This is a genomic window from Mesorhizobium sp. WSM3868 (genome assembly GCF_002294785.1).
In the GTDB taxonomy this organism is placed as follows: Bacteria; Pseudomonadota; Alphaproteobacteria; order Rhizobiales; family Rhizobiaceae; genus Mesorhizobium.
Genome location: NZ_NSGB01000014.1, coordinates 110875 through 168359, shown reverse-complemented (window position 1 = coordinate 168359; position 57485 = coordinate 110875). Strand labels below are relative to the sequence as shown.

General features: G+C 64.1%; 51 protein-coding genes (1 of these 51 running past the window's edge). 16 read left to right on the top strand and 35 right to left on the bottom strand.

Annotated elements, in window-relative coordinates:
• Positions 1-331, bottom strand: partial view of an AMP-binding protein gene (locus tag CK221_RS21670; RefSeq protein ID WP_095779191.1) — the beginning only. Its footprint begins 1892 nt before the window's first position; the window shows 331 of its 2223 coding nt (coding positions 1-331); it begins with the start codon at positions 329-331; its stop codon lies beyond the left edge, outside the window.
• Between the two features lie 305 nt (positions 332-636).
• A complete protein-coding gene (locus tag CK221_RS21665) occupies positions 637-1044 on the bottom strand; it encodes a 4-oxalocrotonate tautomerase family protein (RefSeq protein WP_066997323.1) in 408 nt (135 codons plus the stop codon).
• A 113-nt stretch (positions 1045-1157) separates the two neighbouring features.
• Here CK221_RS21665 and CK221_RS21660 point away from each other — a divergent pair, with 113 nt between their 5' ends.
• The gene (locus CK221_RS21660) at positions 1158-2012 is read left to right on the top strand and encodes a LysR substrate-binding domain-containing protein (protein WP_095779190.1); all 855 of its coding nucleotides are present in this window, start codon (positions 1158-1160) and stop codon (positions 2010-2012) included.
• Positions 2013-2159: 147 nt separating this feature from the next.
• Here the strand turns inward: CK221_RS21660 and CK221_RS21655 are convergent, their stop codons facing one another.
• The 18 genes from CK221_RS21655 to CK221_RS21570 form a co-directional block, all read right to left on the bottom strand.
• On the bottom strand, positions 2160-3059 hold the full coding sequence (locus tag CK221_RS21655) for a DMT family transporter (protein ID WP_082980662.1): 900 nt from the start codon (positions 3057-3059) through the stop codon (positions 2160-2162).
• A gap of 55 nt (positions 3060-3114) precedes the next feature.
• Entirely contained in the window at positions 3115-4011 is an 897-nt protein-coding gene (locus CK221_RS21650) for a DMT family transporter (protein WP_095779189.1), read from the bottom strand.
• A 141-nt stretch (positions 4012-4152) separates the two neighbouring features.
• Complete coding sequence (locus CK221_RS21645; protein WP_095779188.1) at positions 4153-5655, bottom strand: peptidase S10; 1503 nt, start codon at positions 5653-5655, stop codon at positions 4153-4155.
• A gap of 140 nt (positions 5656-5795) precedes the next feature.
• Positions 5796-6020 (bottom strand): hypothetical protein, encoded by a 225-nt coding sequence (locus tag CK221_RS21640; RefSeq protein ID WP_067001363.1) that lies wholly within the window; start codon positions 6018-6020, stop codon positions 5796-5798.
• 130 nt (positions 6021-6150) lie between these two features.
• Positions 6151-6792 carry a hypothetical protein gene (locus tag CK221_RS21635; protein ID WP_095779187.1) on the bottom strand — a complete coding sequence of 214 codons (642 nt, stop codon included), beginning with the start codon at positions 6790-6792 and terminating at the stop codon, positions 6151-6153.
• A gap of 76 nt (positions 6793-6868) precedes the next feature.
• On the bottom strand, positions 6869-7612 hold the full coding sequence (locus tag CK221_RS21630; RefSeq protein WP_067001369.1) for an SDR family NAD(P)-dependent oxidoreductase: 744 nt from the start codon (positions 7610-7612) through the stop codon (positions 6869-6871).
• 27 nt (positions 7613-7639) lie between these two features.
• The gene (gene purF, locus CK221_RS21625; protein WP_095779186.1) at positions 7640-9121 is read right to left on the bottom strand and encodes an amidophosphoribosyltransferase; all 1482 of its coding nucleotides are present in this window, start codon (positions 9119-9121) and stop codon (positions 7640-7642) included.
• A 127-nt stretch (positions 9122-9248) separates the two neighbouring features.
• On the bottom strand, positions 9249-9923 hold the full coding sequence (locus CK221_RS21620; protein ID WP_095779185.1) for a CvpA family protein: 675 nt from the start codon (positions 9921-9923) through the stop codon (positions 9249-9251).
• Positions 9924-9950: 27 nt separating this feature from the next.
• A complete protein-coding gene (radA, locus tag CK221_RS21615) occupies positions 9951-11369 on the bottom strand; it encodes a DNA repair protein RadA (protein WP_095779184.1) in 1419 nt (472 codons plus the stop codon).
• A complete protein-coding gene (locus CK221_RS21610; protein ID WP_095779183.1) occupies positions 11369-11974 on the bottom strand; it encodes a hypothetical protein in 606 nt (201 codons plus the stop codon). The genes radA and CK221_RS21610 overlap by 1 nt, the downstream gene beginning before the upstream one ends.
• 23 nt (positions 11975-11997) lie before the next feature.
• Positions 11998-13488: a replicative DNA helicase gene (locus tag CK221_RS21605; RefSeq protein WP_067330253.1), complete on the bottom strand. Its 1491-nt coding sequence runs from the start codon at positions 13486-13488 to the stop codon at positions 11998-12000.
• 269 nt (positions 13489-13757) lie between these two features.
• Positions 13758-14723: a small ribosomal subunit Rsm22 family protein gene (locus tag CK221_RS21600; RefSeq protein WP_095779182.1), complete on the bottom strand. Its 966-nt coding sequence runs from the start codon at positions 14721-14723 to the stop codon at positions 13758-13760.
• A 1-nt stretch (position 14724) separates the two neighbouring features.
• The gene (locus CK221_RS21595) at positions 14725-15048 is read right to left on the bottom strand and encodes a YnfA family protein (RefSeq protein ID WP_067330256.1); all 324 of its coding nucleotides are present in this window, start codon (positions 15046-15048) and stop codon (positions 14725-14727) included.
• Between the two features lie 71 nt (positions 15049-15119).
• A complete protein-coding gene (locus CK221_RS21590; RefSeq protein WP_066995637.1) occupies positions 15120-16403 on the bottom strand; it encodes a cyclopropane-fatty-acyl-phospholipid synthase family protein in 1284 nt (427 codons plus the stop codon).
• Positions 16404-16629: 226 nt separating this feature from the next.
• Positions 16630-17214, bottom strand: coding sequence for a 50S ribosomal protein L9 (rplI, locus tag CK221_RS21585; protein ID WP_095779181.1), 585 nt, complete (start codon positions 17212-17214; stop codon positions 16630-16632).
• Positions 17215-17421: 207 nt separating this feature from the next.
• Entirely contained in the window at positions 17422-17670 is a 249-nt protein-coding gene (gene rpsR / locus CK221_RS21580; RefSeq protein WP_006203718.1) for a 30S ribosomal protein S18, read from the bottom strand.
• Positions 17670-18164 (bottom strand): 30S ribosomal protein S6, encoded by a 495-nt coding sequence (rpsF, locus tag CK221_RS21575; RefSeq protein ID WP_066995640.1) that lies wholly within the window; start codon positions 18162-18164, stop codon positions 17670-17672. Before rpsF ends, rpsR begins: the two co-directional genes overlap by 1 nt.
• A 360-nt stretch (positions 18165-18524) precedes the next feature.
• Entirely contained in the window at positions 18525-20471 is a 1947-nt protein-coding gene (locus tag CK221_RS21570; RefSeq protein ID WP_095779180.1) for an LTA synthase family protein, read from the bottom strand.
• A 257-nt stretch (positions 20472-20728) separates the two neighbouring features.
• Here CK221_RS21570 and fabD point away from each other — a divergent pair, with 257 nt between their 5' ends.
• The 8 genes from fabD to gmk all read left to right on the top strand — a co-directional run bounded on the left by fabD (position 20729) and on the right by gmk (position 27621).
• Positions 20729-21670 carry an ACP S-malonyltransferase gene (fabD, locus tag CK221_RS21565; protein ID WP_095779179.1) on the top strand — a complete coding sequence of 314 codons (942 nt, stop codon included), beginning with the start codon at positions 20729-20731 and terminating at the stop codon, positions 21668-21670.
• Positions 21671-21752: 82 nt separating this feature from the next.
• A complete protein-coding gene (locus CK221_RS31270) occupies positions 21753-21872 on the top strand; it encodes a hypothetical protein (RefSeq protein WP_278056440.1) in 120 nt (39 codons plus the stop codon).
• Positions 21873-21976: 104 nt separating this feature from the next.
• Positions 21977-22714 carry a 3-oxoacyl-[acyl-carrier-protein] reductase gene (fabG, locus tag CK221_RS21555; RefSeq protein ID WP_095779178.1) on the top strand — a complete coding sequence of 246 codons (738 nt, stop codon included), beginning with the start codon at positions 21977-21979 and terminating at the stop codon, positions 22712-22714.
• 314 nt (positions 22715-23028) lie between these two features.
• Complete coding sequence (locus tag CK221_RS21550; RefSeq protein WP_006203723.1) at positions 23029-23265, top strand: acyl carrier protein; 237 nt, start codon at positions 23029-23031, stop codon at positions 23263-23265.
• Between the two features lie 34 nt (positions 23266-23299).
• Positions 23300-24562 (top strand): beta-ketoacyl-ACP synthase II, encoded by a 1263-nt coding sequence (fabF, locus tag CK221_RS21545; RefSeq protein WP_095779177.1) that lies wholly within the window; start codon positions 23300-23302, stop codon positions 24560-24562.
• A 103-nt stretch (positions 24563-24665) separates the two neighbouring features.
• The gene (gene mltG / locus CK221_RS21540; protein ID WP_095779176.1) at positions 24666-25895 is read left to right on the top strand and encodes an endolytic transglycosylase MltG; all 1230 of its coding nucleotides are present in this window, start codon (positions 24666-24668) and stop codon (positions 25893-25895) included.
• A 155-nt stretch (positions 25896-26050) separates the two neighbouring features.
• The gene (locus tag CK221_RS21535; protein ID WP_095779175.1) at positions 26051-26941 is read left to right on the top strand and encodes a YicC/YloC family endoribonuclease; all 891 of its coding nucleotides are present in this window, start codon (positions 26051-26053) and stop codon (positions 26939-26941) included.
• A gap of 5 nt (positions 26942-26946) precedes the next feature.
• The gene (gene gmk, locus CK221_RS21530) at positions 26947-27621 is read left to right on the top strand and encodes a guanylate kinase (RefSeq protein ID WP_095779174.1); all 675 of its coding nucleotides are present in this window, start codon (positions 26947-26949) and stop codon (positions 27619-27621) included.
• Positions 27622-27669: 48 nt separating this feature from the next.
• Here the strand turns inward: gmk and rsmA are convergent, their stop codons facing one another.
• The 6 genes from rsmA to lptF all read right to left on the bottom strand — a co-directional run bounded on the left by rsmA (position 27670) and on the right by lptF (position 35471).
• Positions 27670-28530, bottom strand: a complete 861-nt coding sequence (gene rsmA / locus CK221_RS21525; RefSeq protein ID WP_066995704.1) for a 16S rRNA (adenine(1518)-N(6)/adenine(1519)-N(6))-dimethyltransferase RsmA — start codon at positions 28528-28530, stop codon at positions 27670-27672.
• Positions 28527-29561, bottom strand: a complete 1035-nt coding sequence (gene pdxA, locus CK221_RS21520) for a 4-hydroxythreonine-4-phosphate dehydrogenase PdxA (protein WP_066995707.1) — start codon at positions 29559-29561, stop codon at positions 28527-28529. The genes rsmA and pdxA overlap by 4 nt, the downstream gene beginning before the upstream one ends.
• 78 nt (positions 29562-29639) lie before the next feature.
• The gene (locus CK221_RS21515) at positions 29640-30566 is read right to left on the bottom strand and encodes a peptidylprolyl isomerase (RefSeq protein WP_066995711.1); all 927 of its coding nucleotides are present in this window, start codon (positions 30564-30566) and stop codon (positions 29640-29642) included.
• 206 nt (positions 30567-30772) lie between these two features.
• On the bottom strand, positions 30773-33187 hold the full coding sequence (locus CK221_RS21510) for an LPS-assembly protein LptD (RefSeq protein WP_164750553.1): 2415 nt from the start codon (positions 33185-33187) through the stop codon (positions 30773-30775).
• Entirely contained in the window at positions 33187-34269 is a 1083-nt protein-coding gene (gene lptG, locus CK221_RS21505; protein WP_095779172.1) for an LPS export ABC transporter permease LptG, read from the bottom strand. The genes CK221_RS21510 and lptG overlap by 1 nt, the downstream gene beginning before the upstream one ends.
• A 2-nt stretch (positions 34270-34271) precedes the next feature.
• Complete coding sequence (gene lptF / locus CK221_RS21500; RefSeq protein ID WP_095779171.1) at positions 34272-35471, bottom strand: LPS export ABC transporter permease LptF; 1200 nt, start codon at positions 35469-35471, stop codon at positions 34272-34274.
• Between the two features lie 349 nt (positions 35472-35820).
• Here lptF and CK221_RS21495 point away from each other — a divergent pair, with 349 nt between their 5' ends.
• Together CK221_RS21495 and CK221_RS21490 are read left to right on the top strand one after the other, a co-directional pair.
• The gene (locus CK221_RS21495) at positions 35821-37347 is read left to right on the top strand and encodes a leucyl aminopeptidase (protein WP_095779170.1); all 1527 of its coding nucleotides are present in this window, start codon (positions 35821-35823) and stop codon (positions 37345-37347) included.
• A 7-nt stretch (positions 37348-37354) separates the two neighbouring features.
• The gene (locus tag CK221_RS21490; protein ID WP_066995722.1) at positions 37355-37804 is read left to right on the top strand and encodes a DNA polymerase III subunit chi; all 450 of its coding nucleotides are present in this window, start codon (positions 37355-37357) and stop codon (positions 37802-37804) included.
• A 193-nt stretch (positions 37805-37997) separates the two neighbouring features.
• Here CK221_RS21490 and CK221_RS21485 read toward each other — a convergent pair whose 3' ends face one another.
• Both CK221_RS21485 and CK221_RS21480 read right to left on the bottom strand, forming a co-directional pair.
• The gene (locus tag CK221_RS21485) at positions 37998-38795 is read right to left on the bottom strand and encodes an OmpA family protein (protein ID WP_143749083.1); all 798 of its coding nucleotides are present in this window, start codon (positions 38793-38795) and stop codon (positions 37998-38000) included.
• An 86-nt stretch (positions 38796-38881) separates the two neighbouring features.
• Entirely contained in the window at positions 38882-42121 is a 3240-nt protein-coding gene (locus tag CK221_RS21480) for a DUF6212 domain-containing protein (protein WP_095779168.1), read from the bottom strand.
• Positions 42122-42378: 257 nt separating this feature from the next.
• Between CK221_RS21480 and CK221_RS21475 the strand changes: the two genes are divergently transcribed.
• Entirely contained in the window at positions 42379-43332 is a 954-nt protein-coding gene (locus CK221_RS21475) for a glycosyltransferase family 2 protein (protein WP_179295183.1), read from the top strand.
• A 34-nt stretch (positions 43333-43366) separates the two neighbouring features.
• On the opposite strand, the gene CK221_RS21470 is transcribed toward CK221_RS21475, so the two are convergent.
• Together CK221_RS21470 and CK221_RS21465 are read right to left on the bottom strand one after the other, a co-directional pair.
• A complete protein-coding gene (locus tag CK221_RS21470) occupies positions 43367-43657 on the bottom strand; it encodes a hypothetical protein (RefSeq protein ID WP_127215833.1) in 291 nt (96 codons plus the stop codon).
• 238 nt (positions 43658-43895) lie between these two features.
• The gene (locus tag CK221_RS21465; RefSeq protein ID WP_095779165.1) at positions 43896-46577 is read right to left on the bottom strand and encodes a DUF6212 domain-containing protein; all 2682 of its coding nucleotides are present in this window, start codon (positions 46575-46577) and stop codon (positions 43896-43898) included.
• Positions 46578-46809: 232 nt separating this feature from the next.
• Between CK221_RS21465 and CK221_RS21460 the strand changes: the two genes are divergently transcribed.
• From CK221_RS21460 to CK221_RS21450, 3 genes are all read left to right on the top strand, one after another.
• Entirely contained in the window at positions 46810-47325 is a 516-nt protein-coding gene (locus CK221_RS21460) for a hypothetical protein (RefSeq protein WP_245430699.1), read from the top strand.
• A gap of 138 nt (positions 47326-47463) precedes the next feature.
• The gene (locus CK221_RS21455) at positions 47464-48204 is read left to right on the top strand and encodes a sulfotransferase domain-containing protein (protein ID WP_095779164.1); all 741 of its coding nucleotides are present in this window, start codon (positions 47464-47466) and stop codon (positions 48202-48204) included.
• A 332-nt stretch (positions 48205-48536) separates the two neighbouring features.
• Positions 48537-50951 (top strand): sulfatase-like hydrolase/transferase, encoded by a 2415-nt coding sequence (locus tag CK221_RS21450; protein ID WP_179295182.1) that lies wholly within the window; start codon positions 48537-48539, stop codon positions 50949-50951.
• Between the two features lie 28 nt (positions 50952-50979).
• Here the strand turns inward: CK221_RS21450 and CK221_RS21445 are convergent, their stop codons facing one another.
• From CK221_RS21445 to CK221_RS21435, 3 genes are read right to left on the bottom strand one after another with little or no spacing between them, the layout of a single operon-like run.
• On the bottom strand, positions 50980-51963 hold the full coding sequence (locus CK221_RS21445) for an NAD-dependent epimerase/dehydratase family protein (RefSeq protein ID WP_095779162.1): 984 nt from the start codon (positions 51961-51963) through the stop codon (positions 50980-50982).
• A 31-nt stretch (positions 51964-51994) separates the two neighbouring features.
• The gene (locus CK221_RS21440) at positions 51995-53071 is read right to left on the bottom strand and encodes a glycosyltransferase family 2 protein (protein WP_066995901.1); all 1077 of its coding nucleotides are present in this window, start codon (positions 53069-53071) and stop codon (positions 51995-51997) included.
• A gap of 5 nt (positions 53072-53076) precedes the next feature.
• A complete protein-coding gene (locus tag CK221_RS21435; RefSeq protein WP_095779161.1) occupies positions 53077-53994 on the bottom strand; it encodes a lysylphosphatidylglycerol synthase domain-containing protein in 918 nt (305 codons plus the stop codon).
• A 489-nt stretch (positions 53995-54483) separates the two neighbouring features.
• Here CK221_RS21435 and CK221_RS21430 point away from each other — a divergent pair, with 489 nt between their 5' ends.
• Positions 54484-54975 carry a DUF995 domain-containing protein gene (locus CK221_RS21430; protein WP_245430698.1) on the top strand — a complete coding sequence of 164 codons (492 nt, stop codon included), beginning with the start codon at positions 54484-54486 and terminating at the stop codon, positions 54973-54975.
• A 190-nt stretch (positions 54976-55165) separates the two neighbouring features.
• Here the strand turns inward: CK221_RS21430 and galE are convergent, their stop codons facing one another.
• Positions 55166-56299, bottom strand: a complete 1134-nt coding sequence (gene galE, locus CK221_RS21425) for a UDP-glucose 4-epimerase GalE (RefSeq protein WP_095779199.1) — start codon at positions 56297-56299, stop codon at positions 55166-55168.
• Positions 56299-57360: a UDP-glucuronic acid decarboxylase family protein gene (locus CK221_RS21420; RefSeq protein ID WP_095779160.1), complete on the bottom strand. Its 1062-nt coding sequence runs from the start codon at positions 57358-57360 to the stop codon at positions 56299-56301. The genes galE and CK221_RS21420 overlap by 1 nt, the downstream gene beginning before the upstream one ends.
• Between the last annotated feature and the right edge of the window lie 125 nt (positions 57361-57485).

The window sequence follows — 57485 nt, the reverse complement described above, 5'->3', positions numbered from 1 at the left end:
CATTGAAGGCGATGGTCCGGGCAAGCTCGCGCCACGGCTCCAGCCAGGGCGAGCGGGCCGAGGCCTCGTCCAGAATGTGCAGCGTGTCGTCCGGCAAGAGCGACAGCATCAGCGCCGGCTCGATGCGCGATTGGTGCGAAACGACATAGATCACCGGCGTGCGGGCATTGCGAGCAATGCGGATGCGATCGTCGACAATGCGGTAGGCGAGCTTGAACGGCACGTAGAGCAACGCCTGGGTAAAGCGCAGGTCGAGCCGGAACCTTTCGATCACGCCAATCAGCAGCCAGGCAAAGACAAGACCGGCAAGCAGCGCCAATGTCAGGATCATGCCGCTCTCTCCCAACGTCCTCCACGGTGCGGCTCTTTGCGCGGCCGCTTTGGTGGCAGAAGGTAGCGGAAGTGGGGGCAAGGTCAATGTGGGGCTGGTAGGGCGCTCCCTTCTCCCCTTGCGGGAGAAGGGGGCCGAGCGAAGCCCGGACGGATGAGGGTGTTGGACGGATCACTTCGCTGGATATGTAAGTGCCTGAAAGCAATCGATTCTTCGAGGCCGTGCTTCTTCCAGAACCCCCTCATCCGTCTCGACGCTGCGCGCCGACCCACCGTCTCGCACAGGGGAGCGGGGAAGGCGTGCCGCTACGCCACCTTCAGTCTCCCGCTGATGAAGCGGAACTCCTGGCTCTTGCCGCCAAAGCCGTAGGCCGCCGCCGGAACCTCATGCACCAGCGCGTAGCTTTCCTCATGGACGCCGCCGAGCAGGCGGCCGAAGGCGTCGAAAATCGCCTTGAGATAGGCTTCGAGCTCGAGCTTGGTGTTGGTGCCGTCCACCACCTTGATGTCGAGCCAGAAGGTGCTCGTGCCATGCTCGGCCAGCGACTTGCCGCCGGCGAACCAGTGCTGCGGATCGACGTAGCTGACCGCAACCGCGGTGATGGTCGGGTCCTTGCGCAGATGCGTGGCCGTAATCTCGGTGATCTCCTTCGCGATCGCGGCGGAACGCTTTGCGTCGGGCTCGCCGGTGACGCTGACATTGATGATCGGCATTTTTCTCTCCTTCGCTTCTGACGGCTTCGCGCCGCCGATGAAGGGACCATGCCACTAGCCATGCATCAAAAAAATCGAATTGTCTTTGATAATTACTTCGATATCACCGAAGTATGGAAACTCTCGATCCCGACCTGCTCAAAACTTTCCTCGCCTTCGTCGATGGCGGCTCCCTGGCCAGGGCGGCGTCCGCTGTCGGCCGCTCCCCATCCGCCGTCACGGCGCAGATGCAGCGGCTGGAGGAGATCGTCGGCGAGCCGCTGCTCGCGCCCCAGGGCCGGGGCCGCGGCCTGACGCCTGCCGGCGAGGACCTTGTCGGCCATGCCAGGCGCATCCTTGCCGTCCACACTGAGGCCTGGTTGGCGCTGAAAGGCGCGCGCGTCGGCGGTCGCATCGCCATCGGAACCACGCAGGACTTTGCCGATCATGGCCTGCCGGAGCTGTTGCGCGCCTTCGCCGCCAGCCATCCGCGCGTTAGGATCGAGCTGCGCGTCGGCCGCTCCCTGGAACTCGGGTCAGCCTTGCAGGCTGGCCAGCTCGACCTTGCGATCACCATGCGCCATGCGCCATCCCCGGATGAAGCGTTCCTGATCAGCGAGCCGATGCTGTGGCTCTGCTCGGACAAAGGGCTGGCGACGCGGCAAGACGTGGTGCCGCTTGCATTGCTCGATCCCTATTGCGGCTTCAGGGAGGCTGCGCTCAATGCACTCGACGCCGCCGGCCGCCGCTACCGCATCGCTGCCGGCAGCTCCAGCCTTGCCGGCCTGCGCAGCGCGGTCAATGCCGGCATCGCGCTGACGCCGCGCACCCGGCGTCTTGCCCATTCCGGTATCGTGGAAGCGTCCCCCGATCTCGACTTGCCGCCGCTGCCAATGGCCGGCTTCGCAATCCGGCTCGGCCGCGAGGCGGCTCGTCCGGCGCGGGATCTCGCGGAGCTTCTGGGCAACGGCCTGGCGCTGCCGCCCTGAACGGCCAGGAACGCCCAAAGAAAAAGCCGACCTTTTTGCGGGTCGGCTTCTAGTCGGACGGGTCGAGGGGTTTGGGGGGACTTGGGGGGTGACCCGTCGATCTAACAATGCCTGAGTCGGGTGATGGTTCCGTGACCGCGAAAAAATTTATGAACGCGTCGATTTGGCTCTCGACCAGTCGCGTGCGGCGTGCGCGAAAACCGCGCAAAGCACGATCGCGCCGCCGACGATGCTGGCCAGCGGTGGGAATTCGCCGAGGAACAGCAAGGCGAACAGGATGGCGAACGGCACTTCGCCCGAGCCGAGCAGGCCGGATTCGGCGGCGGGGATAAGCCGCGAACCTTCGGTCCACAGGATCGAGGCCAGCGCGAAGGAGCAGCCGAAGGTGGCAAGCAGCACCATATCGCGGGTCGAAACGGCAACCGGGTCGGTGACGAACCAGCCGAGGACGAAGAGCAGGAAGGCCGACACCGCGCCGGCCCAGACGACGGGCGAGTCGCGAAAGGCGCGCACCATGATCATGTAGAGCGCGCTGCCGGTGGTCATCAAAAGCGCCAGCCCGTCGCCGAACAGGTGGCCGCTGCCAAAGCCGCCGCCCACCATGACGGCGACGCCGCATAGCGACACGGCCGCCGCCAGCATCGTCTGCAGCCGGAATTTTTCCCGCACCAGCAGCAAGGCAAGCAGTGCGGCTATGAAGGGTGAGGTGGCGTAGATCACCGCGACATTGGCGACATAGGTGTATTTGAACGCCGCGATGAAGGCGATGCTGGCGGCAGCCCCCTCGACCGCAAGCAGCCAGCCGCGCCAGCCGAGCCTGAGGCTCTCGCGCCCGCCCGAGCGGCGGCGGCGCCACAGCACGTAAAGAGCAATCAGGATCGAGCCGAAGAAGCCGCGCCAGCAGGTGATGGTCAGCGGATCGGCATGGATCGACTTGGTCAGCACGCCGGTGAGCGCGAAGGCGACGGCCGAGGCCGAGACCAGCACGACGCCCAGCATGCGCTCGGCTGTGGCGTCGGCGGTGCCCTTGGCAAGCTTTTCAGGCATGTCGACCGTATCCGTCATGGCACCAGACTATGCCGCTCGTGCTGACAGCCTTCTGTCATGAGTCCTCGACCCGTTTGCGGAAACGCTCGTTGCCGACGATCAGCAGGCCGGCGCCGATGATCAAAGCCGCGCCCATGAAAACTTCGGTTCTCGGCACGTCGCCCCAGATGGCGAAGCCCAGCGCGAACGCCCAGACCAGCGAGGTGTATTCGAATGGCGCCACGATCGACACCGGCGCCCGTTTCATGCCCTCGAACAGCATGTATTGCGCGACGCCGCCGAGCGCGCCGACGCTCATGAGAAGCATGAGTTGCGGCGCGTCGGGCATGCGCCACCAGATCAGCGCCGGCACCGCCGAAAAAAGCAGGAAGTAGAAATTGTTGAGCACCAGCTGGATCGTCGTGCGCTCCTGCATCGCGGTCTTGCGCAAGAGCACCACGGCGATGCCCCACAAAAGCGCTGCCGCCAGCACAAGCAGGACCGGCACGGAGAAGCCGAGACGCGCCGGGTCGCAGGCGATGAAGACGCCAACGAATCCGACGAACACCGCCGCCCAGCGCAAGAGCGGCACGGTCTCGCCCAGCATCACCACTGAAAGCACGGTGACGATGATCGGCGCGGCGTAGTAGATGGTGGTGAGCTCGGCGAGCTGCAGCGAGCGTGCGGCGTTGTAGTAGCAGAGCCAGGCCGCGAGCGTGAACGCGCTGCGCACCAGCATCGGCCGCACGATGAGCGAGTTTACGGTGTCGGCGAACAGCGTCCGTCCGCCGATCGCGCCGCAGGCGGCAAGGATGGTGACCGAGCGGAAGAACATGATCTGCCACACCGTCATGCCGGCCACCAACAGCTTGATCGAGGCATCCTGCGCCGAAAATAGGAAATAGGCGGCCGCGGTGAACAGGATGCCGGCCAGCACCCTTTCGCGGCTTTCGAGGACGACGACATCGGCCATGCGGTATCGATTTGCCAGCGTGGAGGCGGCTCCGCCCCATCGGATCCACTTCTGCCAGCTATACGGGCGAAAGCTTCTACCGCGCTGTTCCAGCGCGGCGCTTGCGTTGGGGCAGAGCCCTCGTGGCCGATCGAGAAGCGCTTACTGCGTCGCCTGATAGAGCTCGGAGGCTGCCTCCTTCAGCGCGCGCCTTCCGTCGGGCCTGAGGTACATCATGTGGCCGCCCTCCACGACATCGAGTCGGATCGGTTTGGCGTCGGCGAGCGAGGGAAGCTGGTTCACCAGATAGCGCGAAGCGAGATAGGGCGTCACCAGGTCGGTATAGCCGTTGACGATGACCACGCCGAGCGAGGGGTTGAGCGAACGCGCCCGCTGCAGGTCGTTCATCGCCCCGGCATAGCCTTGCCCCGAGGTGCCGTACTCCCAATTGCGACTGATCTCGCCGTTGAGCAGCCGGTAGCTGACATCCGTGCGATAATTCAGTTCGTTACGGGCGTAAGCGACAAAGGCCGAGGTCAGCACCGGCACACTGCGGTCAAGCACCGGGTCCGGGCCTTCTATGCGGGCGCTGCCCGGCGAGATATCGGCGGTGCTGATCGTGGCATCGTAAGGGCTGAGCACCTTGCCCTTGGCGCGCTGGAACTCGCGGGTGAACAGGCCGGTAGGGACACGGGCGAAATTGCGCTCGACGAGTTCGAGCGGCAGGCCGGTGATTTCCGCCACGCGCCCGCTGGCGAGCTTGCCGCCTTGCTCCAGCCCGCTGGCGAGCGCCGTCAGATAGTCGCCAAGCGCATAGTGCTCGACCTCGGCCAGCCTGTCGCGCAGCGCCTCGCCGCTGACGCCGTCGGCGCGAAGCCGCACTGCCGCCAGCGAAGGCAGTTCGAGCGCCCAGTGCAACTGGTCGAATTGGTCCGGCCGCACCAGCATGAACTCCAGCGCCGGCGAGATCAGCACGATGCCGGAGGGGCTCAAACCGACATCCTCCTGCAGCGTCCTGGCGAGCAGCGCGGCGCGAAAGCCGCCATAGCTTTCGCCGGCGAGGAAGAGCGGTGAAGCGGTGCGGCCGTTCTGCGCCAGATAGAGCCGTATGAAAGCCCCGACCGAGCTGGCGTCCTGGTCGACGCCCCAGAACCCTTTCGTGTCCTGGCCCGGCGCTTCGCGGCTGTAGCCGGTGCCGACCGGATCGACGAAGACGAGATCGGTCATGTCGAGCCAGCTGTCCGGATTGTCGACGAGCCTTTGTGGCGGCGGCAGGAATTGGCCGTCGGCAGCGGTCGCAACGATGCGCGGGCCGATCGCGCCGAGATGCAGGTAGGCGGAAGCCGCGCCCGGCCCGCCGTTGAAGACGAAGGTGATCGGCCGCTCTTTGGCCAGGGCGGGCGACTGCTGCGTGTAGGCGACGTAGAAGATCTCGGCCGTGACCTCGCCCTTGCCGGAAAGCAGCGACAGCGTGCCGGCCTTGGCCTGGTAGTCGAGCTTGCGCCCGCCAAGGGTGATCGAATGCTCGGTGACCTGCGGCGGCGGCAGAAGCGACAGCACGCCGCCGGCCGGCGTCGGCCGTTCAGGTGTCTCGGCGCCGGCTGGCTGCGCAAAGGCTGTGAGCGCCAGGAGGATGAAGGGCAGGAGCTTCAACTTGGACCGCATGCGACCTCCGCGGGAACGACCCCCGCAAAGGTATGGCCGGGGCGGCCGAAGTCAAAGGGCATAGGCTTGGCGCTGCGTTGGAACTGCGATCTCCCCCGTCGCGGGGGAGATTGGCTCACAAGGGGGGAGATCAGCTGGCGCTACTGTGCCGATGGCACTTCCGCATCCCCTTCGTCGGTGAAGGGCGAGGCGCTCGGCACGCACTGCACGGCCCAACCCTGCGGCGTCGGCTGCTTCTGATATTCGGCAATCGCGTTGGTGCACTGTTCGCGGGTGTCGAAGGTGCTGGGCAGCACCGCCATGCCGCCCTGCGGGCCGGCGATCACAAGATACCAGACCAACGCTACGCTGGGGGTGGCAGCCATGGGAATTCCTCTTTGCTGGATGTCGGAGTCGGGTCGATGCTAGCAACTCCCAGCAAATGGCGAAAGCGGGGCGGCGGCATACGCTGCCCCGCCCTGGTCACAGACCCGTGAACGACCGCTGGCCGGACGCTTATTCGACAGCGAAGCAGTAGAACAGGCCGTCGCCGCCCGTGCCTCTCAGCGCCTCCTGGCTGCAGCCGCCGCGCGAAGCATGTGAGGAATTCCACGACTTCGCCGCGGCCGATTCGTCGAGGCCGGCGCGGTCGTGATGGCCCGTCATGGCCGCCCCTTCCGCGCCGCTCATCGTCCAGTCGCCGCAGGTCTGGTCGGCGATCTTGGTGCCATCGGGCTTGGAGCCGGTCAGCACGTCGTGGCGGTTGGGCTTGTCGCCGCGGCCGTTGACGACTTCGCCCTTCTCGGTAAGCGCCGTCTGCTTGCTGATGGCGTTGGCTTCGCTGTGCAGCGAGGCGACGTCGTCGGCGATCTTCTCGCCCTTGGCATTGAACCAGGGACCCTTGCCGATGCGGTCGCGCGCATCCTCGGCGCTGGAGGAGAGATAGGCGTGCCAGGTCTTGCCGGTGACGCCGGCCGCTTCTGCCAGCGAGGCGCAATGCGCGTCCGCACCCTTGAGGCCGCCGAGATCGGCGCCCTTGCCGGAGCCGACGCTGGTGACGAAGAAGCTCATCTTGGCGTCTTGCGACAGGGCCGCGCCTGCCGTGGCGGCGAGTGCGGCGGTAATGGCGGTGGCGGCAACGAGAAGAAGTCTGCGCATGTCGGTCCTCCGGTTTCGAATGTTCTACATTCGAAGAACGTAGCCGGAGGGCTGTTTCATCCGCCTTGAGGCAGGTTTATTCCGGCTGCCGATAGGCGACGAAACGGTTGTGCCTGGCCTGGAAGATCAGCCCGGTTTCCTTCAAGTCCGGGCTTGCCAGCGGCACGATGCGTTTGGCGATCTCGGACGGATGCGGCAGCGTCTCGGGATCCTCGCCGGGCATGGCCTGAGCGCGCATTGCGGTGCGGGTGGCGCCCGGATCGGCGGCGTTGACCCGAAGCGGCAGGCTCTCGGTCTCATGCGCCCAGGATCGCATCATCGTCTCCACCGCGGCCTTGGAAGCCGCGTAGGGCGCCCAGAAGGCGCGCGCCGAGTGCGCCGCGTTGGAGGACATGATGATCGCCCGTCCGGCGTCGGAGAGCCGAAGCAGCGGATCGACCGAACGGATCAGGCGCCAGGTCGCGGTGACGTTGACCGTCATGACCTTATCGAAGGTCTTTGCTTCGACATGGCCGATCGGCGAGATCACCCCGAGTATACCGGCATTGGCGACCAGGATGTCGAGCTTTCCCCAGCGCTCGTGGATTGCGCCGCCGAGCCGGTCGATGCCCGCCATGTCGGCAAGGTCGAGCGGCACCAGCGTGGCCTGTCCGCGGCCGTCGGCCTTGATCGCATCGTCAAGCTCTTCCAGCCCGCCGACGGTGCGGGCGACCGCGACGACATGCGCGCCGGCGGCAGCCAGTTCCCTGGCGATGAAGTAACCAATGCCGCGCGAGGCGCCGGTGACGACCGCGACGCGGCCGGAAAGGTCGAGGGTCATGTGAGGGATTCCGTGGGGTGGACCGGCTTACGACCCGCCGCTCGCCAGCAGCGACAGCGTGCGCACGTTGTCGTGGCCTTCGAAGTCGAGCAGGCGGGTAGGGTACTGGCCGGTGAAGCAGGCGTCGCAGAATTGCGGCTGGTCGTTGTCGCGGCGCGCCTCGCCGACGGCGCGGTAGAGCCCGTCGATCGACAAAAACCCGAGCGAATCGACGCGGATGAACTCGGCCATCTCCTCGACCGACATGCGCGATGCCAGAAGCTTCGATTTCTCCGGCGTGTCGACGCCGTAGAAGCACGATGCGCTGGTCGGCGGCGATGCGATGCGCATATGCACTTCCTTCGCGCCGGCGTCACGCACCATCTGCACGATCTTTTGGCTGGTGGTGCCGCGCACGATGGAATCGTCGACCAGCACCACGCGCTTGCCCTCGATCATGCGGCGGTTGGCATTATGCTTGAGCTTCACGCCCATGTGGCGGATGGAATCGCCCGGCTGGATGAAGGTGCGGCCGACATAGTGGTTGCGGATGATGCCAAGCTCGAAGGGAATGCCTGCGGCCTGGCTGAAGCCGATCGCGGCCGGCGTGCCGGAATCCGGCACCGGCACGACGATGTCGGCCTCGACCGGGTTTTCCTGCGCCAGCTCGGCGCCGATGCGCTTGCGGACCTCATAGACGTTGCGGCCCTCGACCGAGGAATCCGGCCGCGCGAAATAGACATATTCGAAGATACAGAAGCGGGTCGTCTGCGGCTCGAACGGGAACAGGCTCTCGATGCCCTTGGAGGTGATGACCACCATCTCGCCCGGCTTGATGTCGCGCACGAAACGAGCGCCGATGATGTCGAGCGCGCAGGTTTCCGAAGCAAGTATCCAGGCGCCGTCGAGGTCGCCGAGCACCAGCGGACGGATGCCGAGCGGATCGCGGCAGCCGATCATCTTCTTGGCCGTCATCGCGACCAGCGAGAACGCGCCCTCGACTTGGCGAACGGCATCGATGAAGCGCGAGTTCAAATCGCGTTCCTTGCTGGTCGCGACCAGATGCAGCAGCGTCTCGGTGTCGGAAGTGGAGGAGAAGATCGAGCCCTGTTTCTGCAATGCGCGCTGGACGGTGAGCGCATTGGTGAGGTTGCCGTTATGGGCGACCGCAAGGCCGCCTTCGGCCAACTCGGCGAAGAAGGGCTGGATGTTGCGCAGGCCCGCGCCGCCGGTGGTGGCGTAGCGGGTGTGGCCGATGGCGCGGTTGCCCTGCAGGCGATCGATGACGTTCTGTTTGGTGAAGGTGTCGCCGATCAGCCCGACATGACGCTCGACATGGAACTGGGTGCCGTCATAGGAAACGATGCCGGCGGCTTCCTGACCGCGATGCTGGAGCGCGTGAAGCCCGAGTGTGACGATGGCAGCCGCGTCCTGCCGGCCGAAAATGCCGAACACGCCGCACTCGTCATGGAAATGGTCATCGGCCTCGGCGGAAAGGACTTTGCCTGCGTCTGCCGTTGAGTCTGCCATCTGGGGCTCAAGCTCCGCTAAAACCGCCATATAAGGCGATCGCTCATCGAACGCAACGCATGCGATGCCGCATTCATAAAATGCAGGCCAGTGCCGGAACTGGCCTGCATTTCAGTTTGCCGGCGCCTCAGTTTGCCGGCGCCGGAGCGGCGGGAGCCGGGGCGGGGGCTGGCTCATTGTCGGCCGGCGCTTCGCCTTCGCTGTCGTCGGGCGCCGTCGCGCTGTCGTCGCCGGTCGCCGGCGGCTCGGCCGCGGGCTGGTCGGTGGTCGCCGGCGCGCCGGCCTGGGGCGTGACCTTACGCGTGTATTTGTTGACCAGCTCTTCCGTGTTCTCGGGCAGCACGCTTTCGAGCTTGGCGCCGATCGTCTCGAGCAGCGGCCGCGACTTGGCGTTGGCAACCCAGGCGGGCGCCTTGGCGCCGGCCAGCCAGTTGAAGAACAATAGCGCCACCGCGACGACCAGGATGCCGCGCGCCGCGCCGTAGAGGAAACCGAGCGTGCGATCGAGCGCGCCGATGCGCGAATCGATGATCCAGTCGGCGATCTTCATGGTGATCACCGAGACGACGATCAGCGCGATGACAAAGACGATGCCGGCCGCCGCGGCCATGGCGATCTTGTCGTTGTCGACATAGGGCTGAACGTAGGGCAGGACCGGCTTGTAGAAGAAGAAGGCCGCCGCCGCCGCCGCTGCCCACGACACCACCGACAATACCTCGCGGGAAAAGCCGCGCACCATGGCAAGCATCGCCGAGACCAGGGTGAAGCCGACGAGAATTCCGTCAAGCAGCGTAATCGGCATGTCTTTCGCCCCACATCATGAGCTGCATCACTCCCGCTCGTCGGCGCGACTGCGCCGTGAGCCGGCTATGCGCGCCACCAGGTCGGCAAGCTCGGTGGGCTGGAAAGCGCCGGCCGCGATTCCCCCGGCCCCATTACCGCCAACGACTTCCTCGCTGCCGAGCGGCAGCACCGCGCTTCCGAAACCCAGCTTTTCGGCCTCTTTAAGGCGCTGCTGCGCATGCGCAACCGGCCTCACCGCGCCCGAAAGGCTGATTTCGCCGAAATAGACGCAATCGGCGGGAAGGGCAAGACCGGTGAGCGACGAAACCAATGCTGCGGCGACCGCGAGATCGGCGGCCGGCTCCGAGATGCGGTAGCCGCCGGCGACGTTGAGATAGACGTCGTGCTGGCCGAAGCGGACGCCGCAATGCGCTTCCAGCACCGCCAGCACCATGGAGAGCCGCGCGCCGTCCCAGCCGACGACGGCGCGGCGCGGCGTGCCGAGCGAAGAGGGCGCCACCAGCGCCTGGATCTCGACCAGCACCGGCCTTGTGCCTTCCATGCCGGCGAAGACGGCGGCGCCGGGCGACTTCGCATGCCGCTCGCCGAGGAACAGCTCGGATGGATTGGCGACCTCGCGCAGGCCCTTGTCCGACATCTCGAAGACGCCGATCTCGTCGGTCGGCCCAAAGCGGTTCTTCACCGTGCGCAGGATGCGGAAGTGGTGGTTGCCTTCGCCCTCGAAATAGAGCACGCCGTCGACCATGTGCTCGACGACGCGGGGACCGGCGATCTGGCCTTCCTTGGTGACATGGCCGACGAGCACGATCGCGGCGCCGGTGGATTTCGCATAGCGGATCATCGCCTGGGCGGCCGCGCGCACCTGGGTGACCGTGCCGGGCGCCGAATCGGCAAGATCGGTCCACAGCGTCTGGATGGAATCGAGGATCACCAGATCCGGCCGCTTGCCGTCGGCGATTGTCGCGAGGATGTCCTCGACATTGGTCTCGGCGGCGAGTTCGACTGGCGTCGAGGCGACACCGAGGCGCTGAGCACGCAGCCTTATCTGCGCCACCGCTTCCTCACCCGAAACATAGACGATGCGGTGGCCTTTCGAGGCCAAGGCGGCTGCGGCCTGCGTCAGCAGCGTCGACTTGCCGATGCCGGGATCGCCGCCGACCAGAAGGGCGGAGCCACGCACGAAGCCGCCGCCGGTGGCGCGGTCGAGCTCGCCGATGCCGGAAACGATGCGCGGCGCGTCCTCGATGTCGCCGGAGAGGCTGGTGAGCACCACGGCGCGGCCCTTGCGCACATTGCGGGTGTTGGCCGGCCCCGAGCCGATGCCGCCCGCGGTGCCTTCCTCGACCAGTGTGTTCCACTCGCCGCAGGCATCGCATTTGCCGGCCCAGCGCTGATGCACCGAGCCGCAATTCTGACAGATGAACTGAACGCGCGATTTGGCCATTAGTTCAGTGGCTCCAAAAGGTATTTCTGACGATCCCAGTAGATCGGCAACGCCTCTTCAATCGTATCGAAATGAGTACGCTGCTGTCCGTTGGCCAGGGCCCAATTGTCGTACGCCGACCAACATGCGTGAACAAACAGGCCGACCGCCAAATCGCTATCCCGTTTGAGTTCTTCGTGCAGCGTTTCCAACAATCGCCTGAGCGCCAAAGAGAGACGGCGGTCCTGAAGTCGATGCATGAGAAGGAATGCGCACCCGATCGCAACGATCGAAGTGGAGTATCGAGACTCCACCGACCAGAGCGCCACAAGGTCCAGCAGATCGTCGATGTCGGAGGTCGTTCCCAGCTTCCAAATCCGATAGAGACCAGTCACCGCTGCGCTTCGCGTGTAGTCTTCAACATCTTTGGCAAGGAATTTCCTAACCAATTCAACGTTCTCGCGCGCCGGTTCGCTCGAGTAGCAGAAGACCAGCAAACCGGCGTGCGATTTCGGGCTGGATGTTGACCCGGCGGATTTCAAATAATTGGTAAGCTGGGTGCGTTCGCCCTCGGAGATCTCATACGCTTCGAATTTCATCCGCTGATAGATGTCGCTGAAATCCAATCAGCTACTCCCAAATAAAAAGGCTACTCAAACCTCTCCGGCAGATGATGCTCTTCCGCCAGATCGGAGAAGCGCGTGAACTCGCCATGGAAGGCGAGGCTGACGGTGCCGGTCGGTCCGTGGCGCTGCTTGGCCACGATGCACTCGGCCTTGCCGCGCGCCTCGTTCATCTCGTTTTCCCACTTGATGTATTCGTCGGTGCCGAGCTTCGGCTCGCGGTTCTTGAGGTAGTATTCCTCGCGGTAGACGAACAGCACCACGTCGGCGTCCTGCTCGATCGAGCCGGATTCGCGCAGGTCCGAGAGCTGCGGGCGCTTGTCGTCGCGGCTTTCGACCTGACGCGACAGCTGCGACAGCGCGATGATCGGCACGCCGAGCTCCTTGGCTAGAGCCTTCAGGCCCGTGGTGATCTCGGTGATTTCCTGGACGCGGTTCTGCGAGGCGCGCGCGCTCGAGCCCTGCATCAGCTGGATATAGTCGATGACGATGAGGTCGAGGCCGCGCTGGCGCTTCAGCCGCCGCGCCCGCGCGGAGAGCTGCGCGATCGAGATGCCGCCGGTCTGGTCGATGAACAGCGGGATCTTCTGCATCGTCTGCGAGCAGGCAACCAGCTTCTCGAAATCCATCTCGGAGATCTCGCCGCGGCGGATCTTCGATGACGAGATTTCGGTCTGCTCGGAGATGATGCGGGTGGCGAGCTGTTCCGACGACATTTCGAGCGAGAAGAAGCCGACCACGCCGCCATTGGCCGCCTTGAAGGTGCCGTCGGCCTGCTGCGCCGGTTGATAGGCCTCGGCGATATTGAAGGCGATGTTGGTGGCCAGGGAGGTCTTGCCCATGCCGGGGCGCCCGGCAAGCACGATCAGGTCGGAAGGCTGCAGGCCGCCCATGCGGCGGTCGAGGTCGCGCAGCCCCGTGGCGATGCCTGACAGATGGCCGTCGCGCATATAGGCGGCGTTGGCCATGTCGACGGCGGTTTTGACCGCGTCGTTGAAGCTCTCGAAGCCGCCGTCGTAGCGGCCGGTCTCCGCGAGCTCGAACAGGCGCCGCTCGGCGTCCTCGATCTGCTCCGAGGGCGACATGTCGACCGGCGCGTCATAGGCGATGTTGACCATGTCCTCGCCGACGGTGATCAGCGCCCGGCGGGTGGCGAGGTCGTAGATGGCGCGTCCGTAATCGGCGGCGTTGACGACGGTGACCGCCTCGACGGCGAGCCGCACGACATACTGCGCCACCGTCATGTCGCCGACCTTCTCTTCCGCCGGCAGGAAGGTCTTCAGCGTGATCGGCGTTGCGATCTTGCCCATGCGGATGAGCTCGGCCGCGACCTCGAAGATCTTGCGGTGCAGCGGCTCATAGAAATGCGCGGGCTTGAGGAAATCCGAGACGCGGTAGAAGGCGTCGTTGTTGACCAGAATTGCGCCAAGCAGCGCCTGCTCGGCCTCGATGTTGTTCGGTGCCTCGCGGTAGAGCGGTTGCTCCGCCACGCCGAGCTTGCGCGCTGCTTCAGCCATGATGTCCCCGATTTCGATCCCGCTTCCTCGATATCAGAACTGGAAAAATCGGTGCTGACTTATCTGCAACAGTGAGGTTCCAACCGGCTTCGATGCTCGCGATTCACAACCGAAATTTTTCCGTGGAAAGAATCGTCATTGACTCGAATCGAAGTGCGCAACCCTAGCGGGCCTCAAACGAGAACAAAACAGGAAAATGCGATGCCGGCTATGTCAGTCGTGGCAAGCTTGTCTGCGCCGTGTCGCCTCGCCCCTGAATCACAAGCGGCTCAGCCAAGCGTGTCGCCCCAGTCCGCCCGCCTCGCCGCCTTGAAGACATCGCCGTCGCGCTTGCTGGAGAGGCGCTCGCCGGCATGGCCGTTGGGCTGGCAGAGCTTGAGCACGACTTTGCCCGAACCGCCCTTTGGCGGCGCGATCACCCGTGACGCGCGCGCCGGCGCCGGCAGACGTGAGGCGGCGAGGTAGATGAACTTCTCGTCCTCCCACGGCACGTCGGCGTCCTTGGCGAGCCGATGCAGCCGCGAACGCGCGACGCGGCGCGAGAAATGGCACCAGTCAGGCGGAATGAGCGGGCAAGGCGCTTCATGCGGGCAGGGCGCCGAGACGTGCGCGCCGGCCTCGATGAGCTGCCGGCGCGCGGCAAGGATACGCTGCCAGCCGGCCGGCGTGCCGGGCTCGACGATCAGGAGCGTGTCGGCCGTCAATCGCCAGAGCCGGTCGACGAGTTTTGGCAGCGAGGCCGGCGCGATCTCGTCGAGCACATAGGCGACGCTGATCAAGTCCGCAGCGTCGAGACCGTCGAGATCGATGGTGGCGTCGCCGGCTACCCAGCTCGCGCGGGCAGCGATCGCGCCGGCGGCCAGCGACTGGCCGACCTTGCGCACCGCGGCGCTTGCCTCGACCAGAACCGCCCGTTCGAGCTCCGGCCAGGTATCGGCGGTGGCCCAAAGCATGGTGCCAGGCCCTGCGCCGATATCGAGCAGGCTTTTCGGCTGGAAATCCGGACGAGCGTCCGCCAGCGCGTCGAGGCAAGCGCGAACGGCGGCATAGGTGGCGGGCAGCCTGGTCGCCAGGTAAGCCTTCACCGCCATGTCTTCGCCCATATGCAGGCGGCCGTCACGCAACTCGGCGCGATAGCGTTCCGAAAGCGTTCTCGCGGCCTGTTTCAGCGCCGGCAGCGGTACCTTTTCGAGCAGGCTGTCGACGCCCTGCCGGAGCGCGGTGGGCAGTTCCAATTCAGGCTCCTCTTGGCGCGAGCAGGATCACCGAGGCGCCGACGATGGAGAGCGCGGCGCCGGCGAGGTCGAAACGGTCGGGGCGCACGCCTTCGGCTAGCCAAAGCCAGCCGAGCGAAGCGGCAATGTAGATGCCGCCATAGGCGGCGTAAGCGCGACCGGCGGCGCTCGTGTCGACCAGCGCCAAAAGGAAGCCGAACAATGCCAGCGACGCCAGACCCGGCACCAGCCAGAGCGGCGACTTCCCCAGCCGCCACCAGGCCCAGAAGCAAAAGCAGCCGGCGATCTCGGCAAGTGCCGCCGCGATGTAGATTAGGTAGTTCATGAAAAAGGCCTCGCGAACGAGACCTTTTTCGTGGCGTCAGGCCGCAATGGCAAGCGACAATCGCCGCCGTTCTATTCCACCTTCTTGCGGCGGGTCGGCTTGACGGCGGGCGTCGCCGGCTCCTGATGGCCGAGGTCGCGCAATTCCAGCGCCTTCTCGCATTTGGCCATATAGTCGCGCGTCATCGGCAGCGTGTCGTTCTTCTTGGCGATCTGGAACTGGAAGATCACCAGGTCCTGCCAGCGGAAGGCGGCTTCCGAGGCCGCAAGGTAGAACTCCCACATGCGGCAGAAGCGCTCGTCATAGATAGCCTTCGCCTTGTCGCGGTTGGCGGCAAAGCGCTGGCCCCAATGCTTCAGCGTGTCGGCGTAGTGAAGCCTGAGAATCTCGATGTCCGTGACGATAAGGCCTGATTTCTCAATCGCCGGCAGCACTTCCGACATCGACGGGACGTAGCCGCCCGGGAAGATGTATTTGCGGATGAAGGCGCTGGTCGCCCACGGCACGCCGGACCGGCCGATGGTGTGGAGCAGCATCACGCCGTCGGGCTTGAGCAGCGTCGCCGCCTTGTCGAAGAAAGTCCGGTAGTGGTTGACGCCGACATGCTCGAACATGCCGACCGAGACGATGCGGTCGAAGCGTTCGTTGAGCGCGCGATAATCCTTGAGGTCGAAATGCGCGCGGTCCTGCAGGCCCAGTGCATGTGCGCGGTCGGTGGAGACGCCCTGCTGCTCGGTGGATAGCGTCACGCCCTGCACGTCGACGTCGAAGGCCTTGGCGAGGTAAAGCCCGAGGCCGCCCCAGCCGGAGCCGATATCGAGCACCGTCTGGCCGGCCTTGAGTCTCAGCTTGGCGGCGATGTGTCGCTTCTTGGCGACCTGCGCTTCGTCCAGCGTCATGTCGGGCTGTTCGAAATAGGCGCAGGAATACTGCATGTCCTCGTCGAGGAAGAGCTTGTAGAGTTCGCCGGAGAGGTCGTAGTGGCGCTGCACGTTGCGGCGAGATCTCGACGCCGTGTTGATCTGCTGCAGGCGGCGGAAGGCATGGCGCAGACCTTCGATGGCCTTCGACCAGGTCACGTCGATGCCGCCGCTGCCCATGTTCTGGAAAGCGATCCGCATCACCCCGAGGACGCCGCCCTCGGGGATGTCCAGTTCGCCATCCATATAGGCTTCGGGCACGGCCAGCATCGGATCGAAGGTGATCGCGCGCTCGGCATGCATGGTCTTGATGTGGATGTGTACCGGTTCGCCGCTGCCGTCGCCGAACTTATGCGTCGTGCCTTTCGGCCCGGTCACTTTGAGGTCGCCGGTCCGCACCAGCCGTTCGAGAACGTGTTTCAACAGGATGTTCATGACCAAATGTCCCCTCAGACGGACCATCCGGCAGTCGGACCGAATGCCAAATCGAAAGTGCCACAGCGCATCGCCCGCGTCCAATCGACGCGCTACGCCGTAATCTGCAACAAGATATAGGGATCAGAAAAGTTCCTATTGGCACAAAAAAGCCCGGGTCGAAGACCCGGGCGTTGGTCCAGCCGGCGCTGGACGAGGAGCCGCAGCACGGCTCCTGCCTTGTCGATCAGGCGTTGTCCTCGCCGCCTTCGAATTCGGCGTTCGGATCGAAGAAGTTTTCCGGCCGGGCGTTGTCGTTGATGTCTTCGCCATAGATGGCTTCGGCCGTCGTCAGCGTCTCGCCCTTGGCCTGGCGCTCCGCCTCATCGGCCGAACGGGCGACGTTGAGCGTCACCGTGACCTCGACTTCAGGATGCAGCGCGATCGCCACGTTGGAGAGGCCGATGGTCTTGATCGGCTGGTTGAGCTCGATCTGGTTGCGGCTGACGGAGAAGCCCTCGGCGGTCAGCAGTTCGGCGATGTCGCGGGTCGACACCGAGCCGTAGAGCTGGCCGGTCTCGCCTGCCGAGCGCACGACGATGAAGCTCTTGCCGTCGAGCTTCTCGGCGATCTGCGCAGCCTCCGACTTGCGCTCGAGGTTGCGGGCTTCGAGCTGGGCGCGCTGGCCCTCGAACTTCTTCTTGTTGGCTTCGTTGGCGCGCAGCGCCTTGCCCTGCGGCAGCAGGAAGTTGCGGGCGAACCCATCCTTGACCTTAACCGTTTCGCCCATCTGGCCGAGGCGGGAAATGCGCTCGAGGAGAATGACTTCCATGGTTTCGTTCCTTTGGTTGGCGCCATCGCGGATGACGGCGGATTCTTTGGGAACAGGTCAGGAAGCAAATGGCGTCTTCGCCGGTGTCGCTGTCCTGCCTGTTTTGGCAGTTAGAGGTTTATGGCCTCAACTCGGGATTTGAGCCTGCCCGTTGCGGCGCCCGTCGCCGTGGGCCGAAGCGGGCGGCAAGCCGCCCGCATCAATAGCTTAGCGAACCACGTAGGGCAGCAGGCCGAGGAAGCGGGCGCGCTTGATCGCCTTGGCGAGCTCGCGCTGCTTCTTCTGGCTGACGGCGGTGATGCGCGACGGCACGATCTTGCCGCGCTCGGAAATGTAGCGCTGCAGCAGACGCACGTCCTTGTAGTCGATCTTCGGAGCGTTGGCGCCGGAGAACGGGCAGGTCTTGCGGCGGCGATGGAACGGACGCCGGGTCGGGATCTGGTTGATGTCGACCATTATTCTGCACCCCCTTCAACGTTTTCGCGCGGGCGGCGCGGACCACGGTCGCCGCCATCACGGTCGCCGAACGAGCGCGGGCCACGGTCGCCGCGGTCGCGGTCGCCGAACGAACGCGGGCCACGGTCGCCACGGTCGCGGTCGCCGAAGCCGCCGCGCTCGGAGCGCTCTTCGCGCTTCTGCATCATCGCTGAGGGGCCTTCCTCATGCGCCTCGACCTTGATGGTGAGGAAGCGCAGCACGTCTTCCGACAGGCCCATCTGGCGCTCCATTTCGTTGAGCGCGGCTGGCGGGCAGTTGATGTCCATCAGCGTGTAGTAAGCCTTCCGGTTCTTCTTGACCCGGTAGGTGAGGGACTTCAGTCCCCAGTTCTCGATCCGGCCGACCGATCCGCCATTGGCGGCGATGACGCCCTTGTACTGTTCGACAAGCGCATCAACCTGCTGCTGCGACAGGTCCTGCCGGGCAAGAAACACATGTTCGTAAAGAGCCATTATGTTTTTCTGCCTTTCTTCGTTTCTCTCACCGGCCCTCGCGGCTAAGCCTCTGCAACTTGTCTGACCCGGTCGCAAAGGCGCGCGGGGAAGAAAGGAGCATCACGAGACGGTCGAGAGCGGAGACACGGGAGGCCCAAAGCGCTTCTGGCTTCATGACGTGGCCCTCTAAGGCCACGGCCCTCCGTTCAGCCCCCAGCAAGGACCGGCAGATTGCCGGCGTCTATACAGCAATTCGTGAGGAAGGCAAGGGCGGGAGAGAGGGCCGGCGGCTCCGCAGTGTCGCAGGCCTGGCGGCGCTTGTGGGAATTGGCTGACCCGCCGGCCGCAGGTCGGCCATTTCGTCGGAAGGCGATCCACTCAGCTCATATGCGCGACGAGCGGGACTACCGTCTCGGGGAAGAAGTCGGGCGCGACCCGGCGCTTGCCGAACATCATGTCGTACTGGATCAGCCGGAAATCGTTGATCTTCGGATCGATCTTCTTCTGCCGCGCCCAGTCGGGCGTCGCCTCGCCGGAGGGCGACAGCAAAAGGTTGCGGTCAACCACCCGGTAGTGCTCGCGCAGCGCGCCGAGGAAGCCGGTGTAATAGGGGTGGGTGATCCCGGCCGTAGTCAGGATATGATAGGGCAGGAAGGCGGGGCTCACCGAGCCCAGATTCTCGACCGGACCGGAGCGGTTCGACCAGATGATCAGCGGCGTGTCGTGATGCTCGAGCGCCGCCTCGGGCGTCCGCTCCTTGCGCGGCGCGACATTGTCCTTGAGGAAGCCGGTCTCGACATACACCGGGCCGAGCGGCGGCAAGTGGTCGCCGAAGAAGGCGATGATGGTCGGTCGCTCGCGCTTCTTCGCCCAGTCGATCAGGCGCTGCAGGCCGCGATCGGCGTCGGCCGAGCCTTCGGCGTAGGAGAGCAGCGATTCCCGCGCCCAGGTGCTGATCGGCGCGTCGACGCTGTGGGTCGGATTGTAATAGCGGTAGGGCTCGTAAGGCCCGTGGTTCTGCAGGCTGACCGCGAACAGGAATACCGGCTCGTCGCTGGCATCGGCCTCGCGCATGATCTCGTCGGTCATGGCCGCGTCGGAGGCCAGCGGCCCGCGCTTCTCCATCGGCGGCAGCGTCTCTTCCGAGCGGAAGTCGCTGAAGCCGAAATCGGCGTAGACGGCGCCCCGGTTCCAGAACCAGTTGGTGCCCGGGTGGATGGCGCGCGCCCTATAGCCTTCGCTCTTCAGGAAAGTCGCCAGCGACGGCGTCGGCGTGCGCACATATTGCTGATAGGGAATCGAGCCCGCCGGCAGGAAGGCGTTGGAGAAGCCGGTCAGCGCCTCGAACTCGATATTGGCGGTCATGCCGCCGAATTCCGGCGAGAACATCGAGCCCGAGCGCAGCGCGCGCACCGTCGGGATCGGATCGGGCTTGATGCTGACGCCGGGAAGCTCCGTCGGATCCCAGAAGGATTCGCTCATCACCACGATGATATCGGGCTTCTGGTCGGGCACCGAGGCGGCAACCCCGGGACGCGCGATCGCATCCATCGTCTTCTCGGAATAGCCGGGCGGGGCCGAGACATGCGCCATCGGCACGTTGAGCGCGAAGGCGAGGGCGAAGCCGTTGGAGGCATAGTTCTCCTTCTGGTCCCACATGATCGGGATGATCTGCAGCCTGTCGCGCGTCCACGAGAAGGTGGCGTAGTCCATGATCGAGACGAAGAAGGCGAGCAGCGGCACGGCAAGCGTCAAGCGCGCCAGCCGTCCCTTGCGGCTGAGGATCGGCACACGCCGGCGCCAGAGCCGCCAGCCATAGACGAGCAGCGCGAGGCTGGCGACGATCGCCGCCGCAAGCAGCACTGCCGTCCAGGGGCGCTCGCGCACCAGAAGCGGCATCAGCGCCATGATCTGGCGGGCATAGAGGAAATCGGTCGGGTAGAGCGGATCGCCAAGATAGTGCGATTTCTGGTGACCGACAAAGGCCAATGCCAATGTCACCGGCGCGACGATCATCAGGCTTTGATGGCTGCGGCCGAGTATGGCGTCGAGCCCGATCAGCACCAGCGAAAAGACGATGATGGTGGTCCAGCCGGGCTTGAAGGGCTGCAGGAAGAAGTCGACTGTGCCGAAGAAGTCGCCGCGCACAATCCATTCGATGGCGAACACCAGAAGGGCGGAGGCAAGCAGCGTCGCCAGGCCGTAGCGGACAATCGGCCATCTGCGCCCCGGCAGATAGCCGGTGGACGGATCGTCTTCCAAAAATTGCGGCGCGGGTTTGGCCGCGCCTTTCCTGATCCTAGCCACTTTGCTTCCCCGGCCCATGTCACGCGTCTTCCACTCGCGTCACGCCACTGTCATCGAAATGTCACACAAAGCTAGCGCCTGTGGCGGAAATAAGAAGAGCCAGCAAACGATTCGTGAGCGGTTTTCATCAGGTGTGATCGCCAAAAAGCCTTTCAGAACAGGGAACTCGGCCGTTGTCCCGGCTGGAACAGCCGCTGAACTGGCGCTTGCGGGCTTGACTTGGCCGTCCGCCTTGCGCCAGAGGCAGGGAAAAACCAGCTGCTGGAGACGCTAACATGGCCGTCGCATTCACCTTTCCGGGACAGGGCAGTCAGGCCATCGGAATGGGCAAGGACCTCGCCGATGCCTTTCCCGAGGCGCGCCATGTCTTCGAGGAAGTCGATGAGGCGCTCGGCGAGAAACTGTCGAAGCTGATCTGGGAGGGGCCGGAAGAAACCCTGACGCTGACGGCCAATGCCCAGCCGGCGCTCATGGCGGTGTCGCTGGCGGCCGTAAGGGCGCTGGAATCCCGCGGTTTTTCGTTGAAGGACAAGGTGGCTTATGTCGCCGGCCATTCGCTTGGCGAATATTCGGCGCTTGCCGCAGCCGGCTTCGTTTCGGTGGCCGATGCCGCGCGGCTGTTGCGCACCCGCGGCAACGCCATGCAGGCGGCGGTGCCGGCGGGCGAGGGCGCCATGGCCGCCATCATCGGGCTGGAGCAGGCCGATGTCGAAGCCGCCTGCGCCGAAGCGGCACAAGGCTCGGTCTGTCAGATCGCCAACGACAATGGCGGTGGCCAACTGGTGATTTCCGGCGCCAAGGCGGCCGTCGAACTGGCGGCGAAGCTGTGCACCGAACGGGGTGCCAAGCGGGCGCTGATGCTGCAGGTCTCGGCACCTTTTCACTCGGCATTGATGACGCCAGCCGCCGATATCATGCGCGAGGCGCTGGGCGGAGTCGCGAAAAGCGCGCCGGTGGTTCCCATCGTCTCAAATGTTTCGGTCACGCCGACCAGCGACCCGGATGAGATTGCCCGCCGCTTGGTCGAGCAGGTCGTCGCCCGCGTGCGCTGGCGCGAGACGGTGGAATGGTTCGGCGCCAAAGGTGTCGCGACGCTCTACGAGGTTGGCGCCGGCAAGGTGCTGTCGGGCTTGGCGCGACGCATCAACCGCGATATCGCGACCGGCGCCATCGGCACGGCCGCGGACGTCGAGGCGGCGCTGGCAACTTTAGGATAAACGGGAAACTCTTGCTGGCAGGTGCGGCATTCCTACTTCCATCCGTCTTTCTCCCGAAGTCGAGCATCGCCTCGACGATCTCGTGGCGATGACTGATCGAAGCAAAGCCGAATACCTGCGTGACTTCGTTGAACGTGGACTCGAAGATCTCGAGGACTATTACTGGGCTGCGGAAGTGCTGGAGCGGATCCAGGCTTGGTGAAGAATCGGTCGTGAGCGCCGAGAACTTCTGATATGGCCTGGACAACATGACAAATGCGGAACGAGGGTCGCTCGCGGGGCGTCCGGAAGAATGAGGTTGAAGCAATGTTCGAACTGACCGGCCGTAAGGCGCTCGTCACCGGTGCATCGGGAGGCATCGGCGAGGCGATTGCCAGGGTGCTGCACAGCCAGGGCGCGATCGTCGGCCTGCACGGCACCCGCGTCGAGAAGCTGGAAACGCTGGCCGGCGAGCTCGGCGACCGCGTAAAGCTCTTCCCGGCGGATCTGACCAACCGCGACGCGGTCAAGGCGCTCGGCCAGAAGGCGGAGGCCGATCTCGAAGGCGTCGACATCCTGGTCAACAATGCCGGCATCACCAAGGATGGCCTGTTCGTGCGCATGTCGGACGCCGACTGGGATTCCGTGCTCGAGGTGAACCTGACCGCCGTGTTCCGTCTCACTCGTGAACTCACCCATCCGATGATGCGCCGCCGCCATGGCCGCATCATCAACATCACCTCGGTGGTCGGCGTCACCGGCAATCCCGGCCAGACCAATTACTGCGCCTCCAAGGCCGGCATGATCGGCTTTTCCAAGTCGCTAGCGCAGGAGATCGCCACCCGCAACATCACCGTCAACTGCGTCGCCCCGGGCTTCATCGAATCGGCCATGACCGACAAGCTCAACGACAAGCAGAAAGAAACCATCATGGCGGCGATTCCGACGCGGCGGATGGGCACCAGCGCTGAGGTTGCCTCGGCGGTCGCCTATCTCGCGTCCAACGAGGCGGCTTATGTCACCGGCCAGACCATCCACGTGAATGGCGGCATGGCGATGATCTAGGGTATTTGAGATTCAGGTGATGCCGGCCTGCAAACGGCGGCTTCCTGCGCTTCCGCTCCGGCCCTCGAAAGCCGCCATTTTCGGCTCGGCTTGAGCTGAATCTCACACACCTGGGCGACCGAGCCCCGGGCGCCTGTGAAAACAGCCATTTCGGCTTGGACGCCCGCTGTTTTTCGTGTAATGCGGCCGGCAACCCGGCGGTTCGGGCAAAAACCGGTCCTGTGGCGTTGCGTTTCCCACAAGACCATCTTTCAGCTTGATTAGCGGCATTCCGCCCGCTAACGAAGACAACACAACGTAAGACGAGGCCCCAAATGAGTGACACCGCAGAGCGCGTCAAGAAGATCGTCATCGAGCATCTCGGCGTCGATGCCGACAAAGTGACGGAGCAGGCGAGCTTCATCGACGATCTGGGCGCGGACAGCCTCGATACGGTCGAACTCGTGATGGCGTTCGAAGAAGAGTTCGGCGTCGAGATTCCAGACGACGCCGCCGAGACCATCCTGACTGTAGGCGATGCCGTGAAGTATATCGATAAGGCCTCGGCCTGAAGCTTTCCGCGGGTATCGCCGGGGAGGACCTGCGATGAGGCGAGTCGTCGTCACGGGCCTTGGCCTGCTTTCGCCGTTCGGCATGGGTGTCGAGCACAGCTGGAAGGAACTGCTTTCCGGCCGCAGCGCCGCCTGCCGCATCACCGAATTCGAGGTGGACGACCTTGCCTGCAAGATCGCCCACGTCATTCCGCGCGGCGACGGCTCGAACGGCACCTTCAATCCCGAGGCCGTGCTCGAGCCGAAGGAACTGCGCAAGATCGGCGACTTCATCCTCTACGGCATCGCGGCGGCCGACGAGGCGCTGGCCGATTCCGGCTGGAAGCCCGAGACGCATGAGGACCAGTGCGCCACCGGCGTGCTGATCGGTTCGGGCATCGGCGGCATCGACGGCATCGCCGAGAACGCGATGATCCTGAAGGAGCGCGGCCCGCGCCGCATCAGCCCGTTCTTCATCCCCGGACAGATCATCAACCTGGTCTCCGGCCAGGTTTCCATCCGGCACGGGCTGAAAGGCCCGAACCATGCTGTCGTCACCGCCTGTTCGACGGGCGCGCACGCCATCGGCGATGCCGCGCGTCTGATCATCTGGGGCGATGCCGACGTCATGGTGGCCGGCGGCGCCGAAGCGCCGATCACCCGGCTTTCGATGGCAGGTTTCGCCGCGTGCCGCGCGCTCTCCACCGAGCGCAACGATGCGCCCGAGATCGCTTCGCGCCCCTATGACCGCGACCGCGACGGCTTCGTCATGGGCGAGGGCGCCGGCGTCGTCGTCCTGGAGGAGCTCGAGCACGCCAAGGCGCGCGGCGCCAAGATCTATGCCGAGGTCACCGGCTACGGCCTGACCGGCGATGCCTATCACATCACCGCCCCGGCCGAGGACGGCGACGGCGCCTTCCGCTGCATGACGGCGGCGCTGAATCGGGCGAAGCTCTCGCCCGCCGACATCGACTACATCAATGCGCACGGTACCTCGACCATGGCCGACACGATCGAGCTCGGCGCCGTGGAGCGGCTGGTCGGCAATGCCGCTTCCAAGATCTCGATGTCGTCCACCAAGTCGTCGATCGGTCATCTGCTGGGCGCTGCGGGCGCCGCGGAAGCGATCTTCTCGATCCTCGCCATCCGCGACAACATTGCCCCCGCCACCATCAACCTCGACAATCCGGAACGCGAGACGGCGATCGATCTCGTGCCGAACAAGCCGCGCCAGCGCCAGATCGATGTGGCGCTGTCGAACTCCTTCGGCTTCGGCGGCACCAACGCCTCGCTCGTCTTCCAACGTTACGATGGCTGAACATTCAGCATACCGGCAGGTCCGCCGCCTGCCGTCATTTTTGCCAAATTTGCCCCTACACTTCGGCTAGGGGATTCGTTGCAAGATCAGACGGTAGGGCGCCATGAATACAAATCCGGGCGGCGGTGGAGAATTCGGACAGCGTCAGGCGCAAGGACCGATCGTGCCCAAGACAGCCGCCGAGGCGCTGCGCCCCGAGGCTGGCACGCCGCCGCCGTCGAAACGCTCGCGCGCGTCGCGCAGCCAGGTCGTCGTATTTCTGAATTTCTTCCTTTCGTTGGTCATCCTGGTCGTGCTTGCCTCGGGTGCCGCACTCTATTTCGGCATGCAGGCCTTCATTGAGCCGGGCCCGTCCGCCAATGGCGACACCTTCATGGTCAAGCCGAACGCCGGCGTTCAGGAGATCGCCGACCAGCTGGAGCGGCGCGGCCTGGTCAGCGATGCGCGCATCTTCAGGCTGGGGGTGCGTGCCACCGGCAACGATTCCGCGCTGAAGGCCGGCGAATACGCCATCAAGCCGCGTGCCTCGATGCGCGACATCATGGAGCTGTTCAAGAGCGGCAAGTCGGTGATGTATTCGCTGACCATCCCAGAGGGGCTCACGGTTGAGCAGGCGCTGCAGCGCGTGGCCGAGCAGGAGGCGCTGACCGGCGACATGCCGGCGGCCATGCCGCCCGAGGGCAGCATCGCGACCGACACGCTGCGCTTCACGCGGGGCGCCACCCGGCAGCAGATGGTCGAAAAGCTGGTCGCCGACCAAAAGAAGCTGGTCGAGGACGTCTGGGCGCATCGCGCGCCCGACCTGCCGATCGCCAATATGGAGGACTTCGTCATCCTGGCCTCGATCGTCGAGAAGGAGACGGGCAGGGGCGACGAGCGCTCGCGCGTGGCCGCGGTCTTCCTCAACCGGCTCGCCAAGGGCATGCGGCTGCAGTCGGATCCGACCATCATCTACGGCCTGTTCGGCGGCAAGGGCAAACCGGCCGACAGGCCGATCTATCAGTCCGACATCGAGAAGCAGACGCCGTATAACACCTATCTGATCAAGGGCCTGCCGCCGACGCCGATCGCCAATCCGGGCCGCGCCGCACTCGAGGCGGTGGCCAATCCGTCGAAGACCGACGACCTTTATTTCGTCGCCGACGGCAATGGCGGCCATGTCTTTGCCGCGACGTTGGAAGAGCACAACCAGAACGTCGCCCGCTATCGGGCGGTGCAGAAGAAGCAGGCCGATGCGGCGGCCAAGGCCTCCGGCCAGACGACGGCGCCGGCCACTCCCGACGACGGTGCCAGTGCAGGCGCCAGCGGCGAAAATGGCGACGCGGCCCAGTAGGCCGCGGTGATTGCCGGATCTGGCCCGCCTCCTTTGACGCCGGGCCGTATTCATGTTTTGAGGGGACATCCGACGCTGGCCAGAGGTCCGGCGTCTTGCTAGGGGCGCATGCTCGGGCAATCGCGCCGGGCCTGCGTCAAGGGGTGACACGCATCATGAACGTGCAGAGCATGACCGGTTTCGCGCGAGCCGTCGCTGAGCTCGACGGCACGTCGATCGCCTGGGAAGTCAAATCGGTCAACGGCAAGAGCGTCGAGGTCAGGCTGAGGCTGCCGCAGGGTTTCGACCGGCTGGAGCCCGCTGTAAGGCAGACCGTGCAGAAGCGCTTCGCGCGCGGCAATTTCCAGGCAACGCTGACTGTCGCGCGCGCCGCCGCCCAGCAGGCGCAGCCGGTGGTCAACGAGGCGTTCCTGAAGGACCTGGCGGGACTGGCCAAGCGCTTCCAGGAGCAGTTCGGCACCGCGCCGGCGACGGCTGACGGTCTGCTGGCGCTGCGCGGCGTGCTCGACATCCTGGAGACGGTCGAGACCGAGGAGGAGCGCGCCGCCCTCGACGCGACGATCCTGTCGGCGCTGGACATGGCGCTGGCCGGATTGGAGCAGGCAAGGCAGAGCGAAGGTGCCGCGCTGCGCAAGTTGTTGTCCGGCCATATCGACGCCATCGAGGCGCTGACGCTGAAGGCCGAGGCTGACCCGTCGCGCGAGCCGGCGGCGATCCGCGAGCGCATCACCGAACAGGTCCGCCTGCTGATGGATGCGTCGGCCAATCTCGACGCGGTCCGTCTGCATCAGGAAGCGGCCTTCCTCGCCACCAAGGCCGATATCCGCGAGGAGATCGACCGGCTGAAGACGCATGTCGCATCAGGCCGTATGCTGCTTTCCAGCGGCGGCGCCGTCGGCCGCAAGCTCGATTTTCTGGCGCAGGAATTCAATCGCGAATCGAATACCTTGTGTTCCAAGTCGAATGCCGCCGCGGTCACCGCGATCGGGCTGGAGCTCAAGGCGGTGGTCGACCAGTTTCGCGAGCAGGTTCAGAATCTGGAGTGACGGGGATGGTTGCCAAGGAGCCTACGGCCGCCAGGGATCTGGGGTCCCGCATCCGCCGCCGCGGGCTGATGCTGGTGCTGTCGTCGCCGTCGGGCGCCGGCAAGTCGACGATCGCGCGCAATCTTCTGGAAAGCGATTCGAGCCTGGAGCTGTCGGTCTCCGTCACCACCAGGCCGCGTCGCGGCTCGGAGATCGAGGGCGTCCATTATCTTTTCCGCACCATGCGCGAGTTCGAACGGCTGCGCGATTCCGACGCGCTGCTCGAGTGGGCCGAGGTGCACGGCAATTTCTATGCGACGCCGCGCGAGCCGGCCGAGGCAGCACTTGCCGAAGGCCACGACATGCTGTTCGACATCGACTGGCAGGGCGCCCAGCAGCTCAAGGAGAAGATGCGCGCCGACATTGTCTCGATCTTCATCCTGCCGCCTTCGATGAAGGAGTTGAAGGCGCGCCTGAAGCGCCGCGCCGAGGACCAGGAGCAGGTCATCGAGACCAGGCTGAAGAATGCGCGCGTCGAGATCGAGCACTGGAAGGAATATGACTTCGTCATCGTCAACGACGATCTCGACCGCGCCTTCGCCGAGGTGCGTGCAATCGTTACAGCCGAGCGCCTGCGCCGCGACCGTCGGCCGGGCCTGTTCGATTTCATCTCGGGCTTGCTGGACGAGAAGACGGAGTGAGAGGCAGTGCCTCCCCTTCTCCCACAAGGGGAGAAGGAGGCCGGCAGGTTACAGCGCGTTCGTCAACCTTACGAACTCTTCCACACTCAGCGTTTCGGCCCGGCGCGTCGGGTCGATGCCGGCGCGGGTGAGCAGGGCTTCTCCGCCCAAGCTCTTCACGCTTTGCCGCAGCATCTTGCGGCGCTGGCCGAAGGCGGCTTCGGTGATGCGGCCCAGCCTCTTGCCGTCGGTGGGCAGGGGAGATGGACGCGGCACCAGATGCACCACCGAGGACGTGACCTTCGGCGGCGGAGTGAAAGCCTGCGGGGGCACGTCGAAGGCGATCTTTGCCTCGGTGCGCCAGCCGGCAAGCACGCCGAGCCGGCCATAGGCGCCGCTGCCCGGGCTTGCGGTGATGCGCTCGGCCACCTCGCGCTGGAACATCAGCGTCATCGATTGATAGAAGGGCGGCCAGTCTGCCGTCGTCAGCCAGCGGATCAGAAGCTCCGTGCCGATGTTGTAGGGCAGGTTGGCGGCGATCTTCACCGGGCCGCCGTCCGTCGTGCCGGCAAGCGCGGCAAAATCCGTCTTCAGCGCATCGCCGGGAATGACCTCGAGCCGGCCGGGATAATGGCCGGACACCTGCGCCAACGCTTCCAGACAGCGCTCGTCGCGCTCGATGGCGATCACGCGTTTGGCGCCGTTGAAGAGCAGCGCCCGGGTCAGCCCGCCGGGGCCGGGCCCGACCTCGATCACGGTCGTCTCGCTGAGGTCGCCGGCCGCGCGCGCGATCTTGCTGGTCAGATTGAGGTCGAGCAGGAAATTCTGGCCGAGCGCCTTCTTCGCCTGCAAACCGTGGCGCTCGATCACCTCGCGCAGCGGCGGCAATCCGTCGATGGTCGTGCGCCCCCCGCTCAAATCGAGCCTCATGTCGCCGCAGTCCGGCGGCCGCTGTCGGCGAGGCGGCGCGCCAGCCTGAGCGCCGCGATCAGGCTGTCGGCGCGTGCAATGCCCTTGCCGGCGATGTCGAACGCCGTGCCGTGGTCCGGCGAGGTGCGGATGAAGGGCAGGCCGAGCGTCACATTGACGGCCTCGTCGAAGGCCAGCGTCTTGGCCGGGATCAGCGCCTGGTCGTGATACATGCAAAGGGCTGCGTCATAGCCGGCGCGTGCCTGCGGATGGAACATCGTGTCGGCCGGTAGCGGCCCGACGGCGTCGATGCCCTCGGCCTGAAGCGCCTCGACGGCAGGCAGCACGATCGACAGATCCTCCGCGCCCATCGCGCCGCCTTCGCCGGCATGCGGATTGAGCCCGGCGATGGCGAGCCTGGGCCGCGCGATGCCGAAGCGGCTCTCGAGGTCGGCCGCGGTGATGCGTCCTGTGGCCACGATCAGCTCGCTCGTCAGAAGCTTCGGCACCTCGGCAAGCGCGATGTGGATGGTGACTGGAACCGTGCGCAACTCGGGCCCGGCAAGCAGCATCACCGGCGTCACCTCGGCGCCGGTGTGGCGCGAGGCCAGATGCGCCAGGTATTCGGTGTGGCCGGGAAAGCGAAAGCCGGCGTCGTAGAGCGGCTTCTTGGCGATGGGGCAGGTGACCACCGCGGCGGCGCGGCCGGCGAGGCAGTCGGCGACGGCGCGGTCGATCGCTTCGATGGTGCCCGCGGCATTGGCCGAATTCGGCTTTCCGGGACTGTCCAGATGCCGGGCGTAGAGTGGGACGACGGGCAATGCGCGGGGAAAGTGGTGCGCCGCTTGCCCCGGCAGGGTCTCCATGATCGCCACGTTGGCCCCGATCTGACGCGCCCGCGCCTTGATCAGGGCAGGGTCGGCGAGCAGGTAGAAGGGCGGCACGCCGGCGCTGTCGCCCGCCTGCCAGGCGGTGATGGCGATCTCGGGCCCGATGCCGGATGGATCGCCGACGCTGAGCGCCAGCGGCGCGTCGGTCCTACCTGCACTCATGGCGTCACGCGGGGCGCCATGCCTGCTTCGAAGCAGGGCGGCTGGCTCGAGCCTTGTTCTGTCATGCGCCGAAACGGCCTATCGCTCGACGATGGTGGCCTTCTTGCGCAGTTCCTCGACATATTTCTTGCTGAGTTCGTCGGCGTCCTTGTCGTTGCTGCCGCCTTCGGCCTGGAACACCATCTGGGCGGCCTTGTCGTCGGAAACCTCGCGCGAGGAACAGATACCGATGAACTCGACGCCGCGTTCGGTCTCGCGCGTCGGCGTCGCCCCTCCGACCTTGGTCGCCTTGATCTGTTCGGCCCAGTCCGACGGCAATTGCGGCGCCAGCACGCGGCCGAGATCGCGCACCGTGACGTCGATCAGCCCCTTGGCGAATTCGCGCGTGGTGTTGCAGCCGTTGAAGCGGGCACGCATGGCGTCGGCCTCGCGCTTGCGCTTGGCAAGCGTGGCCGAGCGCTCGGAAGCGGGCACCACGAAGATGACCTGCTGCAGCATATATTCCGTGGCGCTCGGCTTGGAGCCGCCCTTGTCGAGCATGCGGCGGACCGCGTCCTGCTCGGTCACCGAGCCACCCTCGCCGGAGCGGTAGCGCGCGCCAAGCGCCTGGTTCCAGGCCATCTGCGCGCGGATGAACTCCTTGAAATGCTCCTTGGTAACGCCGGACTGCGCCATGACGGCGTCAAGCTTCGCGAGCGGCATCTTGTTGTTGGAGGCAAAACGCTGATAGGCGGCGTCGACCTGCTGGTCGGTGATGCGGATGCCGAGCCGCTTGGCCTCGGCAAGCCGCAGCGTCTGGTCGATCATTTCCTTGGCCGCGTCGCCTTTCTTGCGCTGCAGCTTGAAGAATGCGGCGCGATGGGCGATGTCGCCGGTGGTGATCGGTATGTTGTTGACGACATATTTGATCTGGCTGGCGAATGCCGGCGGCGTCATTGCCGCGATCGAAACCGAGGTCGCCGCCACCAGCAGCGCGAATCCTGCCGAAAACAGGTATTTCCTCATCTCACCTTCCCAATTCCTATCCGCCACGACGGCGCCGCACGTCCTCCGAACGCATGCGCTATGTGGTCGACCCCATGCCCGTCCTATGCGGCGAAACAATGTCGCCGGCGCATGACCCCGAGAATCGGCCCCACTTTCGAAGGATCACGCGCCAATCCAAGCTTCACGCCGGCGACGGCGCACGCCGTGACCGGCGCTGCCTCCGCTTACTGGATCGTGTCGACGCCGCTGGTCGACGAGCCGAAATCGCCGAGCGTGCGGAACGACAGGTTGAAGCCGATATTCTGCGACACCTCCTTGGTGACCGTATCGCGCGTCTGCGAGAACGTCATCACATAGGTGAAGCAGGAATCGTTATAGGCGAAGCCGACGCCGTCCTTAACCAGGACGCTTGTCTCCAGGTCGTAGGTGCCGGTGCCGAAGACCCGCCAGCTCTCGGCCAGGTGCGTAGAGGCTCCGAGCGTGACCTCGTGGCGGTCCGTGGCGAAGCCGTAGAGCGGCTGCGCCTGGATGAAGGCATATTTGGCGCTGAGCGAAACCGGCAGGCCGGAATAGGCCGCCTTGATCTCCGCGCGCCTGACCTCGAATGTCTGCTCGTCGAACCGGCCGCTGAGCGAGCCGGAGAAGCCGCTCGGGCTGTTGAAGCCGATGAGGCCGACATAGTCGGACTTGGCGGTCTGCAGGCCCGAATAGGCGCCGACATTGACGAGGTCCGGCGCGTCGAAGGAGTTCTCGCCGCCCAGTTGGTAGGACTGGCCGAAGATGGCGTTGGTGCCCCAGCCGTTTCCATAGGCGCCGGAGTAGCGGAAGCCGACATTGGCGCGCGTGCCGCCTTCGATGCGATCGTAGCCGGAGAACTTGTCGCGCTCGAACAGGGTCGTGGCGTCGAAGACGAAGCTCTGCGCGTCCTCGTTCGGAATGGCCAGCCCGCCGACATATTGCTCGTTCGGGCGCACGAAGATCTGCGCTGTCGGTTCCAGGACATGACTGGAGTTCGACATCGAGAACAGGAGCGGCCAGCGCATCTCCAGGCCGAGCGTGGCCATGTAGCGGGCGAGCGAGGAGCGCATATCGACATCCTCGCCGAGATTCGCCGCCATCTGGTTGACCGCCGCCAGCGATTCGGATGTGGTCGACACATAGCCGGCGTCGCCACGGAAGGCGAGCAGCGGCGTCAGCTGCAGTCCGTCATCGGTGGTGAAGGTGCGCTTCCATTCGGCTTCCGCCGTCAACCGGCTGGACTGGCCCTCGAGGCCGCGCACGTTGTTGATGGAATTGTCGTCGAGCGGATCGGCCAGCACCGCGTCCAGCCGGTCGCGGCTGATGACGCGCGCATTGACATTGAGCGACAACTGCCCGCCCGCCACCGACATGTCGGGAATATAGGCGTAGTCGAACGACGGCAGCACCCAGGGCTGCTTGGCGGAGCGCGCCGTCGGGTCGCTGGACAGCGTGTCTTCCTGCACCTCGAACCGCATTGCCCTGACGTCGAAATAATTACGGTCGCTCAGGCCCGTCAGATAGATCGACGACTGGTGGACGAGGTCGTTGTAGCCGTCGATGTTATAGGTGCGCGAAAAATTCTTGTCGGTCTGCAGCAGCACGTCCCAGCCGAAGTTCCAGCGCTCGTTGATGGCGAACTGGCCCTTGGTGCCCATCATGCCGCGGAACTTGTTGGGATCGTTTGGCTCTCCCGAATCGACGGTAAAGCGATTGCCCGTGCCGATGAAGGCGTCCGGATCCTGCTGATTGATGCCGGCGATTTTCAGGCTGTATTCGCCATTGTTGAAGCGCTGACGCCATTCGGCCTCGCCGAGGAAGCCCTGCTTGGTGAAGCCGCTGCCGGTGACGGTCAGGTCATAGGTCGGCGAGAGCGCGAAATAGTAGGGTACTTTGAGCCCGACGCCGAGGTTGTTGTTGTAGACGATGCCGGGGATCAAGAAGCCGCTCTTGCGCTTGACCGTCGGGTCGGCGATCTCGAAGGCTGGCAAATAGGCAAGCGGATAGCCGAAGAACTCGAAATTCGCATTCTCAAAGCGAACCGTCTTCTTCTCGCCGTTCCAGATGATCTTCCTCGCCTTGACGCGCCATGTCGGCGCCGAGTCGGGCTTGTCCTCGCAGGGCTCGCAAGCGGTGTAGATGCCGTTGTGGAATGTCGTCAGCACGCCGCCCATGCGCTCGGCGCTTTCGGCGGCGAAATAGGCCTTCTCGACCGTCTCGACGCGCAGCGCGTTGACGAAGCCGTCGGCGAAATCGTCGGTGATGTCGATGTGCTCGGAATTGATCTTGGTGCCGTCGCTGTTGATGAGCTCGACGGCGCCGCTGGCGACGAGGCGCTTGGTGTCGCGGTTGTACACCACGCGCTGGGCGACGAGCTTGTTGCCGCCATAGTCGATCTGCACGCCGCCGACGGCCGTCACCGTGTGCTTGTCGTTGTCATAGACGAGCGTATCGGCGGCCAGCAGCATCTGTGTGCCGGAGGGAACAGGCTTTGCCGTGATGGTCTGCGCCAGCGCCGGCACCGTCGGTACCACGCAAGCGAACAAACATGCCAAGGCTGTCGCCCCATAAAGGCGTGCCAGGCCGGCCTGCCTATGGCTGCGCAAACCAGCCTCCCTCACTAGCCGTCTTCCTTGTATAGCAGAAAAGTCACCCCGAAGAACATAGCCACGACAACCGGAACCCATGCAGCCACCATTGTAGGCACGAATCCGGCGACCCCGAATGCCTTGACCAGTACCGAAACGACATAAAGCAGAAAGCCGGCCAGGACGCCACCCAGAATCATCGTCGCCGACTGCCCCATCCGCGCAAATCGCATTGAAACTGTTGCCGCAATCAGCGTCATGGCGACGAGGAGGAACGGCAGCGCCACCAGCGAATCAAACTGCATGGCGAAGGCATTTGCCTTGAGGCCGAAGGAGCGGGCAACCTCGATCTTTGCCGGCAGATCATAGAACGGGATGGTTTCCGGGCGCGCCAGGCGTTCCTGCACGAATTCCGGCTTGAGGTTGGTGGCCACGCGGTCGGAGGTCTCGGCACGGATGTTGCCGTCCTTGAACAGCTTGACGTCCTGCAATTCCCAGTAGCCGTCGCGCAGGAAGGCGCGCGCGGCGTCCTTGCGCTCGACGATGTTGCCCTGCTGGTCGAGGACGAAGAATACCGCGTCCGCCATCTCCAGTCCTTGGTTGAGGATGGCGCGGGCGCCGATGATGGTGTCGCCGGAGTTGGTCTTTTGCCTCAGCCAGGGCGTCGTGTCCTCCGCGACGGCGTTCGACTTGCCGGCGCGCAACTGGTTTTCCATCTGCTCCGACCAGGAAAAGCCGTGCGCGGCGATCGGGTTGAGCACGCCGACCGACAGCAGCCCGAACATCAGCGCGCCGACGCAGCACGGGAACAGGAACTGCCAGGCCGAAACCCCAGCCGAGCGCGCGATGACAAGCTCGTAGCGGCGGTTGAGCGAGACCAGCGTCGCCATCGCCGAAAACAGCCCGACGAAAGGCACCGTCTGCAGCATGATCATCGGCATCCTGAGCGCCGAAATGGCGAAGGCGGTGCCGTAGGTGAAGCCCGGCAGTCCGGTCGTGCGCCCCGAAAGTTCGGTGAAATCGATCAGGAACACCAGCGCCAGAAGGCCGAGGAAGAACCAGATGGTGATCGACACGTAGCGGAAGAAGAAGTAGCGGCCCAGCGTCCAGCCCATCGTCAGGCTCCCTGGCCGGAGGTGCCGCGCCGGGCGAGCCACAGCTTGAGCGCCGTCCAGCCCTCGCTGACGCGGCCGGCGAGATTCGTCATCCAGTCGGCCCAGGCGGCGGGCAGTTCCATGCTCCGCGACGAGACGATGAACCAGGCGGAGACCGCCGACGCCACGATCGGAACGGCGTAGACCATATAGGCGTAGTACCAGACTTTGTCGGCCTTGCCGGCGGCGAAGAAGCCAAGCCAGCGGACGAAAAGGGCGATAGCGATTGCCGTGATCAGCGGATGGATGCGCGCCTCGCGGTGCGAGCGCGCGTCGCCCGCGACCGCAAGCGCGATCAGCGCGAAGACCAGCGAATAGGACCATTCGGAGAAGCGCTGGTTGACCTCGGCCGTATAGCTGCCCGGATTGCGCTGGTACATCTTGTCGTTGGGATCCGGGTCGAGCAGGTATGGCGTCGTCCGGTCCTTGGGCAGCAGCGTGATCTCGTTCGCCGCCGACATGAAGGCCGACAGGTCGAAGGCGTAGGAGGTGAAACGGATGACCGAAAGGTCGCCGGTCACCGATTTGCGGTTGATGACGCCGTCATTCATCATCAGCACCTTCTCGTCGCCTTTTTCGACGATGCTGCCGGTCTTTGCGTAATAGGTGAGGTTGGCGCCTTCCTCGCGCGAATCGGCGACGAAGATGCCGCCGAGCTTGTTGTCGGGCAGCCGTTCTCCGATCTGCAGGAACAGGCCGTCGTCGATCTTACGGAAGGTGCCTTCCTGGATGATCAGTGACAGAAGGTCGGCGCGCGAGGCCGCCACCAGCTGCCGGTTCTTCTGCCTGGCATAGGGATCGACGCCGTTATCGACGGCAAAGGAAAAGACGCTGGCCGCCAGCGCCAGCAGAAGGATCGGCCGCGCGATCGCCCAACGCGAGGCGCCCGCGGCGTTGATCACCGCCAGCTCCGAATCCGTGTTCATGGCGCTCAGCGTCTGCGCCACCGCGACCACAAGCGCGAACGGCACCACGATCGGGACGATCGAGGGGATGATCAGGGCCGCGACTTCGAAGAAGGTCAACGCCGACTGGCCGCTGTCGGTGACCAAATCGATCTTGGCGAGCACCTGCGTCGTCCACACGATCGCCAGTGTCCACGCCAGCGCCGCCAGGAACATCGCGGTAGCGCGACGCATGATGTAGCGTTCAACGACCTTCATGAAGGCTTTTCTCGATTGTGCCGAACGGCATCATGCCCGCCGACAAGGTAGTCATCCGCCGACGCCTGCACAACCGGGTCCATAGGCGGCTCATCTGGTTTGTCCTCTCCACGCCACGCGCCCGGCGCGGCGGAGTCTCCGCGTCAATGAATAAGAAATGCGAAACATTGATGGTTAACAACAGGTTGCGGCATGAAGCTTGCGTTCCGCCGCGACGAATCCTTGGTTGGTTTCGGGGGCGATATAGACAGCGATTTCGGCCAAAGTCTTGCCAAATGGCCGAAAACGACCAAATGTCGCGCACGCTTGAAAGCCGGTTCGCGGCGCCTCACCCCGGAAGCAGGATCTGATGACTTCGAGACCTTCGATTGCCTTCGCCAAATTCGCCGCGCCCAAAAAAGGCAGCGTCTTCGTGCTTGCGGCCGACGGCGGCGGCCTTGGCGATGCCGCGAAGGCCTGCGACCCGGCTGGCGCATTGGCGCGCGCGTTTCCGGTCGCCGATTTCTCCGGCAAGTTCGCGAGCTCGGTGGAAGTGCTGGCACCGGAGGGAACCTCTGTCGACCGGCTGGTGGCCGTCGGCGCCGGCAAGGTCGCAAGCCTCGACGACTACGCCTGGCTGAAGCTCGGCGGCGCGGTTGCCGCCGCGCTGCGCAAGGCTGTGGAAGTCGCTGTCATCCTCGATCTTCCGGACCTCCAGCCGGACGGCAGGCAGGCGGCGCACCTTGCCGCCGGCATCCTGCTGCGCAGCTACGGCTTCGACAAATACAAGACCAGGAAGGACAAGGAAGACGGCCAGTCCGACGCCAAGGGCGCGGAGAGAAAAAAGGCCGAAACCGCAAAGCCGGCCAAGATAACCATCCACTGCGCCGACCCTTCCGCCGCCAAGAAGGCGTTCGCCGCGGAAGAGGCCGTTATCGAAGGCGTGCTGCTTGCGCGCGATCTCGTCAACGAGCCGGCCAATACGCTCGGTCCGGTCGAGTTCGCCGCTCGCGCGAAGGAACTGGAAGGCCTCGGCGTCGAGGTCGAGATCCTCACCGAGAAGGAGATGAAGAAGCTCGGCATGGGCTCGCTGCTTGGCGTCGCGCAAGGCTCGCCGCGCGGCGCCCGCATGGCCGTCATGCAATGGAAGGGCGGCAAGGCCAAGGACGCGCCGATGGCCTTCATCGGCAAAGGCGTCACCTTCGACACCGGCGGCAATTCGATGAAGCCGGCCTCCGGCATGGAGGACATGAAGGGCGACATGGGCGGTGCCGCCGCGGTCACCGGGCTAATCCGTGCGCTGGCCGCCCGCAAAGCCAAGGCCAATATCGTCGGCGTCATCGGCCTGGTCGAGAACGCCGTCGACGGCCATGCGCAACGCCCGGGCGACATCGTCACCTCGATGTCGGGCCAGACGATCGAGGTCTTGAACACCGACGCAGAAGGCCGCTTGGTGCTCGCCGATGCGCTCTGGTACACCAACGATCGCTTCAAGCCGAAATTCATGGTCAATCTGGCGACGCTGACCGGCGCCATCATGGTCGCGCTTGGCCAGCACTATGCCGGCCTGTTTTCCAACAATGACGAGCTGGCCGGCAGGCTTTTCGGCGCCGGCCAAGCGACGCAGGAGCGGCTGTGGCGCATGCCGCTTGGCGCCGAATACGACAAGCTGATCGAGTCCAAGAACGCCGACATGAAGAACATCGGCGGCCGCTATGGCGGCGCCATCATCGCCGCGCAGTTCCTGCAGCGTTTCGTCAAGGACACGCCCTGGGCGCATCTCGACATCGCCGGCACCGCGATGGGCGCGCCGGCGAGCGAGATCAACCAATCCTGGGGCTCCGGCTTTGGCGTACGGCTGCTCGACAGGCTGGTGCGCGACCATTATGAAGGATAAGGCTGTCGTGGCCGACATCCTGTTCTACCACCTGACCGAATCGACGCTTGAGGAAGCCCTGCCGGGCCTGCTCGAGCGCAGTGTCGAGCGCGGCTGGCGCGCGGTCGTGCAGACCGGCACGGAGGAACGGCGGGACGCGCTCGACCAGCATTTGTGGACGTTTCGCGACGACTCCTTCCTCGCGCACGCCACCGACCGCGAAGCCTATCCGGCCGAGCAGCCGATCCTGCTCACCACGGGGGAGGGCAACCCCAACGCTGCCCAGATCCGCTTCCTGGTCGATGGTGCGCACCCGCCCGAGCTTTCGGGCTACGAGCGCGCCGTCTTCCTGTTCGACGGCCACGACGCAGCGCAGCTCGAAGGCGCGCGCAGCCACTGGAAGACGATGAAGGAAGCCGGCCACGCGGTGACCTACTGGCAGCAGACGCCCGACCGTCGCTGGGAGCGCAAGGCGTGAGAGTGATCAGCGGTCGCTGATCGTCGTCTTGTTGATTTTCGTGCTGGGCGGGAGGCCCTTCACCTGTCGGTGGATTTGGCCGGCGATATGCACTTTAACCCCGAAGAAAGTGTTCATGATTTGCTCGACGGACATTTCCCCACCGAGCACGGGTGGCCTTTCAAAGTCGTGACATTCGCCGGCGGCAGGCGCTCTACATCAGCGATGCGGTGGCCATGCGGTTTTTGGCGGTATTCGGCTTCTTGTCGCCGACATACTCAACATTCGTATCGACCAGCCGGTCGCTGTCGATACCGGCTGCGCTCAGAATGTCCATGATTGCCTTGATCCGCTGTTTGGCGAGAGTCTTGTTCGCCTTTGCCGCATTGGCGCCCGTGATCTCCTTGGCGGCCAATGCCGTCAGTTCCACGTTGCAACGCGAATCCTTGATGCTGTTGGCGAACTTCTCGAGGTCGCGTTTGACCGGGGGTGAAATCACCGAGGATCTGCTGTCGAAGAAGAGGGCGACCTGGGCAGGGCTTCGCTTTTCATACTGCCGGCAGGAGATCCCTTGCTTCGGCAAGGTATACAGGATAGCGCTCCGCGCCTGGTTCTTATCGCTGGCGCTATCGTCGACCCAATGAGAAAGCGCCAGCACCATTTCGGGCTTGACGCCCTGCGCTTTCAGAAACGCGCGTGTGGCGTTCAGCCTTTGGCCGGCAATGCTGTCCGCCTTGTCGTACGCGCCTTCCTTGCTGGCCGTCGCGTAGAGCCGGTAGCCGCAATCGCGACCGGCGTCCTTGACGAATGCCGCCAGCCCTTTCGCGGTTTCGTCGGAAATCTTGCCATCGCCCTTTTTGAACAGGACGCGGTACGAGTTCCACTGGGTGCACTTCGGCCCGACGTCGCGCTCCTGGGCGGCGGCTGTGAAAAATGCGGCGCTGACGGGAATGATGAAAAGACCCAGGACAAGGCCGACAATACTTTTCATTTCTTTGGCGCCTTTCCACACTGACCCGATCTGTTCTTATCGCACTTCGCACCTCTGATTCGCACCCATGAAAGGTCACGTTCGCGCGATTGGCGGGCTCCCGCCCTTCAGTCCCAGACGAGCAGCAATTTGCGCCAGAAGGCGTTGGACGGCATCGGCTTCGAACCGCGCGGCAGTTTGATGGCCAGATAGATGGTCAGCCATTTGCGGTCGATCTCCCGGACGGAAACCTTCAAATCGTGCAACTCGAAAGGTTTCGAAATCCGCGTCCATCCGGAGAATGCCAGCGCGCCGACCGGCGTGTCGTTTTTCCAGACCAGTTTTTCTTCCGGCCGGCCCAGCGCCATGGCGAATTCGAACGGCGAGGCATCCTCGTGGGCGATCTCCACCGTGGCGATGACACTGCGGGCAAAGGTCGGGAAAGTCGAATTGAGGGCGGCGACAACCGGGCCATGGATGCTCGGCCGCAAAAAGATACCGCCATTGTCCCCGGCGACCAGCAATGCCGGCAACTCGGACGGATAGGTCGTTACAAGCGCTGCGCGCTTCAGCTCCTCGCCGGTCAGCCGCCGCATGCGTTGACGTTCTTGCGGCGCGTTGAGACGCGGGTGCTTCCCGCCGGTCGAAACCACATTTCGGACCTGAATGCTTGAAAAGCCCCCGAGCACCCGAGCGTCCGGCCGATTGCCGCCGCATCTGACGGCGAGCAGCAGGTCGCGTCTGCCGGGAGCAGGCGAGTGGACGCCCGTTGCGATCTCGCGTGGTTCGTGCGGGCGGCTGACATCGGCCCAACCGTTCCCGTCGCCATCCTCGAGGAGCCGGGCGAGCTGGTCAAAGGTCTGGTTTTCCGCGTCCACGATCGCGATCTGGAACTGCGCCGGTCCGGTCAGTGCCTCATCGAGATAGACCCAGCAGCTGGCGCTGATCGTCCCCGCCGGACAGACGCCCTTTAGCAGCGCCATTGAGACGGTGCCGGCGGTGGCTTGGACAAACAGCTGGTCCGGCGACTGCTCGACATAGCTCAAGAGATCCGCATCGCCAGCCGGATGCGAGCCGACATAGGCGCGGCGCAGGGCTTCGACCGGGAGGTAGCGCTCGCTGTAGAGCGAGGAATGGAGTTCCGGCACTGTTTCTTCAGCGGCGGCGTTGAGCAGTTCGACGACGCCCAGCGTGAAGTCGGACCGTCCGGCGTGAGCGAGCAGCGAAATGGCCGTATCGGCCCTGCCTTCTCGCGCCGCAATCTCGGCCAGCAACTGCACTGCGTCCGCGGAGTTGGGGGAGGCTGAGCTCAGCCGCAGATACCGTTCGTCCTTGACGCGCAGTTCAAGGTTCCAGAGGTTGAGGTCCTTCTCATGATCGGCAGTGTTCGAGCTGATGCCGAGCTGCACGAACAAGTCGGTGTGCGCGAACTTGTGCTTTCGAAACACATCGATGATCGGCCGGCGATTCCTCAGCCACTCGGCATTGCGGTTCATGCCGGCCGGCGAAGACCGGTACCAGTACAGCGGCTCCGGCACGGTGACGATTTCCAGACCCGCGAGATCGGCGCGCAGGAAGAATTCCCAATCGCTCGCGGAAAAGCCGCGCTCCTCGTTGAGGTAGCCAACCTTGTCGAACACCTCGCGCCGGAACATCGCATTGGCGTCGCCATACGGATTGGTAATCAGCGCGATGTCCGGCGGACCGCCGACCGGAAAGTAGAGCATATAGCCGCTCTTGGTGTCCGGCGGCACGAAGGGCTCGTTGAGCCATTTGGCGAAAGTCGTGCAGATATCGGCGCCGGACTTTTGCATGCCGGCCACGAACGTGCTGACCGCGTTGGGGAAGAGAGCGTTGTCGTCGTCCAGGAACAGGATAAAGGACCCCTTGGCGGCGCGAATACCGGTGTTGCGCGCTTTGCCGAGGAAGCCGTTCTTCTGCCGGATGATCCGCCAGCCGCGTTGCTCGAACTCGGGCTCGATTTCATTGAGCAGCCGAATTGCGTCCGGATCCGTGCTGCCGTCATCGACGACGATCAGTTCAATATTGGGGTAGTCCTGGCGCCGGACCGAGGCAATCGCCTGCGGCAACAGCCGCGCCCGATTGTAGTGCGCCGTGATGATGGATACCAGCGGCGGTCGGCTGCGGTTCCGGCTTGGGCCGTCGGCTCTGGCCGGATGCCGGCACAATTTGACGTGCAGTTTGCTCCAGGCCTTCTCGCGCGCTTCCCGGTCAAGCAACGGTTTTGCCGGACCGAACGAGCGGCTCTCGAGCACGGATTGGATCTTGGCCGCGATCGCGGAGGGGGATGCCTCCACCATGACCGCCTCGGCGGACTCCGGCTGAAGCAGCCCGCGTATGCTGCCGACGTCCGTCGTGACGAACGGGATCTTCTCGTCAAGGCACGTCACCACATCCAGCGGGAGCTGCGCGGCCGAGTGCGTGATTGCCACCAGCGCATGGCTTTGCCGCAGGTAACGAAAGATCTCGGGCTCGTCCCGGATGGGCAGCAGTTTCAGCTTGAAGGGCCAATGCCGGGCGCGCCGCAGGATCATGCCGCCCGAATGCTCGCCGAGCACATGACCAAATGCGCCGACGATCGTCACGGCCAGGTCCGTCACGCCATTCTCGGCCAGGCGATCCAGTGCGTCGCAAAACAGCGTCAGTCCGCTTCGCGTCTTGGTGCCCGAGAAATGAACCACCTCGGCGGCCGGTTTTTCCCGGGGCCGGTAGTGATCGACGGCGAAGTTCGAACGCCACTCCTCCGGCTGCAACGGCGTCGCGATGTGCTGGCTGGCCGGCAGTCTCCACCCCGCCTTGGTCATCCAGTCGAGCAAGGACTGGCCTGTGACGACGAGATGGTCGCAGGTCTCGGCGGAGGTCCTCTCCATATGGGCGACGGTCATCTGCTCCTTGCGTTCGATCGCCCTGGCGTTAGCCTCCAGATCCCACATGAGCGGCCCATGCGCGAGCACCACGAGGATGGGAGGGTCGGCAAAGACACCCGTGCGCTTGGCGACGGTGGGGAAATGCGCCAGCCCGCCTTCAAGCGCGAAATAGACGACATCGAAGGGGTTCTGTTTGAGGTAGTGGTAGACGGCTACGGAATTCTTGTCGCTGGACTCGAGGCCACGCAGCAATTCGGGTGACCGGGGCAGCAGCTCGAGCCGCACCAGGAAATTATCGAAGCTCCATTTGGCGAGCCTGTCGATTTCCTGCTCGTCGGGCTGGCTGCCGAGCGGGCTCGGCACCCATAGCAGCGTGACCGTGTCGCCGATTTTCGCCAGGTGCTGCGCCAGCGCATATGTCGCTGACCCTGGATCAGCGGTAACCGTCGAGCCGAACTCGACTTCGGAAACGACACACACCCTGCGGGGTTTGTGGCTTGACTGCCGCTTAGGCGTAGAGATTGCGCCCGTCTTCGAACCAACCTTCAATCGGTCCCCCTCGATCCTCAGCCGCAGCAGTCTTGCCAACAGGTGGATAACACTTTGATAATCGTCTGACCGGGATAATCATCGCAAGCCTGTCCAGGCTCCTCGCGCAAACCGTATTGATTGGCGTTCGCATGCTTGCCCATCGACCTCCAAAACACCTTGAGCGGCTGGACCATAGGCCGCTTGACGTGCGCAAGGACGAGATTCTGTGCTTCGTTGCACTGCGCAACGAGAGGACGTTGCTGCCGCATCTTCTCGAACATTATCGAAGGCTCGGAGTCGACCGGTTCTTCTTCCTGGACAACGGCTCGACGGACGGGACGCGAGAACTAGTCCTGCAGCAGCCGGACAGCCATTGTTTCCACACGGAGGGGTCGCATTTCGCAGAGAACATCACCCCGCCGCGATGGATCAACACATTGATGCGCGTGTTCGGCTCCGGCCACTGGTGTCTGTCCGTCGATGCCGACGAGCTTCTTGTCTATCCCGATCTCGAGCGCGTCAGCCTGCGCCGGCTTTTCAATTATCTCGAGTCGACCGGGGCCGAAGCTGTGATCGGATCCATGATCGACATGTACGCGGACGCACCGTTGGCGGAATGCAGCTACGACGGCAGCATCCCTCTGGTGGACGCATCCCCCTATTTCGATCCGGAGCCGGGGTGGTTGCGCGCTCGGGATGGACTTTATCCTCCCGAGCAAATGTTCGGCGGGGTGCGCGAGCGCGTTTTCTGGCGCGGCCGCTTCAAGCAGACCTTTCCACCGTGCCTGACCAAGGTGCCGATCGTGCGGTGGAGCAGGGACACACATTATCACGCGGCGCAGCACACCATCAGCAAGGTGCGGTTCAGCGAACTCCGCGTCGCGCTGCTGCACTTCAAATTTGTTTGGGGCTTCCAGCAGAAATCGGCATCCTCGCTAGGCGAGAATGCGCAACTGAAAGAAAAGACGCTCGAAGAGCGCGCCGCCTATATGGAAGCCCTGGAGCTCAATCCGAAGCTCTCGCTTCGCAACGACCGGTCCGTGCGCTATCGCGGCGACACAGCCCAGCTCGTGGAACTCGGCTGGATGAAAACCTCGGATCGCTACGCCGAATTCGTCGCGACGGGCTGGCCGCGGTTACACGAAACCGCGGCCAGCTGATCTGACGATCTATTGGCGAAAATGCGGCCGGCAATTATCCGCCGTAGCGGCCGCCGCCATCCCCGCCATTGCCGTTCCCACCGCCCCCGGCAAACTGCGACAAGCTGTTCAAAGCAAGCGCTTTGCAGGCCGTTGGCGCATTCGGATAACGATGCAGGTAGTCCTCTAGCGCCTCGATGGTGCCGATCTTGAGGGCCTGCTCGCAGGCGAGCTCGGCTTCCTTGATTGGAGCAACTTCGATTTGCGCTTGCGCCGCATTCGAAAACGCGACGCTCAACCCGAGCAGACTGAGTCCGCCCAGAAGTAGCGACTGTATCTTACGCATTACGCCCACCCTTGCCACTACACACCCCATAGGCTGTTGATACTATTGATTTGTTAGCAATTTGTCAACCATAGCGGAAGAAATCGGCTTGAGAGATGGTTAACTTTGAGCGGCTGCTTGGGCCTGTGAAGGCTATTTCTCGCCGACGGGGCTGAATCGCGTCGTGGCCGCAGAAATGCGGCGCCGAAAAACAGGCGAACGGGGCAGCATGTCGAGTTCAGATTTCGAACGTCCTGCTTTAGTCGCTGAACACCGTCAGCGTCCGAAAGAAGGCGTTGCTCGGAGCACCGTTCGGTCCTTCCGCGAAGCGCACCGCGAGCACGATCGAAAGCGGCATCTTGCGCCTGACATTGACCGTCGCCGCCAGGGCGTGGCGCACGAATCTGTCGCGGACCGTCATCCAGCCGGAAAAGCCGATTGTCTGCGCGCCGACATCCTGCTGCCAGTCTATAGGCCGGTCCGGGCGGGCGAGCGCCAGGCCGAACGCGATTGCCGGAGCCTCGGCATGGGCGAGTTCGATGGCGGCCTCTATTCTGCGAAAGAAGGGCGGGAATTGGTGATCGATCGATGCGGCGACCGCACCCTCCGCATGCGGGCGCAGGAACACGCCGCCGTCGGGCGCGACCAGCAGCAACGGCAGCGCGGCAGTGCGCGGCGTAAGCAGCCTTGCGCTCCTCAGCGCGTCGTAAGCGAGCGCGCCTGAAGCGCCGGCCGCCACGGCTCTGCCTGATGCGTCTGGCTGCGGCCTGGCGAGACCGTCTGCAAGCAAGGCGGTGGCAGTATCGTGGCGGCCGACCGAAGCGGCGATGCCGGCGAGCGTCTCGATCGCTTCCTCGCCGTTCGGCTCGAGGTCGCTGAGAGCCAAATATTTGCGATCGGCAGGCGTATATTTCAGGTTCTCGCGCGCGCTGTCGACTTCGGAACGCGCCGTGTTCTGCGCGATGGCCATTTGGTGGAGCAGCCGGGTGTCATCGGATCGCAGCGTCCGCAACGCCTCCAGGACAGGCAAGCGGTTGTCGTACCAATTCGACGTGCGGAACATGCCGTCCGGCTTCGAGCGGTACCAGTAGAGCGGCTTTGGAATGGGCCTGAGCTTGAGCCCGGCGAGTGACGCCCGCGCGAAGAACTCCCAGTCGTGCATGGCATAGCCGGGATCCTCAAGCCAAAATCCGATCTGCGAGAAAACCGACCGGCGCACCATCGCATTGGCGTCGCCATAGACGTTGTGGATCAGGCCCAGCGCGTCGGGGCCGCCAAACGGCAGATACTGGATCAGGCCGTCGGCCCGGTCCTCGGGCACGAAATCCTCATAGAAGAGCAATTGGAAGGCCGTGCAGATGTCCGCGCCCGATGCCGCCATGCCACGGACGAAATGCTCGACGGCTTCCGGAAAAAGCGCATTGTCGTCGTCCACGAACAGGATCAGTTCGCCGCGCGCGGCGCGCACGCCGGCATTGCGGGCGGCGCCAAGATGCTTGTGCGGCCGGCGCAGGATCCTCCATCCGCGCTTACGGAAGCCTGGTTCCAACGTATCCAGCAATTGCCTGGCTTCTTCCAGGTCGCTTCCGTCGTCGACCAGCACCAGTTCAAGAGTGCCGTAGGTTTGCGCCTCGACCGCTTCGATGGCTTGTTTGAGATAGAGCGGCCGGTTGCGATGCGCCATAACCACCGAAACCAGGGGCGCCGGTTGAGGCTGCTTGCGAATGCGCTTCCGGGCAGCGGGCACATGGCGTGTATCCAACCATGCCTTGCGGCAGGGGCCCGTCATATCGACCCGCCGTGGCTGGGGCGGTTTCTCGAGCGCCGCCAGCATGGCGGCCGCCAATTGCGCCGCGTCGGGCTCGACCAGCGGCGGCTGGCCGGCTTGAGCCTTCCAGGCTTCGGCATTCGCGCCGGCATTGGTTGCGACGAAGGGCAGCCCTGCCGCGGTGCATGCGCCAACGGCCTCGCCGGTCGATGCGGCAAGGCTAGGGACAACGGCCAAGGCGCCGCTGCGTGCGAGGTAGTCGAGCCTCTCCTCGAGGGTCGCGCGCGGCAACAGCTTGAGCCGGAACGGCCAACGTTCGGCGCGCCGCAGAAGCAGTCCGCCGCTGTGCTCGCCCATGATCTTGCCGAATGGACCGAACGCGGTGAGGGTCAGCCCTTCGGGCGCCGATTGCGCGAGGATGTCGAGCGCGTCGCAGAGCAGCGTCAGCCCGTCACGAAAGCGCGATCCGGCCAGGGCGGCAAGCTCACGCGCCTTGCTCGCGATGGGTGGCTGCGGCGCTTTGGTCCGGACGGCCCGAAGCGGTGGCGGCAGCACCGTCGCCTTGCGCACCTTCCAGCCTCTCGACAGCATCCATTGGCGCAGGGCGGCGGATGCACAGACCGTCCTGTCGGCCATCTCGGCGCAGTACTTTTCCATGTAGGCCGTGGCGATCGCCTCGGTGCTGCCCATGAATGTTTTGTCGGCTTCATGCGCCCATTCTTGCGGAGCGCGGGCAAGGAGGACGATCGGCGGCGTGGCGAAGGCATCGGTCTCAGCCGCGAGCAGGGTGAAGTAGGGCAGGCCACCCTCCAGCGGCGCGTAGACCAGATCGTAACTGCACCGCTCGAGATAATGCAGCAGCGCAGCGGATCGGCTTTCGGGCGTCGCCAGCGAGGGAAGCAACTGGTCGGACCGGTCGAGAACCTCCAGTTTGACCGAGGCGGCCTCAAACTCCGCCCGTCGGGCCGCGACCTCGTCCGTGGATGGCACGTCCCGGCCGGCAACCCACAGCAGAGTGACGTCGTCTCCGTTTTCGGCGAAGAGCCTTGCAAGTTCGCCGGGCGTCATCGCGTCGTCAATGTCGGCGTCGCGCGGGATCGCTTGCGCCGTCACGCAGATGCGGCGACGTTCAACACCCGGCCCCAACGGCTTCAGCTTGCTTCCGACCGCCATTGCAGCTTCCCTTACCGCAATTCCACTAACAACGCTTTTGCGCTCTGCCTGCCTTCTGGTCGCGCCGGATTTACTTTTCAGTGATCATCCGTCTGCGCCACCGGTAAACCAAGACCATCAAGCGGCGTCTAAAACAACTGTGCAATCAAGCGATTGTTACAAGTTTATCGACACGGCATAACCAATCTTTACGCGTCCGGGCTAACCGTTCACGGCATAGCAGGAGGCGCGAATGAAAACGATATTGAAGTTTCTCGCTGCGCTCGCCTTGACGGGCGCGATGATCTCGACGAGCTCGGCAGACCAATTGCTGCGTCCGCGCATGAATCTCGGCAAGGGCTACGTCAAGACGATCAGCGGCGACCGTGGCGGCTATGTAATCGACTATGCCATCCGCATGCTGAAGATGCGCCGCAGCGGCGGCTTCGTGCGCTTCAACGGTGCGTGCGATTCGGCCTGCACGCTTTACCTGGCGATGCCCAAGAGCAAGCTCTGCGTCACGCGCAACGCATCGTTCGGCTTCCACCTGCCGTATGGCGCCGGGGCGCGTGGCAACCAGGTCGCGGCCGACTTCATGATGAAGAACTACCCTGGCTGGGTTCGCGGCTGGATCGCTAAGCGCGGCGGCCTGAAGAACTCCGTCACCACCATGACCTATGCGGATGCGAGCCGGTTCCTGCCGACTTGTCCCGCCGAACAGCGTTCGACCATTGCGAGCCTCAGCCCAACGCGCCTGCGCGGCGGTTGAACCCCGCAGCAAGTGCTGGGACACCGACGACGGCGGGTGCTTCAGGGCGCCCGCCGTTGCCGTTTCAAGCGGCCGCTCACATTTGAACGGAGAGGTCGTTTGTGTATGTTCGGGCAAACTCCAACGGGTGTGGCGTGAATGCAGTCTTGTCAGAAGTTCGTGCTGATCGCTTCGCCACGAACCGGTTCTCAAGCGCTCAATCGCCATCTCAACCAATATGACGGGATGGTCCTGCACGGCGAAATCTTCAATCCGAGCTTCGTCGGCTTGCGCCATGACTATCACGAGAAAATCGATCTGCCGCGCGATCGGGTCGATTTGCGAGATGCCGAGCCGCAGCAGTTCATCGCGCGCGTCTTCGACGATCCGTCGGCTCGCTTCGTCGGTTTTCACATATTTCCCGACCAGACGCGCGCGGCCATACTCCCCGTGTTGGAAGATGAAAGCGTCAAGAAGCTCTGGCTTGTCAGGAATCCGATCGCGTCCTTCGTCTCGCTGCTCGAAGCGGAAGCATCCGGAGTATGGACAGTCCATGCCACCGATCGGTTCGCAGCCGACAGCCCGAGAAAGAAGGTGCATTTCGACATAGAACGTTTTAACGCGTTTCTGCGCGAGCTGAATCTGTTTCGCGCAAAGATCAGATCCGTGCTGTTCGAGACCCGACAGCCGTATTTCCCGATCCACTATAGCGATATCGGCGATCCACTGGTTGGCAATGCAATCATTGCCTATCTCGGCGGTTCCCAGCGACTGGACCACTTCGAGACCGAGATCCTGAAGCCGCCGCAGCGGCCTTTCGTCGACCGCATCGAGAATTACTGGGAATTCGTGACCTATTTCAGGGCAGTCTCGACGGACGATCTGTACGCGTTCGGCTGACGTCGGAATGAAGCCGGGTCGGCGCGCAACACGGTCTCAGCTTTCTTTGTTGCCGCAAGCTCGCCGCTTCCAACGCTGATCGGCCCTTTGGCAAACCCATTGTCTTTCAGTGTTTGCGGTTAACCAGTTCTGAAGAGACGTCGTTAACGCACACTTGATTTTGTTGACTCTTTCCTGCCCCGAACCGATTTTGCGCACGGGGTTTGAAAGCTGCCGGCCGTGGTTTCTGGCCGGAGCACAAACTGGCGGTGGGCAATCTCATGAGTATCGGCGGTATGGGCTCGGCGAGCCGGTCCGAGGGCGGCCAGACGGGATCGAGGACGAAACCTGCATTGACGCAGGAACTTCGCTTCACGCGGACGTCCTTGCGCGTCATTTGCACCAGCCTGTGGTTATGGCTTCTGCTGGGCATCTACCGGGCCGTCATCGTCGATCCGCAAACCACATTTCAAGGGGCTCTGGCGTCCATTCCCATGGGATTGGCGGCAAGCTATTACGACCTGATCCTCATCACATCGGTGACGGCGGCAACGCTGATCCTGCTCTTCCTTACAAAGTCAAGCCGGCTCGCATCCGCGGCCGTCGCCTCCCTTTTCTATCTCGTGGTCCTGGTGTCGCTCGGCTGGGGATTTGCCAACATCAATCTCGTCAAGATGCTGGGTGAGCCTTTCACCTTCCAGTGGCTGGTCTATGGCGACTTCCTGCAGAATGCCGACGCCAAGAGCGCGATGGGCGACGCCCTCAACGTGAGGGATGCCGCGATCCTTTTCGGGTCCATCGTCCTGGTGCTGGCCCTCGGCTACGTCGCGGGCAGTTTGTGCCAGCGGCTGAGTTCCGCAGGCCACAAGAGATTTCTCATCGCTTTGGTTCTTTGCGTTGGCGCAGCCCTGGTCGGCAGCGGCTATCATGTGCGCGCTCAGTCGCTGCCAGCATCAAAGGTCGACAATCCTATCGTGTATTTCGTTCAGTCGGCGTGGTTCAGTTCGACGCCGGTGACTTTTGCGATGAGCGCCGGCGGCAATGATCTCGATGTCGCCAGCGTCGGGGAGCGTCCGGCGGAAACATCAAGTTTCAAGGCGCCGACGCCAAATCCGATCAAGAACGTGCTGATTTTCATGATGGAGTCCGTGCCGTCGAAATACATCGAGACCTTTGGCGGCCAGTATCCGATCACGCCGAACATAAAGAGCTATGCCGGAGATTCCATTCGGTTCGACAAGATCTATGCGCATGCGCCGTCCACGCACTATTCGATCTTCTCGCTGCTGACCTCGATGTACAACGACATCTCATTCTACGGGATGACTGCCAAATATCCGTACCTGCCGCTGGAGACGATCTCCAACACCCTGTCCAAGCACAATTTTCGCACCGGGTTCTTCTGGAGCGCCGATTCCCGTTTCCAGCGTGTGGACGAGTTCCTGCTCAACAAGGGACTGGACGTCATCCAGGACTATCGGGGGCAGAAATGCGCCACCCCGACCTTCAAGCTCAGTACCGAGCAGTGGAAGAACATGGACTATAACAGTGACCTCTGCACGGCCCAAATGATCATCGACTGGATGAGGAAGGAGCCGCAGAAGCCCTTCTTCGGCATCATGTTCACGGCGATGACGCATTATCCGTACATCACCGGCAGCCCGATGTTCTCGAAGATGGTGCCTTCCGCCAAAGACATCGGGCCGGTCCACTACGTCGATGACGAAAAATTCAATGCCTATCTCAACGCCCTGAAGGTCGGCGACGCAGCGTTCGGTGAAATCCTCGATTCACTGAAGCAGTCCGGCAAGCTCGATTCGACGCTGGTTGTCGTCCTTGGCGATCATGGCGAGGCGTTCGGAGAACATGGCGACTACGTCCATGCCACCGCGATCTACGACGAGAACGTCCACATTCCGCTGATCATGATCAACAAGCACCTTTTCCATGACGAAGTCGCGCATCCGGTCGGCGGCATCGTCGATATCGCTCCGACGATCATGGACATACTGGGACTGCCATTGCCCGAGCAGTGGCAGGGCCGCAGCTTGTTCAGCGAGCAACGGCCAAACAGGACCTTCTTCTTCAATCCGTGGGCCGGCTCCTTGCTCGGTTATCGCGATAATGATCGAAAGGTGATTTTCAACGCTACCACCGGCAAGGTCGAGGAATACGACCTTAAGGCCGATCCCGGCGAAAAGACGAACCTATTCGACGAAGGCTTGAGCGATCGAACGGCGCTGCTGCAGCCGATTGCCGGCTGGGTGCAATCGCAAAAGCGGCGCATAGCCACACTTGTCGCCAACGCGGCCGGAGACGCGGGGCACTGCACAGCCACAAGCTTGGAGATCGACGCGGCCGGCACCGACTACCAGGGTCAGCCTCGCTTCGACGTCTTCGCCGACGGCAAGCGCCTTGGTGAGATCGCCGTCCAGGGCAGGGAGAGCAAGGCCTCGACAGGCGAGCAGCGCGTGGCGGAACTGACGGAGGCGGCCGTCGAGGCGCAACCGTTCCACATCGACCTTAACGGCGTGCCCAATCCAAAGACGATCGAAATTCGTTATGTCAACGACCAGTGGGCCGGAGACGGCCGGCCCGGCGATCGCAACCTTTTCATCAAGACCATCAAAGTGAACGGGCAGCTTGTGCCCAACGGCAAGCTGCACGTCGACGAGCAATCCCATGGCTACACCGACGACAGCGGAACCGCCATGTATACCAACGGCTCGCTATGGGTCAGCGGTCCGTTTATCGAAGGATGCATGTAGGGCAGGGCATCGGCGGCAGCGCCTCGCTTTACAGCTTGCCCTCCGGCCGCCATTCCCGCCGGTACCAGTCGACGAATTTCGCCAGTCCTTCCTCGATCGGCACTTTCGGCTTGAAGCCGATGTCGCGCTCTAGCGCGCTGGTGTCGGCAAAGGTCTTCTCGACATCGCCGGGCTGCATGGGCAGATCCTCACGGATGGCCTTCACGCCGAGCAGCCCTTCCAGCGTCTCGATGAAGCGACCGAGATGCACCGGCTGGCTGTTGCCGATGTTGTAGATGCGGTGGCGCTCGCGGCCGGCCGCCGGCGGCTTGTCGAGAACCGCAATCACGCCCTCGACAACGTCGTCGACATAGGTGAAATCGCGCCACATCTCGCCGTGATTGAAGACGCGGATCGGCTTGCCGGAGAGCATCGCCTCGGTGAAGATCCAGGCCGCCATGTCCGGTCGTCCCCAGGGGCCATAGACGGTGAAGAAGCGCAGGCCCGTCTGCGGCAGCCCAAAGAGATGCGAATAGGTCGAGCTGATCAGCTCGTCCGCCTTCTTGGTCGCCGCGTAGATCGACACCGGATTGTCGACGCGGTCGGTTTCCACGAACGGCACCTTGGTGTTGCCGCCATAGACCGAGCTCGACGAGGCATAGACCAGATGCTTGATCTCGGGCGATGCACGGCAGAGCTCCAGCACCTCCAGGTGGCCGGCGATGTTGGCGTGGATATAGGCGCGCGGATTTTCGAGCGAATAGCGCACGCCCGCCTGGGCGCCGAGATGCACGATGCCGCTCAGCAGCGTTCCCTCGAGATTCGCCGCCAGCGCGCCCGGCTCGGCTATGTCGAGTTGGCGGAACGAAAATCCGTGCCGGCCGGAAAGCCTGGCGAGCCGTGCCGCCTTCAATGCCGGGTCGTAGTAGGCGTTCATGCAGTCGACGCCGACAACGGCGTCGCCGCGGGCGAGCAGGCGCTCGCAGACATGGCTGCCGATGAAGCCGGCGGCTCCGGTCACAAGGATGGTCATGCGCGGACCTCGGATGAGGGCAGGGGCGGGATCATTTCCGTCTCGGGGCTTTCTTGGCTTGCGCGGGCGGGCTCGGCCAACGCCAGCCATCGCCTTCGCCAGGCGCGGGCTGCGGGCGCGCCACATAAGCGAGCGAAACATTCGCCTCGAGATAGACGCGCGACAGCATCTCGGCGAGCACGCCCGACGTTACCATCTGCAGGCCGGCGATGACCAGGAAGAAGCCGGTGAACAGCATCGGGCGCGTTCCAATGTCCTGTCCGAAAAACACCTTCAAGCTGAACAGGTAGGCAAGGATCAGCGAGCCGAGCACGCCGAACACGATGCCGATGCCGCCGAAGAAATGGCCGGGCCTGGTGCGGTAGCGCATGAAGAAGAACATGAAGACCAGGTCGAGCACCACGCGGAAGGTGCGCGAGATGCCGTATTTCGACTGGCCGTGGATGCGGGCGTGATGCGTCACCACCTCCTGGGCGATACGGCGCGGCGTCGTCACCGTCGCCAACCAGGCCGGGATGAAGCGATGCATTTCGCCATAGAGCCTGACGCTGCGGATGACGCTGCCGCGGAACACTTTGAGGCTGCAGCCATAGTCCTTCAGCCGAACCCCGGTGACGCGCGCGATCAGCGAGTTGGCGATGCGTGACGGCAGCCGGCGCATCCAGAAACCCTCCTGGCGGTTCTTGCGCCAGCCGGCGACGAGGTCGAGGTCCTCGGTCAGCAGTCGATAGACCATGCGCGGTATGTCGAACGGATCGTTCTGCAGGTCGCCGTCGAGCGTCGCTATGACATCGCCGCGGGCAGCGTCGAGGCCGGCCTGCATGGCCGCCGTCTGCTTGAAGTTGCGCACCAGCTCCACAGCGTGCACATGCGCACCGTATTCGGCCGCCAGGCGGCGAATTTCGTTCGGCGTGGCGTCGGTGCTGCCGTCGTCCACCAGCACCACTTCCCAGGGCTGGCTGTAGTTCTCCATCGCCTGGTGGATACGCACGATCAGCGGCTCGACGTTGTCGGCCTCGTTATACATCGGGATGACGATGGAAAGCTGGTGCTCGGGCATGACGGCACCGGCAGGCAGCCCCGACTGAGGAATGGGAAGCATGTCCATGGCGGTCATTTCCTTGCGGGTCCCGTAGCCGGCGTCTCCGGCAGCGTCGATTTCGAGGGAAACAGCCAGGCGATCGCACCGGTGGCAACGGCCGAGCAGAGGATGAACAGATGCAGCGCCAGCGCCGCCTGCAGCCCGTCCTTCATGGCGATGCCGGAATAAAGCAGTGCGGCCGCGGCTCCCGCCTCGTAGGTACCGAAGCCGGCGACGCCCTGCACCGGCAGGATGGCGGCGGCCTCGGCGCCGACGGCGCCGGGAAAGGCAGTCTGGAAGGAGGTGCCGAGCAGCATGGCGAGCAGCCATCCCTGCACGGCAAGCTTCAGCGTCCAGTTGGCGACCGTCCACCACCAGCCGTAGCGGGAGCGCCCCGTGGCCTCGGTGAAGATATCGCGCAGCTTGCCGAGTTTCGACACGATGCTGCCGCGCCCGGCCCAGTCATGCGGCGCGCGCGCCCAGCGCGGCAGATACCAGGCGGAGGCAATCAGCGCTGCTATTCCCGCGGCCCTGAGCGCCGGGTGAAGACCGGGCCACACCAGGCACGCGAGCACGCCGACGACGAAGGCGTCCTGCAGCCTGAACCACAGGAGCGAAGCGCCGGCGCGCACGATCGAGATGCCGAACACCTGCCGCAACAGCAGCGGGAAAGCGGTCTCGCCGCCGCGGAACGGCACCACGTTGATCATGGCGTTGTGAATGAGGATGACGCGCAGGCAGGCGCCGAAGCGGCCGTTCACCTCGTCGCGGAACTCGTCGCAGACCCGCAGCGCGCGCAGCACATAAGTGACGAACAGCGCCAGCGTCACCGCAGCGAAGGCGCCGGGCGTGATGCTGGCGAAGGCGTCGCCCACCATCTTCCAGCGCGAGTCTGCCGCAAGCCAGGCCAGCAGCGCCAGGGTGACGATTATCGAGAATGCTTTTTTCAACCAGTTCTCCGAATGGCGCCGACCGCCGCACTCCGGGTAATTGCTTCGATTTCGAAATCGGGCGCACGGAAGGGGACGGCTCCAGGCCGCCGGCTCCCTTGCCGGCTTCCAATGGCCTGGCGAGGCGCCAAGATTCCGAGCCCTTCCGTGGTCGCCGGCCCGTTCAACGTTTCTGCTCCATCATAAGCGGCCGATCCTATAAACCAGCGGCTTGCCCATCCACAAGCTTTGGCGCGGCCGCAATCACCGTTCGCGGGCGATCCTGGCTCGCTGCGACGGGAAGGTTGACACCATTCCTCGAGCGGCAGTTAATATCACGTGGGGGCGGTAGCTGCGCATTGGGATCGAATACCCAATCTGGGTAGTGACGCCAGATCGAAAGGCGTCGTCGACATGTTATCGCTCATCATTCCTGCAGTTCGAAAAATATTGCCGTCCAGACCAGCGCGGAGCGTGAGGTGCCGTCGTTCCGCGCGGCGCGCGGACCTGATGCTTCTGCTCCTCTGCGGTGGAGCGACGCTGTCCGGCGTTGCTCACGCAGCCGCCGCCGGGTCCCCGGCAGCGGCACAAGCAGGCACCACGCCGACGGCATTTGAGTTGCAGTTGTTCTATGCCGACCGCACCTGGAACTGGGAGGATGGAGCCGCCTATTTCGCCCAGGACAGGCGCATGCGTGCCTGGACGTCAAAGCCTGGTTCAACGTCCTTCGCCGAAGGCACATGGCATCTCAGCAATGATGGCAAGATGTGCATGGATCTCGTGTGGCGGTCCACGGCCTATACGGCACAGCCCATCCGCACCTGTTTCAGCCATCGCGTCCTGAACGGGACCGTCCAGCAACGGAGGGATCCGGATGGCTGGTGGTACAGCTTCAGGCACGCTTCGGACAATTCGGCCGACGAGCTCAAGAAAATTCAGGCGGGCGATACCAGGAGCGTCGATTTCGAAAAGGCCCGCAAGCTGGTCGATCCCAAGAGTTAGTCGCTGCTGGCGCACGTCCAGAAAGATGCCTAGAGCGGCTGGCCGTTTCACGGAAACGCCGAACCGCTCTATCTCTTTGCTCACGCAATTCCGGACGGAAGCCGCTGCGCACGTCCTGGAATTGCTCTAGCAGTTTCCGCTCAGAATTGTCCCGGCGGATCAAATCTAAGAGGCTCGCTGAGACAAGCCCTCAACCCAGCTCAGCGAGCCCACGCCCCGACACAGTACTCACAGGGACGACTGCCAGCCGTGCAGGCTGGCGTTTTTCCGCGGCGTTCATGCCGCGCGGCGCGCGCTTCGCGCGCGAGACGTCGGTGGACGCTTTGAGAGCCTTCGGCTTCAGGGCCGGCCGCAGCCCGAAGAAGGGCGCTGCCGTCCTGACGATGGTGTCGATATCGGAAAATTCCGCCACGAAGCCCAACTGCTCTTGTGCAAGGCTGGGATCGGCGAACAGCCCGGCCGGGTCGCCGGGCCGGCGCGGTTTGTAGGCGACCGGGACCGGCCGGCCGGTGATGCGGCCGACAGCCTCGAGGACTTCCTTTATCGAGATGCCTCGGCCGGTGCCGAGATTGACGGACAGGCTGTCGCCGCCGGCCTCGAGATGCATCAATGCCATGAGATGCGCGCGCGCGAGGTCGCTGACGTGGATGTAGTCGCGCACGCATGTGCCGTCCGCCGTCTCGTAATCGGCGCCGAAGACCTCGATCGTCTCGATCATGCCGGACGCCGCCATCAGCACCCTCGGAATGAGGTGGGTTTCGGGAGTATGCCATTCGCCAAGCTCGCCTTCGGGATCGGCGCCGCAGGCGTTGAAGTAGCGAAGGATCGCGTATCTCGTTCCATAGGCAGCGGCATAGTCCCTAATGATTTCTTCGCCCATCAGCTTGCTGCGGCCATAGGGGCTGATCGGCTTCTGCGGCGAGGCCTCGCTCACCGGCAATGCTTCCGGCACGCCATAGGTCGCGCAGCTCGAGGAAAAGATCACCTTGTCGATGCCGCTTGCCCGCGCGGCGTCCAGTACGGCGATGGTGCCGCCGACATTGGTCGCATAGTAATCCGCCGGCGCGCTGACCGACTCGCCGACATAGGCAAGGGCGGCGAAATGGATGATCGCCTGTGGTCTGTGAGTCTCGATCGCCCGCCGCAACGCTTCGGGGTCGCGGATGTCGCCAACGACCAGCGGCCCCCAGGCGACAGCTTTGTCGTTGCCGCGGCTCAAATTGTCGTAGACCACCGGCAAGTAGCCCGCCGCCGACAGCAGCTTGCAGGCATGGCTGCCGATGAAGCCGGCGCCACCCGTCACCAGAACGGGGCGGCGGGTCATCATGCCCTTGCCTCCCTGGCCGTTGATGCCTGGACGGCGCGCGGGGCGATGAACCGGCGGCCGCCCAGGACGGCGTCGAAATAGGCAGTGGTGTGGGCGAGGCCTTCGCTCAGCGCAACCTTCGGCTCCCAGCCGAGATGCTGCCTGGCAAACGAGATATCGGGCTTGCGCTGCCTGGGGTCGTCGACCGGCAACGGCCTGTGCACGATGCGTGAGCGTGAATTCGTATAGTCGATGACCAACTCGGCCAATTCCATGACGGTGAATTCGACGGGGTTGCCGAGATTGACCGGGTGCTGGGGGGCCACGCCGGCGTTCATCAGGCGCACGAAGCCTTCGATCAGGTCGTCGACGAAGCAGAAGGAGCGCGTCTGCGCGCCGCTGCCGTAGACGGTGATGTCGTCGCCGCGCAGCGCCTGGACGATGAAGTTCGACACCACGCGGCCGTCGTCGGGCCGCATGCGCGGACCGTAGGTGTTGAAGATGCGCGCGACGCGGACATCGATGCCGTATGTCCGCGAGTAATCGAAGAACAGCGTCTCGGCTGAGCGCTTGCCCTCGTCGTAGCAGGAGCGCGGACCGTGCGTGTTGACATTGCCGAAGTAACCTTCGGGCTGCGGATGCACCAGCGGATCGCCATAGACCTCCGAAGTCGACGCCTGGAAGATCTTGGCGTTGTGTCGCCGCGCGAGCTCCAGAAGGTTGATCGAGCCGAGCACGCTGGTCTTGAAGGTGTGGATCGGATCGGCCTGATAATGCGGCGGAGAAGCCGGGCAGGCGAGATTGTAGATCTCGTCGACAGCAAGGTCCGTCGGCAGTTCCTCGACGATGTCGTGCCTGATGCAGGTGAAAGTCGCGTCACGCGCTATCGCTGACAGGTTGTAGCGCTTGCCCGTGTGGAAATTGTCCAGCGCGATGACTTCATATCCATCGGCAAGCAGCCTTTGGCACAGATGAGAACCCAGAAATCCTGCTCCGCCGGCGACCAGCGCGCGTCCTTGATCGGCACGCCTCCGTCCCGGCTTGGTGTCCAGCTTCAGAACTTTGATGACCCTACCCATGGCGACCTCATACTCGCACCCACCCACGCATCGTCGTTCCGGGCCGGGGCAACAGCGTTGCCCGACCAGGTGAAATCATGGCGATCCCCTCCGCATGCGCGAAGTCGCCAAAAACACGATGTGTT

Excerpts from the sequence above, each read along its gene's own strand:
- purF (WP_095779186.1), bottom strand. The coding sequence starts at position 9,121 with ATGGCAGACTCAACGGCAGACGCAGGCAAAGTCCTTTCCGCCGAGGCC.
- gmk (WP_095779174.1), top strand. The coding sequence starts at position 26,947 with ATGGTTGCCAAGGAGCCTACGGCCGCCAGGGATCTGGGGTCCCGCATC.
- fabD (WP_095779179.1), top strand. The coding sequence starts at position 20,729 with ATGGCCGTCGCATTCACCTTTCCGGGACAGGGCAGTCAGGCCATCGGA.
- mltG (WP_095779176.1), top strand. The coding sequence starts at position 24,666 with ATGAATACAAATCCGGGCGGCGGTGGAGAATTCGGACAGCGTCAGGCG.
- rpsF (WP_066995640.1), bottom strand. The coding sequence starts at position 18,164 with ATGGCTCTTTACGAACATGTGTTTCTTGCCCGGCAGGACCTGTCGCAG.
- CK221_RS21620 (WP_095779185.1), bottom strand. The coding sequence starts at position 9,923 with ATGCCGATTACGCTGCTTGACGGAATTCTCGTCGGCTTCACCCTGGTC.
- galE (WP_095779199.1), bottom strand. The coding sequence starts at position 56,299 with ATGACCCGCCGCCCCGTTCTGGTGACGGGTGGCGCCGGCTTCATCGGC.
- CK221_RS21460 (WP_245430699.1), top strand. The coding sequence starts at position 46,810 with ATGAAAACGATATTGAAGTTTCTCGCTGCGCTCGCCTTGACGGGCGCG.
- rsmA (WP_066995704.1), bottom strand. The coding sequence starts at position 28,530 with ATGAGGCTCGATTTGAGCGGGGGGCGCACGACCATCGACGGATTGCCG.
- pdxA (WP_066995707.1), bottom strand. The coding sequence starts at position 29,561 with ATGAGTGCAGGTAGGACCGACGCGCCGCTGGCGCTCAGCGTCGGCGAT.
- fabF (WP_095779177.1), top strand. The coding sequence starts at position 23,300 with ATGAGGCGAGTCGTCGTCACGGGCCTTGGCCTGCTTTCGCCGTTCGGC.
- CK221_RS21635 (WP_095779187.1), bottom strand. The coding sequence starts at position 6,792 with ATGCGCAGACTTCTTCTCGTTGCCGCCACCGCCATTACCGCCGCACTC.
- CK221_RS21465 (WP_095779165.1), bottom strand. The coding sequence starts at position 46,577 with ATGGCGGTCGGAAGCAAGCTGAAGCCGTTGGGGCCGGGTGTTGAACGT.
- CK221_RS21630 (WP_067001369.1), bottom strand. The coding sequence starts at position 7,612 with ATGACCCTCGACCTTTCCGGCCGCGTCGCGGTCGTCACCGGCGCCTCG.
- CK221_RS21605 (WP_067330253.1), bottom strand. The coding sequence starts at position 13,488 with ATGGCTGAAGCAGCGCGCAAGCTCGGCGTGGCGGAGCAACCGCTCTAC.
- lptG (WP_095779172.1), bottom strand. The coding sequence starts at position 34,269 with ATGGGCTGGACGCTGGGCCGCTACTTCTTCTTCCGCTACGTGTCGATC.
- CK221_RS21495 (WP_095779170.1), top strand. The coding sequence starts at position 35,821 with ATGACTTCGAGACCTTCGATTGCCTTCGCCAAATTCGCCGCGCCCAAA.
- CK221_RS21550 (WP_006203723.1), top strand. The coding sequence starts at position 23,029 with ATGAGTGACACCGCAGAGCGCGTCAAGAAGATCGTCATCGAGCATCTC.
- radA (WP_095779184.1), bottom strand. The coding sequence starts at position 11,369 with ATGGCCAAATCGCGCGTTCAGTTCATCTGTCAGAATTGCGGCTCGGTG.
- lptF (WP_095779171.1), bottom strand. The coding sequence starts at position 35,471 with ATGAAGGTCGTTGAACGCTACATCATGCGTCGCGCTACCGCGATGTTC.
- CK221_RS21590 (WP_066995637.1), bottom strand. The coding sequence starts at position 16,403 with ATGAACATCCTGTTGAAACACGTTCTCGAACGGCTGGTGCGGACCGGC.
- CK221_RS21665 (WP_066997323.1), bottom strand. The coding sequence starts at position 1,044 with ATGCCGATCATCAATGTCAGCGTCACCGGCGAGCCCGACGCAAAGCGT.
- CK221_RS21650 (WP_095779189.1), bottom strand. The coding sequence starts at position 4,011 with ATGGCCGATGTCGTCGTCCTCGAAAGCCGCGAAAGGGTGCTGGCCGGC.
- CK221_RS21455 (WP_095779164.1), top strand. The coding sequence starts at position 47,464 with ATGCAGTCTTGTCAGAAGTTCGTGCTGATCGCTTCGCCACGAACCGGT.
- CK221_RS21595 (WP_067330256.1), bottom strand. The coding sequence starts at position 15,048 with ATGAACTACCTAATCTACATCGCGGCGGCACTTGCCGAGATCGCCGGC.
- CK221_RS21640 (WP_067001363.1), bottom strand. The coding sequence starts at position 6,020 with ATGGCTGCCACCCCCAGCGTAGCGTTGGTCTGGTATCTTGTGATCGCC.
- rplI (WP_095779181.1), bottom strand. The coding sequence starts at position 17,214 with ATGGAAGTCATTCTCCTCGAGCGCATTTCCCGCCTCGGCCAGATGGGC.
- fabG (WP_095779178.1), top strand. The coding sequence starts at position 21,977 with ATGTTCGAACTGACCGGCCGTAAGGCGCTCGTCACCGGTGCATCGGGA.
- CK221_RS21430 (WP_245430698.1), top strand. The coding sequence starts at position 54,484 with ATGCTTCTGCTCCTCTGCGGTGGAGCGACGCTGTCCGGCGTTGCTCAC.
- rpsR (WP_006203718.1), bottom strand. The coding sequence starts at position 17,670 with ATGGTCGACATCAACCAGATCCCGACCCGGCGTCCGTTCCATCGCCGC.
- CK221_RS21420 (WP_095779160.1), bottom strand. The coding sequence starts at position 57,360 with ATGGGTAGGGTCATCAAAGTTCTGAAGCTGGACACCAAGCCGGGACGG.
- CK221_RS21655 (WP_082980662.1), bottom strand. The coding sequence starts at position 3,059 with ATGCCTGAAAAGCTTGCCAAGGGCACCGCCGACGCCACAGCCGAGCGC.
- CK221_RS21515 (WP_066995711.1), bottom strand. The coding sequence starts at position 30,566 with ATGAGGAAATACCTGTTTTCGGCAGGATTCGCGCTGCTGGTGGCGGCG.
- CK221_RS21445 (WP_095779162.1), bottom strand. The coding sequence starts at position 51,963 with ATGACCATCCTTGTGACCGGAGCCGCCGGCTTCATCGGCAGCCATGTC.
- CK221_RS21470 (WP_127215833.1), bottom strand. The coding sequence starts at position 43,657 with ATGCGTAAGATACAGTCGCTACTTCTGGGCGGACTCAGTCTGCTCGGG.
- CK221_RS21645 (WP_095779188.1), bottom strand. The coding sequence starts at position 5,655 with ATGCGGTCCAAGTTGAAGCTCCTGCCCTTCATCCTCCTGGCGCTCACA.
- CK221_RS21440 (WP_066995901.1), bottom strand. The coding sequence starts at position 53,071 with ATGGACATGCTTCCCATTCCTCAGTCGGGGCTGCCTGCCGGTGCCGTC.
- CK221_RS21535 (WP_095779175.1), top strand. The coding sequence starts at position 26,051 with ATGAACGTGCAGAGCATGACCGGTTTCGCGCGAGCCGTCGCTGAGCTC.
- CK221_RS21660 (WP_095779190.1), top strand. The coding sequence starts at position 1,158 with ATGGAAACTCTCGATCCCGACCTGCTCAAAACTTTCCTCGCCTTCGTC.
- CK221_RS21570 (WP_095779180.1), bottom strand. The coding sequence starts at position 20,471 with ATGGGCCGGGGAAGCAAAGTGGCTAGGATCAGGAAAGGCGCGGCCAAA.